Origin of the sequence: Orlajensenia flava, assembly GCF_004801905.1 — a bacterium.
Taxonomy (GTDB): domain Bacteria; phylum Actinomycetota; class Actinomycetes; order Actinomycetales; family Microbacteriaceae; genus Orlajensenia; species Orlajensenia flava.
Map to the genome: position 1 here is coordinate 110,453 of NZ_SSSN01000014.1, position 45,475 is coordinate 155,927.

Sequence of the window (45,475 nt, forward strand, 5' to 3'; positions counted from 1 at the left end):
CAACAACTTTTGACGAGCTTCGTATCGGCCTGGCGACCGCTGAGGACATCCGCAAGTGGTCCTACGGCGAGGTCAAGAAGCCCGAGACGATCAACTACCGCACGCTCAAGCCCGAGAAGGACGGCCTGTTCGGAGAGCAGATCTTCGGCCCGTCCCGCGACTGGGAGTGCTCGTGCGGCAAGTACAAGCGGGTGCGCTTCAAGGGCATCGTCTGCGAGCGCTGCGGCGTGGAGGTCACCAAGAGCTCCGTCCGTCGTGAGCGCATGGGACACATCGAGCTCGCCGCTCCCGTGACCCACATCTGGTACTTCAAGGGCGTCCCGTCGCGCCTCGGCTATCTGCTCGACATGGCCCCCAAGGACCTCGAGAAGGTCATCTACTTCGCCGCCTACATGGTGATCGACGTGGACGAGGACGGCCGCCACCAGGACATGCCGGGCCTCGAGAACGAGCTCCGCCTCGAGATCAAGACGCTGGGCGACCAGCGCGACGCTCGCATCGCCACCCGCCTCACGAAGCTCGAGGAAGACCTCGCAGCCGCCGAGGAGGAGGGCGCCAAGAGCGACGCCAAGAAGCGCATCAAGGACGGCGCCGAGAAGGAGATGGCCCTCACCCGCAAGTCCGCGGATGAGCAGATCGCCCACCTCGAGCGCGTCTGGGAGGCCTTCCGCACGCTCAAGGTCGGAGACCTCAAGCCCGAGGATGCCGACTTCCACGAGCTGCAGGACCGCTTCGGCATGTACTTCGAGGCCTACATGGGGGCCGAGGCCATCAAGAAGCGCCTGCTCGCGTTCGACCTCGCGGCCGAGGCGGAGAGCCTGCACCTGCAGATCACCGAGGGCAAGGGTCAGAAGAAGATCCGCGCCATCAAGCGCCTGCGCGTCGTGAGCTCCTTCCTCGCCACCGGCAACTCGCCGGCTGCGATGGTGCTCGACGTGGTCCCGGTCATCCCGCCGGAGCTGCGCCCGATGGTGCAGCTCGACGGTGGCCGCTTCGCGACCTCCGACCTCAACGACCTCTACCGTCGTGTGATCAACCGCAACAACCGTCTTCGTCGTCTGCTCGACCTCGGTGCCCCCGAGATCATCGTGAACAACGAGAAGCGCATGCTGCAGGAGGCCGTCGACGCACTGTTCGACAACGGACGTCGCGGACGCCCCGTCACCGGTACCGGCAACCGCGCCCTGAAGTCCCTGAGCGACATGCTCAAGGGAAAGCAGGGTCGCTTCCGCCAGAACCTGCTCGGAAAGCGCGTCGACTACTCCGGCCGTTCGGTCATCGTGGTCGGCCCGCAGCTCAAGCTGCACCAGTGCGGTCTGCCCAAGCAGATGGCTCTGGAGCTGTTCAAGCCGTTCGTCATCAAGCGCCTGATCGACCTGAGCCACGCTCAGAACATCAAGGCCGCGAAGCGCATGGTCGAGCGCAGCCGTCCGCAGGTCTGGGACGTGCTCGAGGAGATCATCCGCGAGCGCCCCGTCCTGCTGAACCGTGCGCCCACGCTGCACCGCCTCGGCATCCAGGCCTTCGAGCCTCAGCTGGTGGAGGGCAAGGCCATCCAGCTGCACCCGCTCGTCTGCGCGGCGTTCAACGCCGACTTCGACGGTGACCAGATGGCCGTGCACCTGCCGCTGTCGGTCGAGGCCCAGGCCGAGGCCCGCATCCTGATGCTCGCGTCGAACAACATCCTGAAGCCGTCGGACGGCCGTCCGGTGACTCTGCCCACGCAGGACATGATCATCGGCCTGCACCACCTGACGACCCTCAAGGACGGCGTCGAGGGCGAGGGCCGTGCGTTCTCGTCGGTCAGCGAGGCGATCCTCGCGTTCGACCAGCACTCGCTCGACCTCAACGCCAAGGCGCGCATCCGCCTCACCGACGTGTACTTCACCGAGGGCGAGCAGCCCGACGGTGTCGAGCTCGTCGACGGCAAGGCCGAGGGAACCGTGCTGGTGAACACCAGCCTCGGACAGGCGCTCTTCAACGAGGCGCTTCCCGCGGACTACCCCTTCGTGTTCGCGGTGGCCGACAAGGGCACCATCTCGGCGATCGTCAACGACCTCGCCGAGCGTTACCCGAAGGTGGAGGTCGCCGCGACCCTCGACCGCATCAAGGACGCCGGCTTCCGCTGGGCGACCCGTTCCGGTGTGACCGTCGCGCTCAGCGACATCCTCACTCCGCCGAACAAGCGCGAGATCGTGTCGGGCTACGAGAAGCAGGCCGCCAAGGTCACCAGCCAGTTCGAGAAGGGTCTCATCACCGACCTCGAGCGTCGCCAGGAGCTCATTCAGATCTGGACCAAGGCGACGGATGACGTCGCCGTGGCCATGCGCGAGAACTTCCCGGCTGACAACACCATCAACCGCATGGTGACGTCGGGTGCTCGTGGTAACTGGCTGCAGGTGCGCAACATCGCCGGCATGCGAGGCCTGGTGAACAACCCGAAGGGTGAGATCATCCCTCGTCCGATCATCTCCTCGTACCGCGAGGGTCTGTCGGTCGCTGAGTACTTCATCGCCACGCACGGTGCCCGCAAGGGTCTCGCCGATACCGCCCTCCGCACCGCCGACTCGGGTTACCTGACCCGTCGTCTGGTGGACGTCTCGCAGGATGTCATCATCCGCGAGGAGGACTGCGGCACCACCAAGGGCCTCGAGCTGCCGATCGTCGTCCTCGACGCCGATGGCAACACGCTGCTCGGTGCCGACGGCAAGCCCAGCCGCGACCCCAACGTGGAGAACTCGGTGTACTCGCGTAACCTGGCCGCTGAGGCGGTCGGCGCCGATGGCACCGTGGTCGCCGAGGCGGGAGCGGATGTCGGAGACGTGCTCATCAACGAGCTCGTCGCCGCGGGTGTCGAGTCGATCAAGGTGCGCTCCGTGCTCACCTGCGAGTCGGCCGTCGGAGTCTGCGCGAAGTGCTACGGCCGTTCGCTGGCCACCGGCAAGCTCGTCGACATCGGCGAGGCCGCCGGCATCATCGCGGCCCAGTCGATCGGTGAGCCCGGAACCCAGCTGACGATGCGTACCTTCCACACCGGTGGGTCCGCATCCGCTGCCGACATCACGCAGGGTCTTCCCCGCGTGCAGGAGCTCTTCGAGGCGCGTACCCCCAAGGGTGCTTCGCCCATCGTCGAGGCCGCCGGCCGCATCACGATCGAGGACACCGACCGCAACCGTCGCGTCATCCTCACGCCCGACAACGGCGACGAGGCGATCGTGTACAACGTGCTCAAGCGCTCGACGCTCCTCGTCGAGGACGGCCAGCACGTCGAGCTCGGCCAGCAGCTGATCGTCGGAACGCTCGACCCCAAGGAGGTCCTGCGAGTCAAGGGCGTCCGCGAGGTGCAGAAGCAGCTCGTCAACGGCGTCCAGGACGTGTACCGCTCGCAGGGCGTGCCGATCCACGACAAGCACATCGAGGTCATCGTGCGGCAGATGCTGCGCAAGGTCACCGTCGTCGACCACGGCGACACCGACCTGCTCCCCGGTGAGCTCGTCGACCGTTCGAAGTACAACGAGATCAACCGCGCCGCGCTCGCAGAGGGCAAGAAGACGGCATCCGCTCGCCAGGAGGTCATGGGTATCACCAAGGCCTCGCTCGCGACGGAGTCCTGGCTCTCGGCCGCGTCGTTCCAGGAGACCACGCGTGTTCTCACGCAGGCCGCCATGGAAGGCAAGCGCGACCCGCTGGTCGGTCTCAAGGAGAACGTCATCATCGGAAAGCTGATCCCGGCCGGTACCGGCCTGGCGAAGTACCGCAACGTGAGTGTGGAGGCGACGGAAGAGGCCAAGGCCGAGCGTTACCCGAACCGGATCTTCGCGGACGACTCGTCGTTCAACGAGGGAGACCTCTCCTTCGTCGACTTCGACAGCTTCTCGTCCGATGACTTCACTCCGGGCACCTACAGCTGATAGCTGACACGACAGGGCCCCGCATCCACCCGGATGCGGGGCCCTTCGTCATCCCCGCTTCAACCGTTGGGCAGTAGAGGTCGTGTCGGGGCGGCGCGACACCGCACTTTTCAGGAGCGGAACCGGGTCGCGGGGCTCTCCGGCGGCATCCGGATGCGCGACACGCGCTCCACTCCTGAATTGGGGGCGGGGTGAGAATGTCCTGATCTGGCTCTATTGCGGAAAGCCGTCGACCCCCTATGCTCATCACGTGCTCTCGCCGCTCGCGAGATCCGGATCAGGGGGATTCTCGTGGGTGGAGTGCGCATTCTGGCGACAGCGGGAGCCCTCGCGATCGCGGCTGTTCTCGCTTCCGCACCAGCGGCGTGGGCGGATGCTGGTGCCGGCAGTGTCAGCGGATCGGTCTCGGGCGACGACGGTCGCGCTCTACACGGGGAGGTGCGGCTGTACCTCGATGGCCACGACCTGCCGACCGCCTACACGACCACGAACGACGACGGGTCCTTCCTCTTCGACGCCGTGCCCGACGGGAATTACCGTGTGGGTGTCTCCCTCCGGGCGGACGAGCGAACGGCGTGGGGTGACGTTCCGAAGACGATCTGGGCGCTGACATCCTCGGGCGAACGAATGGCCATGCCCGAGGCGAACGTCGTCAATGGCTCGACCGTCAGCGGAGTGGCAGTCGTCGCGCCACACCTGCGAACGGTGTCGGGACACGTTGGTGGCGAGCGCAGCGGCCGGACCGGTCCCGTCGAAGGTGCGACGGTCTGTCTCATGGTCGACAACGCGAGCGCCTCTTCGTGCGTTGACACGGATGGCGACGGGAACTTCGTGATCGCCGGCGTCTACCCCGGCGAGTACGACCTGCATGCGTCCGCCGACGACTTCGCCTACCTCATGGACGAGCCTCGCCTCACGGTTGGCGCGACAGATATCGGTGGAGTCGCCGTCGTCCTCCACTCCGGCGCCACACTGACCGGGCGTATAGCCGTCAATGGCGGCGGCTGGCCGGCGACGCTCGTGCCAGTCATCCTCCAGGACGCCGGTGGACACGGGATCCTTCTCGGACCGGAGATCGACCACGACGGCGCCTACGTCATCTCCCACGTCCCGGCCGGCGACTGGAAGCTGTCGTTCGGTCTGATCCCCGACGGCGTCTCGACGAAGTGGGTGCCGCAGTGGTGGCGGGGCGCGGCATCAATCGACGGGGCCGAGACCATCACCGTGGCGAACAATCAGGTGGTCACTGGTTACGACGTCACCATGACGCCCAAGGCGGACACCCTGCCGCCCGTCACATTGTCGGTCGGGTCAGTCGCACCAGGCGGATCCGTTCACGTGTCAGCGAATGTCTTCAGCGCCGGCGCACGGAGCGAACTGTGGCTGCATTCGACTCCGGTTCTACTGAGCGCTGTCACATCGGACGATCGGGGTGCGGTGAGCGCCGACGTGACCATCCCGCCATCCACGCCGCCTGGCACCCACCGCATCGTCCTCGTAGATGCCGACGGGCAGGAATTCGCCTCAGCCGACTTCGTCGTGACGGCGGCAGCAGCGAAGGCGGGCGGGGCGATTCTGGCCGAGACGGGCGTCGCGCCTGCGGCTTCAGGAGGCCTCGGCGTCCTCGTCGTGATAGTCGGGTGCACGATGTGCGCGGCCGTCGCCGTTCGCCGGCGAGCAGCCCGCACGCGGTAGTGGGTCGGGTGTCGTCAGCCTAAGCACGGGCGCGCAGCGGCAGCCAGGCGAGCACCCGCTGGATCTCCTCGTCCCAGAGCCTCCACTCGTGGCCTCCGGCAAGTTCGGCGTAGGTGAGAGGGAGGCCGCGACTCTCGGCACGATCGCGGAACCGGCGGTTCTCGGCGAGCAGCCTGTCGTCCGTGCCACACGACACATACAGGGCAGGGCTCGCCTCAGCCGTAAGGCCGTCGATGAGGGCGAGCAGGTCGTCATCGACTGCTTGGGCGCGCTCGACGCTGCCGTGATTGGCGAGCCATTCGTCGTCGCGCTCCCGCCCGACGACGTCGAGTGCGCCCGAGAGGCTGGCGGCCGCGGCGACGGCACCCGGCTTGCCGAGCGCCCACTTCAGCGCACCGTACCCGCCCATCGACAGGCCCGCCACGAAGGTGTCCTCGCGCGCCTCCGAGAGTGGGAAGAACGCGCGCATGGTGGCCGGGAGCTCTTCGGATATGAAGGTGAAGTAGTCGTAGCCGACGGCCTGATCGGTGTAGAAGCTCCGCGCGCCATTCGGCATGACGACCGCGAGCCTCAACTCGCTGACGTGACGCTCGATGGCGCTCCAGCGCAACCACGCCGTCTCGTCGTCGGACCTGCCGTGAAGCAGGTACAACACGGGCACCGGCCGGCCGTCGAGCGCTTCCTGCGGCAGGATCACGTTGGCGTGCGTGCTGACGCCGAGCACCTCGGAGAAGAACGAACACTGCATCAGGGCCATGGCGTCACCCTAGACGTGTTCCGCGCCGACGCCGAGCGCTCCCGCCGTCGAACTCAGGCGACGGATGCGGCGAGCCCACCCACGAGGATGCCGAGCCGCCGTCCACGTCAGGCGACGGATGCGGCGAGCCCGTCCACGAGGATCGCCGCCCCGCCGTCGAACGCCGGGCCGCGGAAGCCCGACCAGCTGATATCCCGCGATCCGCGAATATCGAGAGCCGCGCCGTACTCGCCCGCCGGAGCGTCGCCCCACGCCACCTCGACGTCGCGGAGCCGCACGTCGTCGGCGTTCTCGATCAGGATGCCGGGCGGGGTGATCGCCCGCAGCCCATTCGTCCCGGCCTCTCCCGGGAACGGCGCGGCATGATCGAGCGGGCGCAGGTCCTGCCGACCGCCCGGGTACGCCGTCCACCGCGCCAGTTCGATGCGCACGTCGCTCAGCAGCACGTCGTGCACCGAGCCGGGGTCGGTCGCGTGGATGAGCACTCCGTTCTCGCCGCGCGCGAGGATGTTCGAGAACCGCACACGGCGGATGGCGCCCGCCTCGTCGTGCCACGGCGCGGAGCGCACCACGATCGGCTCGCCGCATCCCCACCAATCAGTGCTCGTGTGCCGCGTCTCGATGACGAGGTTCGCGAACAGCACGTTCTCGACGTACCCGTTCGTCCCGGTGCCGACGGATACCGAGACGCCACGGTGGCTGTCGCGGATGACGCAGTCGCTCACCACGATGTTGCGGAGCGGCGCATCCGTGTCGACGCCGACCGTGATGGCGGTCGAGCGGGACTGGACGGTGCATCCGGTGATGACGATGTCCTCCACCCCGCCGTAGCGCAGGAACTCGTCGGTGGTCTTGAGCGAGACGCCGTCGTCGGGGGTGATGATGTCGCACCCGACCACGCGCACGCGCTTGCAGTGATCAAGGTCGATGCCGTCGGCGTTCGGCACGCGCATATCGTTCCGGATGACGATGCCGTCGATGAGCACGCCGTCGCAGCCGGAGAGCCGCACCGTCCACAGGGCGGCATCCTCGAAGCGCACGTCGCGCAGCACGACGTCGCTGCAGCCGATGAAGAACAGCGGGAACGGCCTGCGCTTGTCCATCTCGTAGATCTCGTCCCCGGATGCGATGACGTAGGCTCCCGCGCTGCCGTCGATGACGCCGGTCCCCGTGACCGCGATGTCCCGCGCGTTCTCGGCCCAGAGGAACAGGCCGTTGGTGAGGGCGTTGGTCGTGCCGACGCCGGAGTTCAGGGCGCCCACCACCACCGTGCGCGAGAACTCGTCGACCGTTGTCGCTGCGACGAGCCGCGAGCCGCCTTCGAGGTGTAGTTCGACGCCGGTCTTGAGCTCGATCGACCCGCAACGGTAGCGTCCGCCTCCGTCGACGATGACGCGTCCACCACCGACAGATGCCGCGGCGTCGATCGCCGCCTGCACGGCAGCGGTGTCGTCCGCCGCGCCGTCGCCGACGGCGCCGAAACCGCGGACGGTGATGGGCGCGAGGGGTGGAGTGCTGGGCATGGTGGTCTCCCGTGAGGTGCATCGAGGGCTCGTTTGATCGAGCAGGTGGGTGGAGTAATGCGGTCAACCCACGGAAGGCGCGGGGATCTCGCCGGATCCGCGCGCGATGAGGTGAGTGGGGATCTCGACGTGCTGGGGCGGCCCGATCGGGTCCTGCAACCTCGAGACCGCCAGTCGCGCGGCCCGACGACCGAGCTCGGCCGGGTCGTAGGCGATGACGCTGATGCCGGCGGCATCCGCGAGCTCGAAGTCGTCGAAGCCGACGAAGGCGATCTCGTCTGGATGCCCGCGAAGCGCGTGTATGACGCCCGAGCTCGCCTTATTGTTGCCGGCCACGATGGCGGTCGGCGGCTCGTCCATGGCGAGGAGGCTCTCGACGGACTCGGCCGCGCTCGGACCGCCGACCTCCTCCAGGCGCTCCCACGGCGCGGTGTCGGTGACGCCCACCTCGCGGAGCGCCTGACGGTAGCCGGCCAGGCGCTGCTGGTGGGTGTACAGCCCGGCGGGGCTGCAGATGAACGCGATGCGTCGATGGCCGGCCGCGGTGAGCGCCCGCACCGCATCGGCCGTCCCCTCGAAGTTCTGCAGGACGACGGAGTCGGCAACGAGGTTCTTGGCCGGCCGGTCGATGAAGATGACGGGGGTGCCGAGTTGCCGCTCGCCTTCCAGGTAGGACTGGTCGGATGCGATCGGCACCATCAGCAGCGCGCGCACCCGCTGCTTGAGGAGGGTCTCCACCACGCGCGCCTCGCTGCCGGGATCGTCGTCGGTCGCGGCCAGGATCATCATGAGTCCGTGCTTGGCGAGCTCGCGTTCGATGCCGGCGGCGACGAGGAAATAGAACGGGTTGGTGAGATCGCCAATGACGAACGCGACCGTGGTCGTCACGCTGCCGTGACGCAGACTCCGCGCGAGGTTGTTCGGGCGGAACCGCAGCGCCCGGGCGGCCGCCATCACCCGCTCCTTGGTCTCCGCCGAGACCGCCCCGTTCTCGAGCATCACCCGCGAAACCGTCTTGGGGCTCACGCCCGCGAGCTTCCCCACGTCGGCCAACGTCGCCCGAGGCTGCGTGGCGGGACCGGCATCCGCGCCGCTCATCGGTTCGATGGGCGCGACGACCTGCTCATCGAGAGACACCGTCGGCTTGATCACGCAGTCACAGTACACCGAGATTCGCTCACCGCGCGCATGTCAACGTGGACAACGAACCGAACTTGGGAGCGTGAACCCTGTGAGCCGGGGAGACGGACGCTGCCCGAGTGGCCTGCATACAGGCCGAACGTGCGGGACCGACGCAATAGACCTGCATGACGCATCGATTAATGTCAACGTTGACATTCTCTCTTGACCTCCCTCACGCCGCGAGGTAGCGTCACTCTCGCGAAGCTCGGGCCACAGCACCTCGGCCGGCGTCGCCACCGTCACCGTCGACGACGAGTCAGCGTCGACTTGAACCTGAACTGGAGCACAAGAGATGGCAAGGAAGCACATCGCCGGAGTCGCCGTTGTCACGGTGGCCCTCGCGCTCACCGGTTGTTCGGCGTCGAACAACTCAGCATCGGGCGGAGAACCCTCTGGGGACATCACCGTCCTCACCAACCGCACCGACCTCGTCGACACCACCTTCAAGGACTACAAGAAGGCGTTCGAGAAGAAGTACCCCAAAGTCAACGTCAAGTTCGAGGCGATCACCGACTACGAGGGCGAGGTCACCACGCGCCTCTCGACCGGTGACTACGGTGACGTGCTCGGCATCCCGGCATCCGTCACCCCCAGCCAGCTGCCGCAGTTCTTCGAGCCGCTCGGCGACACCTCGGACATGAAGAAGAAGTACCGCTTCCTCAACGACAAGTCCTATGACGGCAAGCAGTACGGCCTGCCCACGTTCGGCAACGCGAACGGAATCCTCTACAACAAGCGCATCTGGAAGGAGGCCGGCGTGACCGACCTCCCCAAGACGCCGGACGAGTTCATCGCCGACCTCAAGCTCATCAAAGAGAAGACCGACGCGATCCCGTACTACACGAACTACAAGGACGGATGGCCGCTCGGCAGCTGGCAGGGCCAGCAGGGCTTCTCCGGCGACACCGGTGTCGTCACCGATCGTGACAAGTCCGATGCGCCCTGGAGCAAGGGCTCCGAGCAGTACATCACCGATGCCCTCCTGTTCGACGTCGTCAAGGACAAGCTGAGCGAGGACGACCCCACCACCACAGCCTGGGAAGGCTCGAAGGCGCTGATCGGATCGGGCAAGGCCGCGACCGCGGTGCTCGGCTCGTGGGCCATCTCGCAATTCCAGCAGGCGGCGAAGGATGCTGGAGCCGATCCGGCCGACATCGGCTACATGCCGTTCCCGTACCAGAAGGACGGCGAGTTCCACTCGGCCATCGGCGGCGACTTCAACAACGCCATCAACATCAACTCGAAGAACAAGGTCGCGGCGCGTGCCTGGGTCGACTGGTTCACCAACGACTCCGGCTTCGCCCAGAGCCAGGGAGCGATCCCGGCCCAGGTCGATGCCCCGAACCCGTCGACGCTGCAGGACTTCACCGACGCGAAGGTCAAGCTCGTCGAACTCGACAAGGCCGCCAACCCGTCGCTGGACTCCGACATCTACAACAAGGCCCAGATCGACCTGTTCGGCAACGTGTACCGTCAGAAGCTCGTCGACATCGCCCGCGGCGCGGCGGACGGAGACATGAACTCCTACTTCTCGCAGCTGAACAAGGAGTGGGCTGACGCTCGCACCAAGGTCAAGTCCTGACCGGTGAGCCGACGGCCTGACCGCCGGTGACAGAACGGGTGGGCATCCCGACGACGGATGCCCACCCGGTCCATCGCCCTCGCGCCCGAGCGGCGCAGCAACGACCCGATCAGCACAACCAGCGGGAGCAGCCATGACACAGACGACCGGTACACCGGGGGGCATCGCCCCGACAGCGCCGCCACTCGACGCGGTGGAAGCCAGCGGCAAGGCGCCGCGGCGCGGCATCCGGCAGTCGAAGTGGACGCCGTACTTCTTCGTGGCGGCGGCCCTGATCCTCCTCATCACCTTCACCTACGTGCCGGCGGCGAACCTGATCTGGTACAGCTTCACCGACTGGGACGGCATCGACAAGACGAAGGACTTCGTCGGCTTCGACAGCTACGCCGAGATCTTCACCGACCCCGAGATCTTCCGGGTGTTCTTCGTGAGCCTCTACTACATCGCGGCGTCGTTCGTGCAGATGGCGCTCGCCCTCTACTTCGCGACACTGCTGAGTTTCAGCACCCGCTTCCGCAACCTGTTCAAGGGCATCCTGTTCTTCCCGTTCCTCATCAACGGTGTGGCCATCGGCCTGATGTTCCTCTACTTCTTCCAGCCGGGCGGCACCCTCGACGCGCTGCTCAAGGGCGTCGGCGCGGGCGGCCTCACGACGCAGTGGCTCGGGAATCCGGATGCCGTCAACGTCTCCTTGGCCGCCACGTCCGTGTGGCGCTACACCGGCCTCAATTTCGTGCTCTTCCTCGGTGCGATCCAGTCGATCCCGTCGCAGCTGTACGAGGCGGCGGAGCTCGATGGCGCGAACCGCTTCCAGCAGTTCCGGTTCATCATCGTGCCCGGCATCAAGCGCATCATCAGCCTGTCGTTCATCCTGGCGATCTCGGGTAGCCTCGCGGTCTTCGAGATCCCGTTCATCATGACCGGGGGCGCGAACGGCAGTGCGACCTTCGTCATCGAGACCATCCAGAGGGCCTTCACCTTCCGCCAAGTGGGCGTCGCCTCCGCAATGGCGGTGGTGCTGCTCATCATCGTGCTCGTCATCACGTTCATCCAGAGACGCATCGCGCCCGACAAGGAGGTCGAACTCTCATGACCACCACCGCCTCCCGCCGCGACACCCTCGACCTCACGGCCCCCCGGGTCTACGTCCCGCCCGCCTCGCACAAGGTCTCATCCGGATTCTTCGGCTTCCTCAAGTACCTCACCCTCGTCGTGGCGTGCTTCGTGACGGTGCTGCCGTTGTTCGCCATCTTCATGACCTCGTTCAAGACGCGTCAGGAGTACGCCACCACCGGCCCACTCGACCCGCCGTCGAACTGGTTCAACTTCGCCAACTACGTCACCGCGTTCACGCGAGGCAACATGGCGCTCGGGTTCCTCAACACGAGCATCGTGATGGTGCTCTCGCTCGTCGGCACGATCCTCATCGGAACCATGACCGCGTACGCGATCGACCGCTTCGACTTCCGCTTCAAGAAGGTGGTGGTGGCGCTCTTCCTCATCGCCACCCTGGTGCCCGGCGTCACGACGCAGGTCGCGACCTTCCAGATCGTCGCGGGCCTCGGCCTGTTCAACTCGCTCTGGGCGCTCGTCGTGCTCAACCTCGGCACCGACATCATCGCCATCTACATCTTCATCCAGTTCATGCAGTCGATCCCGAAGGAGGTCGACGAAGCGGCGATGCTCGACGGCGCCAACCGATTCACCATCTACTGGCGGGTGATCCTGCCGCTGCTGAAGCCAGCGATCGCGACCGTGGTGATCGTCAAGGGCATCGCCATCTACAACGAGTTCTACCTGCCCTACCTCTACGCGCCCAACCCGCAACTCGGGGTGATATCCACGTCGTTGTTCCGCTTTCAAGGACCGTTCGGCTCGCAGTGGGAGGTCATCTCGGCCGGCGCGCTCATCGTCATCATCCCGACTCTCGTCCTCTTCCTCTTCCTCCAGAAGTTCATCTACAACGGATTCACCCAGGGAGCCACCAAGTGACCTCGACCACTACGGCCGCGACGTCGACCCGTGCCATCACCCGCACCCCGCTCCACGACGGATGGCAGGCGATCGGCGTCGGAGGCCCGATCGCGGATGGCGTTGCCGGGCGATCGGTCGCGGCCACCGTTCCCGGCAGCATCCACACCGACCTGCTCGCGGCGGGCCTCATCCCCGACCCCTACCTCGACGACAACGAGCGCCTCGTCGCCTGGATCGGTGCGTGCGACTGGCGCTACAGCACCACGTTCTCGTGGGCGGCGGACGGCAAAGACCGCACCGACCTCGTCTTCGACGGCCTGGACACGGTGGCGCGCATCGAGCTGAACGGCCGGCTCGTTGGGGAGACCCGCAACATGCACCGCGGCTATCGATTCGACGTGCGCGAGCTGCTCGTCGAGGGCGACAACGAGCTCGTCATCACCTTCGCCTCTCCCATTCGGTACGCGGATGCCGCGAGCCTCGAGCAGGGCTACCGCCCGCACGTGAACCACCATCCCTACAACTCCATCCGAAAGATGGCCTGCAGCTTCGGCTGGGACTGGGGGATCGACACGGCCACGGTGGGCATCTGGCGACCGGTGCGCCTGGAGTCCTGGTCGACGGCTCGGCTGGCGGCCGTTCGACCGACGGCGACGGTCGACGGCTCACGGGGGTCGGTGTCGATCGAGGTCGAGATCGAAGCAGCCCCGGGCGATGAAGCGCCCGATCGTGCTCTGCGCATCGTCACCACAGTGGGGGATGCCGAAGCCCGGCTCGACATCTCGCCGGGCGAGACGCTCGTGCGCGTCGAGGTGACACTCGATGACGTCGAGCGCTGGTGGCCGCGCGGCCACGGCGAGCAACCGCTCTACGACGTCGACGTGACGCTTGAGGGTGACGACGGATCCGTCGACTCTTGGAGCGGCCGAGTCGGATTCCGGACGGTGCGTCTGGACACCGTGCCCGACGCATCCGGAACCCCGATGACCTTCATCGTGAACGACCGGCCGGTGTTCATCAAGGGAGCCAACTGGATTCCCGACGACGCGTTCCCGCACCGCGTCGACCGCGCCCGGTACGCCGCGCGCATCGCGCAGGCGGAGCAGGCCAACATCAACCTGCTGCGTGTGTGGGGCGGCGGCATCTATGAGAGCGACGACTTCTACGCCGAGTGCGACGAGCGCGGAGTGCTCACCTGGCAGGACTTCCTGTTCGCCTGTGCGGCCTACGACGAGGGCGAGCCGATGCGCTCGGAGGTCGAGGCCGAGGCGCGCGACAATATCACCCGGCTGATGCCCCACCCGAGCCTCGCGCTCTGGAACGGCAACAACGAGAACATCTGGGGCTTCCAGGAGTGGGGCTGGGAGAAGCGCCTGCGCGGTCTCGACTGGGGCCTCGGCTACTACCTCGAGCTGCTGCCTGCACTCATCGGCGAGCTCGACCCGACTCGGCCGTACACGCCCGGCAGCCCCTTCTCACCCGACGCCCAGTACTACCCGAACGATGAGGAGCACGGCTCGGTGCACCTCTGGGAGCAGTGGAACCGCCAGGACTACCCGACCTACCGCAACTACTCGCCGCGGTTCGTCAGCGAGTTCGGCTGGCAGGGGCCGCCCACCTTCTCCACGCTGCGGCGATCCATCTCGGATGCTCCGCTCACGCCCGAGTCGCCCGGCATGCTCGTGCATCAGAAGGCGCAGGACGGCAACGTCAAGCTCATCGACGGACTCGTCGATCACCTGCCGCTGCCCGACGACCTCGACGACTGGCACTGGGCGATGTCGCTCAATCAGGCGGTCGCCGTGCAGGTGGGCATCGAGCATTTCCGCTCCATCAGCCCGCACTGCATGGGCAGCATCGTGTGGCAGTTGAATGACTGCTGGCCTGTGACGTCGTGGGCGGCTGTCGACGGGGACGGACGGGCGAAGCCGTTGCTGTTCTCTCTCGCTCACGCCTACGCCGATCGGCTCATCACGGTGCAGCCGCGCGACGGTGACCTGATGGCGGCATTCGTCAACGACACGGATGATACCTGGGCAGGCGACGCGCTCGTCCGCCGGCTCTCGTTCAGCGGCGAGGAGCTCGCGGTGGAGTCGCTGTCCGTCTCGATCGCCGCCCGCGGCACCGAAGTCGTCTCGCTGGCGGGTGCCATGGCGACGGCCGGGGATGTGGCGTCCGAGGTGCTCGTGGTCGAGCTCGGCTCCACGCGTGCGCTCTGGTTCTTCGCGGAGTACCGTGAGTCGGCACTCCGGCCGGCCGATCTGTCGACGGACGTCGCACGCACGGCGGACGGCTACGCCGTGAAGGTGACCGCCGGGCAGCTCGTGCGGGATGTCGCACTGCTCGTCGACAAGTTGGACGCTGCGGCATCCGTCGACGACCAGCTCGTCACGCTGCTACCCGGCGAGAGCGTCACCTTCGCGGTCACGTCTTCGCTCGACATCCCCGCCGACGCCTTCGCACGGGCCGAGGTACTGCGGTGCGCGAACCAGCTCGTGGCCGGGTCGTGACGCCTCCCACCGTCGGCTCGCTCGCCGACGATCAGATCTGCGGCATGACGTGGGGGTGGACCGGCGTCCGCGCCACCTGGTCGACGCCCGAGGCCGCCGACTCGATGCGGCTCATGCGCGAGGCCGGCGTGACGTGGACGGCGGTCGCTTTCGGTGCCCTGCAAGCGACCGCCCAGTCGACCGAGATCGACGTCGACGCGCAGCCGACCGTGACGGATGACGAGGTGCGCTGGGCCATCCGCGAGGCCAAGTCTCTCGGTATGAAGGTCTGCCTGAAGCCGGTGGTGAACGTCGCGGACGGCACCTGGCGGGCCTTCATCGGCTTCTTCGATCAGGCGGTGCCGGGCGAGCCGAGCTGGGCCGAGTGGTTCGCCTCGTACACGCGGTTCCTGCTGCGCTACGCCGCAATCGCCGAGGCTGAGGGTTGCGAGCTGTTCTGCATCGGCTGCGAGATGGTGCAGGCGGACGGCCGCGAGGCCGAGTGGCGCGCCCTCATCGAGGAGCTGCGCGCGGTCTACTCCGGCCCCATCACCTACAACTGCGACAAGTACCAGGAGGACCGGCTCAGCTGGTGGGATGCAGTCGACGTGATCTCGTCGAGCGGTTACTACCCGACCGGGACGTGGACGGAGCACCTCGATCGCATTGGCGGGGTCGTCGAGCGGGCAGGCAAGCCGTTCTTCTTCATGGAGGCGGGATGCCCCAGCCGCGAGGGCTCTCCGGCGCGACCGAACGACTGGACGCTCGAGGGCGCCCCATCGGAGCGCGCCCAGGCCGACTACTACCGCGAGATGTTCGTCGCGTGCGAGCAGCGGGAATGGATGCGGGGCTTCATGTTGTGGGATTGGCCCGCCGTCCTCTACTCGCCTGACGAAGCCGCCTCCAACGACGACTACTGTGTCTTTGCGAAGGAGGCCGAGGCGGTGGTGCGCGAGCACTACCTCCGCCGCCGGCCTGACCCGCCAGCCTGACCCGGCTGCCTGACCCGGCTGCCTGACTCGGCTGCCTGACCCGGCCGCCGCCACAACGACCCGAGGAGACGCCATGGGTGCGACGCATCCGAAGACGCCCATCGAGGCCGCCATCGACAAGAGTGCGCCGCTCGCCTCGATGCTGCGCCTGCTCGCGCCATCCCGCGGCAGGCTCTTCCTCGCCGTGCTCGCCTTCGTCGTCAAGGACAGCCCGATCTGGGCGCTGCCGTCGATCACCGCGGCGATCATCGACACGGTGGTCGACCACGGCCCGCTGGAACGCATCTGGCTCTGGGCGGCGCTCGCCCTCGTGCTGCTGGCGCTCAACTATCCGTTCCACATGATCTTCATCCGGCTGAGCAGCGAGGTCACTCGCACCCTCGCCGTCGAACTGCGGAACGCGATCACCGACCGCCTGCAGCGGCTGTCGATCGGCTTCCACAACCGTCAGAGCTCGTCGATCATGCAGACGAAGGTCGTGCGCGACGTCGAGAATCTCGAGTTGCTCCTGCAGCAGGCCCTCCCGATGGTGCTCACCGCGACGTCATCGCTCACGGGCGCGATCGTCATGACCGCCATCCAGGTCCCGGCATTCGTGATCGTCTTCGCGGTGACGGTGCCGGTCGCCGTCGTGCTGCTGCGATGGATCCGCTCTCGGGCGCGTGAGCGCAACGAGGTGTTCCGGCGCGAGGTCGAGAGCCTCTCCGCCGGCGTCGGCGAGATGGCGGCACTCATGCCGATCACGCGGGGACACGGCCTCGAGGGGGTGGCAGCGAACCGCGTGGCGGTGCGAGCCGAGCGGGTACGGGATGCGGGACGCGAACTCGACACGCTCAACGGGCGATTCGGCGCGCTGTCGTGGATCTCGTACCAATCGCTCGGCATCCTGTGTCTCGTCGGCGCGGCCGCGGCATCCATCACTGGCATCCTCCCCATCACGCCCGGCGAGGTCGTACTGCTCTCCACGTACTTCACCGTGCTGACCGGCTGCATCATCGGGCTGCTCAACGTCGCACCGGTGTTCACCCGCGGACTCGAATCGGTGCGCTCGATCGCGGAGGTGCTGGAGGATCCCGACCTTGAGGAGAACGAGGGCAAGGCGACGGTCAAGGCGGTGTCCGGGCACCTGCAGCTGCAGGACGCCAGTTTCACCTTCGCGGATGCCGATCGGCCCGCGGTCGACGACATCACGCTCGACATCGCCTCAGGGGAGACACTCGCCCTGGTGGGGCCGAGCGGATCGGGCAAGTCGACCCTGCTCAACATGGTGCTCGGATTCGTGCGTCCCACCGCAGGTCGTGTTCTGCTCGACGGTGTCGACATGGCCACCCTGGATCTGCGGACGGCTCGCGCGTTCGTCTCGGTCGTGCCCCAGGGATCGGTGCTGTTCGAGGGCACGATCCGCGAGAACGTCGCCTACGGGCTCGACGACGTGACCGACGGTCAGGTGCTGGGTGCGCTGCGCGAGGCGAACGCGCTCGACATCCTTGCCCTGCACGGTGACGGGCTGGATGCGGTGGTCGGCGACCGCGGAACGCGACTGTCCGGCGGTCAACGGCAGCGACTTGCAATCGCGCGAGCACTCGTGCGGGACCCGCGCATCCTGATTCTCGATGAGGCGACGAGCGCGCTGGATGCCGTGTCGGAGGCGAAGGTGAAGCAGGCGCTCTCGGCGCTCTTCCGCGACCGCACGACGCTCATCGCCGCGCATCGACTCTCCACCATCCGGGAGGCCGACCGCATCGCGTACATCGACGCCGGTCGCGTCGCCGAGCTGGGAACGCACGACGAGCTGATGGCATCGGGCGGCCTCTACGCTGGTCTCGTCGCTCAGCAGAACGGATAGGAGCACGGTGGCTCGCTTCGACATGCCCTTGGCCGACCTCGAGGCGTACCGGCCGGATGTCGCCGAGCCCGACGACTTCGACGCCTTCTGGACGCGGACGCTCGCAGAGGCGCGGTCATTCCCGACCGAGCCATCGGTGATGCGGGTCGCATCCCCGCTGAGGCAGGTCGAGGCCTACGACGTCAGGTTCGCGGGTTTCGGAGGACAGCCGATCTCGGCGTGGCTGCTCCTCCCGTCCGAGAGCGCCGGTCGACTGCCCACGGTCCTTGAGTTCAACGGTTACGGCGGCGGGCGCGGGCTGCCGCACGAGCGCCTCGCGTGGGCGGCATCCGGTTACGCGTACGTGTTCATGGACACCCGCGGGCAGGGCAGCAGCTGGGGTGGTGGCGGCGACAGCGCCGACCCCGCGGGCGCCGGCCCATCCGTTCCCGGCTTCCTCACCCGCGGCATCGAGCGGCCCGACGACTTCTACTACCGACGGGTGTTCACGGACGCGGTGCGCCTCATCGACGCCGCCCGCACGCTCGAACGGGTCGATCCCGGTCGCATCGCCGTGTGCGGTGGCAGCCAAGGCGGCGGAATCGCGATCGCGGCCGCCGGGCTCAGCAGCGGTCTCATCGGTGCGATGCCCGAGGTGCCGTTCCTCAGCCACTTCGAGCGCGCAGTGGGCCTCACCAACGAGTACCCGTACCAGGAGGTCGTGACCTACCTGTCCGTGCACCGTGATCGCGTCGCCCAGACCTTCACCACGCTGTCCTACTTCGATGCCGTCAATTTCGCCAAGCGCGCGACAGCGCCAGCGCTGTTCTCGGTCGGGTTGCTCGACCCGATCTGCCCGCCGTCCACGGTGTTCGCGGCCTACAACCACTGGGCGGGTGACGCGAGCATCGAGGTCTACCCCTTCAACCAGCACGAGGGCGGACAGGCGCTCCACTGGCAGAAGCAGGCCGAGTGGTTGTCGGCGCAGCTCGCGTAGCGCGCCGCATTGCTGGTCGAGTAGCGGTCGCCGCCTTGCTGGTCGAGTAACGGTCGCCGCTTTGCTGGTCGAGTAGCGCCCGAGCGAAGCGAGGCCGCGTATCGAGACCCTCGCCGGCCTCGGGCCGCCTCGCCCCGAGGCTGCGTATCGAGACCGATCAGCCGGCCGCGGCGACGGCGATGTGCTCCAGCAGCGGGTTGTCCTCGCCGATGGACGGCAGCAATGCCACACCGTCGAGCGGATGGGCGACACCGGGACGGATGTCCGCCTCCGGCAGCTCCTCGCGCACACCGGCTTCGAACGCCTGGGCGAGCTCGGGCGAGCTGAACACACCGCCGATGCCGCGAACGGCGGCCGCCCCCGAGTCCTCACCGACGCGACGGAGTGCCGTCAGCGCCGAATGAGCAAGTTCGCGGCCGGCGGCCACCATGATGGCCGCCGCCACGCCATCCGTCGCCGCGAGTTCCCCGACCACGGCGGCGTAGCGCGCGATGCGCCGAACCCGCCCGTCGTCGGACTGCAGGTCGATGTAGGCCGCCTCGATGTCGTCGAACTCCTCGTCGGCGACGCCGCTGAGCGCGGTCGCCGGTCCGCGGCCGTCGTGTGCGCGCATGACAGCGTCGAGAGCTGCCCGCCCGATCCAGTACCCGCTTCCGGCATCGCCGATGAGGTAGCCCCATCCGTCGACGCGAGCGACGGCGGATGCACCGACCGCGAGCGTGACGACGCCCGTGCCCGACGCGACGACGACGCCGCGGCGATCGCCGAGGGCGCCGAGGTAGGCGCCGATCGAGTCATGGGTAAGCCGCACCTCGCGCACGCGGAACGGCCGCAGAGCTGACAGCAACTCCTGCGGCTTAGTCTGCTCGGGGGTGAGGCCGGAGACGCCGAAGCTGACGACGTCGAAGTCCGCCTCGGTCTCCTCGGCGACGGCGACCACAACACCCGCCAGCTGGGGCAGGAGCGGCCGATCGGTGCGGATGCCGCCGAAGTCGAACGTCCGCGCGTCCGCGCCGGGGGAGTCGAGCCGCACCTTGATACCGGTCTGGCCGGCGTCGACGGCGAGGGCGGACGATTCGGTTGGCATGGGTCTCCCGACGATGTTGACGGCCCAGAGCGCGGGCATCCCGATCGTACGCGCTCACGCCCGGTCGCATGCTCTGCCCGGTCGGCGGACGCCACGAGCAACTCGCCGCAGCGCCCGATCGTCTGAGCCGCGTGGCGCGCCGGATCTCCGCCGACTGGTCCCGCGTCTCCCGCTGGTGCAGGCGAGCGTCACCACCGCCGACCAACCGCTCGAACCCCGGCGACCCTGCCGTGCGCGGGCAGCCGTCCCCTACACTGTCGCCATGACCGCGCCTTCACCGACGCCGATGATAAGACGTCCCGTCTTCTGGGTGGTCATCGTCGCGGTGTTCCTTGCGGTGGCCGTGGCGCTCGCTGTCGGCATCGCCATGTCGGGCACGCCCGGTGGAGCGGATGCGGCCAGCACGCGCATCCCCCGCCCGACGCCGTCCGGCACCGCCGCTCCGACGCCGTTGCCTACAGCCACGACGGCATCCGGTCCCGTCGTCCCCGCCGACTGCTCCGGTATCTACACGAAGGACTGGTCTCCCGAGATGCACGGGCTGGTCCTCAACCCACCGTGGACGCTCGACCCGGAGTCCGGCGTGCGGTTCGGGTCGAAGGACGCCGAACTGGTTGGCGTGCTCGAGACCACGGCCAAGGTCACCTGCGTCTGGGCGAACCCGCGTGGAGGCAGCGATGCCGGAGGGCTCACCACCAACATCGCATCCGTATCGCCCGAGCAGAGCAGTGCCGTCATCGCCCACATGAAGGAGATCGGCTACAACTGCTACGACGAGCTCGGAGGCACGCGTTGCGTCGTCGAAACGCCGGGGGACAATGGAACGGTCGGCGAATCGCACTTCATCCGCGAAGGGATCTGGTCGGCGACCTGGTGGCTCAACACGTCGCCGGACGGTTACACCCACGACATCGTCACCGCGATCTTCGGCGCTTGAGCAGCGCGCTGCTCTCAACCAGCGCTGGTTGAGTAGCGAGCGACGAAGGAGCCCGCGTATCGAAACCCGCCGGCCGCACGTGCGAGGGTGTCGATACGCGAAGCCACCTGGGCTACTCGACCGGTGAGCCTCGACATCCGCCCCCTAACGCGGGACTGTCACGGCATGCCCTCCGCCCAATACCGTGAGCCGTTACCTGAATAACGTCATCCGAGCACCCTTCTTGCCCCTACACAATCTGCGGCCGCTCGGCTGATCGCCGCGGGTTGGTGTGCCGTAACGGAGGTCGGTGTGCCAGCGCTTGCCGAGATCCTGATCCTGCACGGCCACCTGCCCATCGAGCACCTCGATGAGATCATGGCGATGGACGAGACGGATGAGTCCGCCGTCCGCTCGCTCGTGACCCGCGGGGTCATCAACGACCTCCAGCTCGCCCGCGCCCGGGCAGCTCAGGCTGGCGTCCCCTTCATCGAACTCGTCGACTACCCCGTCGACCGCGCGGCCGTCGCCCTCGTGAGCGCCGCCACCTGCCGCCGTTACAACGTCATGCCCATCGCGCTGGCGCCGGGCAAGATCGTCGTGGCGATGGTCAATCCGGGCGACGTGTTCGCCATCGACGATGTACGCAACGCATCCGGTCTCCAGGTCGTCGCGGTCGTCGCCGAACGCGGCGACCTGCTGAATGCCATCACCCGCTACCACCGCGCGGATGACGAGCTCCACGACCTCACCAGCACCCTCGAGTCCGAGAACAACACGGTTCTGACGGATGCGTTCAGCGTCGCCGAGTCGAGTGAGGACGACGCGCCGATCGTCCGGTTGGTGAACCTCCTCGTCTCGCAGGCCATCGAGGATCACGCCTCCGACATCCACATCGAACCCGCCGAGCGCAGCGTGCGCGTGCGCTACCGCATCGACGGCGTGCTGCACGAGATGCAGAACGCGCCCAAGAGCATCCAGAACGGCATGATCTCGCGCCTGAAGATCATGAGCGATATCGACATCGCCGAGAGGCGCAAGCCGCAGGACGGCCGCATGTCGGTCAACGTCGACGGCCGCAAGATCGACCTCCGCGTCGCGACCCTCCCCACGGTGTGGGGCGAGAAGGTCGTCATGCGAATCCTCGACAACACCAACACGAGCCTCGACCTGCGCGACCTCGGCCTCAGCCAGGCCAACGGCGAGATCTACAAGCAGTCCTACTCCAAGCCATACGGGATGATCCTCGTGACCGGCCCCACCGGCTCGGGCAAGTCGACCACGCTCTACGCCACCCTCAACGCGGTCGCCCGCACCGAGGTCAACGTCATCACGGTCGAGGACCCGGTGGAGTACCGGATGGCGGGCATCAACCAGGTGCAGGTGAACCCCAAGGCCGGCCTGACCTTCGCGAGCGCCCTCCGCAGCATCCTGCGCTCCGACCCCGACATCGTGCTCCTCGGTGAGATCCGCGACCACGAGACCGCCCAGATCGCGATCGAAGCGTCGCTCACCGGCCACCTCGTACTCTCGACGCTGCACACCAACGACGCCCCGAGCGCCGTCACGCGACTCATCGAGATGGACATCGAGCCGTTCCTGGTCGGCTCCGCGCTCGATTGCGTCGTGGCCCAACGACTCGCGCGTCGCCTCTGCGAACGCTGCAAGGCGCCGGTGTTCCACACGCATGAGCAGTTGAACGCCTTGCGGTTCCCGGTCGATCCGTCGCAACCCGTGCCGCAGACCTGGGGACCGGTCGGATGCTCGAGCTGCTCGAACACCGGGTACCGCGGACGGCTCGCGCTGCACGAGGTGATGGCCGTCAACGAGAAGATCGAGCGGCTCGCCGTCGGTCGGGCCGCGAGCTCCGACATCTCGGCTGCGGCGACGGCCAACGGCATGCGCAACCTGCGCGAGGACGGCTGGCTCAAGATCACGGCCGGACTCACCAGTGTCGAAGAGATCATGCGCGTGGTGGTGTGACGTGTTCGGTAAGAGAAGGAATGAGGACGAGATGACCAACGCCCCAGGGGACCTCCCCGTGAACCCCTCCGGAATCTCCTTCGAGGACTGGGCAGCCCTGCTCACCAACGGCAGCCTTCCCGGATCGGACACCAACTCCGCCCTCAGGCCCGGCCCCGCTGCCGCACCCACCTCCGATGCCGGGCCCGTCCGTGCCCGGCCAGCCGACGCACCACACCCCGCTGCTGCCCAAGCGGCAGCGCAGAATACGACCGCATCCGACGACGACGTGACCGCAGCGCTCGAAGCCAGCTGGCGCGCGAGCCTCGCATCCGACTCTCCTTTCACCACGACAGCGCCTGTTGCCAACCCGACCCCGCCCGTCGCGGGGAGGGAACCGACGCCCACCGCATCGCCGTTCGACGCGATCATCGCGTCCCCGACAGCACCGGAGGCAGCAATGGACACCCCCCAGCACCCCACCGAATCCGCACCATACGCCCCTGTCGTTCCCGAATGGCCGGTCGTCCCGATCGAGTCGCTGTTCGCGGAGGCGACGGATGAGGCGCTCGCGCCCGTCACCGACATCGCGTCGGCGCCATCTTTCGAGGCGTCGCCGGGCGCGTCCTCTTACGGGCAGCCGTACTCATCCGCTCCGGGCGCCGCCGGCCCGAGCTTCGATGACCTGCTCGCCCCGTCGGCGTCCGCGCCGGGTGCGACGACATCGTTCCAGCTGCCGCCGACCACTCCGATCGCGGCCTTCGCGTCGGCGCCGACTGAGCTCATCGAGATGGCCGCGCCCGCGACACCGGTGGAGGACGGGGGGCGCCGCCGCTCGTCGTTCGCTCCCGAGGAGCCTTCGGCACCGCTCGCGCCGGCATCCGTCGCGCCCGCGTTCCCGGCTCCGGCCTCCGCGGCGCCGGCCGCCGCGTCTCCCGGTGCTGCCGCTGCCGCTTCGGACGCTGCCGACGAGCCGGGCTCCACCCGCTCGGCCCGCGCCGACGGTGCCGACGTCGACCTCATCGCCGCACTCACCGAGGTGGTGATGCAAGGGGGGTCCGACCTGCACGTCACCACCAACGCGGCGCCGAACCTGCGCATCCACGGTGGCCTCAAGCCGCTGCCGGGGGAGAAGTGGTCGAGCGACAAGGTGCGCGCGGCCATCTACACGCTGCTCTCGGCGGCGCAGAAGCAGAAGTTCGAGCGCGAGCTCGAGCTCGACTTCGCCTACACGCTGTCGCAGAACGCGCGCTTCCGCGTGAACGTCTACCAGCAGCGTGCCAACATCGGGGCGGCGTTCCGTCTCATCCCGACGGAGATCAAGCAGCTCGCCGAGCTCGGCGTCCCGGAGTCCGTCGGCCGCTTCTCGACCCTCCCGCGCGGCCTCGTGCTGGTCACCGGCCCGACCGGTTCGGGCAAGTCGACGACCCTCGCCGCCTTGGTCGACCTGGTCAACCAGACCCGCGCCGACCACATCGTGACGGTCGAGGACCCCATCGAGTTCATGCACCAGCACAAGAAGTCGCTGGTGAACCAGCGCGAGGTCGGTGCCGACACGCACAGCTTCGCCGCCGCGCTCAAGCACGTGCTGCGCCAGGATCCGGATGTGATCCTCGTCGGCGAGCTCCGCGACCTCGAGACCATCTCCGTCGCCCTCACCGCCGCCGAGACCGGCCACCTCGTCTTCGCGACCCTGCACACGCAGAGCGCCGCCCAGTCGATCGACCGCATCATCGACGTCTATCCGCCACACCAGCAGAACCAGGTGCGCGCGCAGCTCGCCGCCACCCTGCAGGGCGTCGTCACCCAGACTCTCATCAAGAAGGCCTCGGGGCAGGGGCGTGTGGTGGCCACCGAGGTGCTCATCACGACACCCGCGGTCGCCAACCTCATCCGCGAGGGCCAGACCCACCAGGTGCCGACGGCGATGCAGGCGGGCGCCTCCTACGGAATGCACACCCTCGACCAGCACCTCGCCGACCTCGTCAATCGCGGCGTCATCACCCAGCAGGCGGCGGTCGACAAGGCGCACGATCCCGAAGGGATGCTCAGCCTGGTGCACCGGGTTGAGACCCGCGACAGCGCGATGAGCCAGACCGGCGTCGACTTCGGTGACGCCTACTCCGCGAGGGGTCGTCACTGATGAGCATGACCGCGACGAACGCCACCAAGACGTTCGAGTACAAGGGCCGCAACGCCCAGGGCAAGATCGTCAAGGGCCGGCTGGATGCCGGCAGCAGCGGTGCCGCCCTCTCACGCATGCGCACGATGGACCTCTCTCCGATCTCGGTGGAGGAGGCGACGGATGGCGCGGGCCTGCAGAAGGAGATCCGCATCCCGGGCCTCTCCAAGGGCGTCGGCATGAAGGACCTCTCGGTGATGAGCCGTCAGATGGCCACCATGATCTCCGCGGGCCTGTCGCTGCTCAAGACCCTGTCGATCCTCAGTGAGCAGACGCAGAACAAGCAGCTCGCGAAGGCCCTCGGCGAGGTGCGCGGCGATATCGAAAGCGGATCGTCGCTGTCCGACTCCTTCGCCAAGCACGAGCGCATCTTCCCGCCGCTCATGATCCACCTCATCCGGGCCGGTGAGACCGGCGGATTCCTCGAGGGCTCTCTCGAATCGGTTGCCAACAACTACGAGAAGGAGGTGAAGCTCCGCGCGACCATCAAGTCGGCCATGACGTATCCCGTCGTCGTGGTGATCATCGCCATCCTGGCCGTCATCGGCATGCTCATCTTCATCGTCCCCGTGTTCGAGGGCATGTTCGCGAGCCTCGGCGGGCAGCTGCCGGCGCCCACGATGGTGCTCGTCGTGCTCTCGCACAACATGATCTGGGCCGGCCCGCTCATCGTCGTAATCGTCGTCGGCTTCTCCGTCTGGTGGGGACGCAACAAGAACAAGCAGGAGGTTCGCGCCTTCGTCGACCCGCTGAAGCTCAAGATCCCCGTGTTCGGGCCCCTGCTCAAGAAGGTGGCCATCGCGCGCTTCACCCGCAACTTCTCCACCATGCTCGGAGCCGGCGTGCCCATCCTGCAGGCCCTCAGCATCGTCGGCGAGACTTCGGGCAACTACGTCATCGAGGAGGCGCTGCACAAGGTGGCCGACTCGGTGAAGATCGGTCGCTCCATCGCCGAGCCCCTGGCGGAGGAGGACGTCTTTCCGTCCATGGTCGTGCAGATGGTCGCCGTTGGCGAGGACTCGGGATCGCTGCAGCCCATGCTGGCCAAGATCTCGGACTTCTACGACGACGAGGTCGAGGCCACCACGGAGCAGCTCACGGCCCTCATCGAGCCCCTCATGATCACGTTCATGGGCGCCATCATCGGCGGCATGATCGTGGCCCTCTACATGCCCATCTTCAGCATCTTCCAGCAGATCAAGTAGTGCCCTACCGCACGTCCTCAGCCGGCCCTCGAGCGCGTCTCGACGGCCGGCTATCGGCGCGTGACGTGTGCTGTCTAGAGTGACGGATGAGACCCCCTTCAACTGGGGTCGAGTCGACCGAGTTTCACCCCCTACCGGGGGATTTACTGCCTTGTACCCCCGCCAATAGATTCATCACGCGGTCGGACCTCTCCGGTCGAATGTCACCCTACGGACAGAATGGAACACCCCCATGCGCAGCATGCTCATCGCACTGGGCGACCGCCGTGTCGCCCTGAATGAAGAGGACAAGAAGCAGAAGGGCTTCACGCTCATCGAGCTCCTCGTCGTCGTCATCATCATCGGCATCCTCGCCGCCATCGCCATCCCGATCTTCCTCTCGCAGCGTGAGGGCGCCTGGAAGTCGTCGGTTGAGTCGGACGTCAAGAACGCCGTTCTCGCCGTCGAGACCTACGCCACCAATCACAATGGGAACCCCACCGGCGTCGACGGTACTTGGACGAATCCCAACAATGTGCCAGCTACCACCGCCGCTGCCACAGACGTGAAGTTCACCGCGAGCAATAACAACACAATCAAGATCACGGTGAAGGGTGGTACGGGTGCTGACAAGAATGACTACACGATCACCGGGACCAACAGCGATCTTGGCGCCGGCGAGGGAAAGACACTCACATACGAAAGCTCTAAGGGCACGCAGACCTGGGGCTAGCCACTGACTAGAGTGCGGGGCGCCCTTCGGGTGGGCGCCCCGCACTCGACTCTCAGTCGGCCTTCGAGCCGGCATCCTGCAGTACCGCGTCGCCCCACTCACCGGGAGAGGAGGGGAAATGCTCATCGACGCCCTTCGCCGCCGCTTCCGCCGGGACGGCGGTTTCACGCTCATCGAGGTCATCACGGCGATCTTCGTGATCAGCATCCTCGCCACCTCCGCCCTCTACTTCTACCTCAACGGCCTCAACATCTCGCACGCCCAGGAGCGCCGTCAGCTCGCCATCACTGTCGCCAACGAGGCGATGGAGACGGCTCGCGGGGCCACGCTCGGCAAGACGGTGAACGACGTCAGAGTGGGCATCCAGGCGATCTACGCCGGCCGAGACGGCGCGAAGGTGAGACAGGCATTCCTCGATAATCTCGGCGTGCCCGGAGTAGCGCAGACCTATCCGCAGTGGGATGCCTCGGCTACCTCGACCTCGTCACCGGTGTTCAAGGTCGACCCCGTCCCCGAGGTCGCGCGGTCCGGCACGACGTTCTCGGTCGCCACGCTTGTCGGACTGTGCTACCAGCCCACGAGCGGCGGAGACTGCATCAGGCTCGCGCCGCCTCCTGCCATCCCGCCCGTCGCGACGCCCGTGGGTTACACCCCACTCACCCGCATCATCGTCACTGTGACGTGGACCGCCGGCTCCGAGTGCACGGCCGGCTGCCGCTATTCGGTGAGTTCCCTCGTCGACAGCAACACAGACCTGCAGTGGAACAGCGTGCCGTGAGATGAACCAGACACCGTACCCTCGCATGAACGAGCGGGGCTTCACCCTCATCGAGATGATGATCTCCGTCAGCATCTTCGCCGTCTTCGTCGCCATCTTCATCGCATCGGTGGTCGGCTTAGCGCGTGGTACGACCGCCGCCAGGGTGACGGCCGAGTCGTCGTCGGGGGTGCTGACGGTCTTCCAGAACATCGATCGTCAGGTGCGCTGGTCAGACGCCATAAATCGGCCGGGCACTGGCGCGAGCGGCAGCACCTACGTGGAGTTCCAACTCCCCGCGAGCAGCAGTGCGGACAACACCACTCGCTGCGTGCAGTATCGCTACGACCCGGCGCAGGGCATCATCGCCAGTCGTATCTGGGTTACGGGCGTCACCCCTCTTCCGTCCTTCTCCGTGAAGCTCACGAATGTCATCCCGCAGGCAACTCCCAACTACCCGTTCACAATGATCCCCGCCGGTGCCAGCGCACGCCAGGCCCTGTACCTCGACCTCAATGCCGGAACGGTGGGAATCAGCGAGGTCCACATGACATCCACGTTCATGGCGCGCAACAGCACGGCCGACTCGATCACCAATGCCGACAACAACGCCGATGGCCAGAGCGATAGGCCCGTGTGCAGTCCGACGGTCACCCGGCCATGAAAGGGACTTCGATGACCGCGCTTCGCAACGCGCTGACACGTCGGCTGAACCATTCGGGTCACGACGGCGGATCGGCGATGATCAGCGCTCTGATCTTCATGATGCTGCTCGCCTCACTGTCGTTGATCCTCGCGTCCGTCCTGATGGCGCAGGTCGTGCCGGCGCAACTCGCGAGCAAGAGCACCCGTACGGTCTACGCGGCCGAGTCGGGCATGCAGGCCGCCCTCGGAATTCTCCGCTCGGCCACGGCCGCCCCCGACATCACGGGTGCCATCTTCGGTGATAAGGCGAAACTGCCATGCACCAAGGCGGGCACCGTCGACGGTGACCCGAACGGCGCGCGCTACAGCATCACGATGGCCTACTACTTGGAAGACCCGGCGGCGAAGCCCGACACCTGGAAGGCCAGCAATAAGCTGGCGTGCGTGCCCGGAGCGGGTGTCGCAATCCAGCCCAAATTCGCCCTCATCATCTCCCAGGGCCTCGACGCGCCCGTGGCCCACCAGTCGGCCACGTTCGGCAACCGGTCGCTGTCGGCGGTCTACGAATTCCCGTTGACCAATGTGAACGTGGCGGGCGGATACATCTACGCCTATGGCAGCGCGGTGTGCCTGCAAGCGCAAGGGAGGACGGCCGGATCGCTCATCCGGTACCAGGCTGCAGCAGCGTGCACGGATCCCGATACGCAGAACTGGGTGTACGACACCAGCTACCAGATCAAGCTCGCGAGCTCCCTCGTGGTCGGGGCCATCCCGATGTGCATCACCGGACCCGGGACAAGCGGGGCGAACGAGAAGGCGACACTCCAGATCTGCCGCGGACTCTCAGACCCCGCGCGCTGGAATCAGCTCTGGAGCTACGAGGGTGGTGAGCATTGGAAGGGCGAGAACACGCCGATCTCCGATTACAGCACCATCTGCCTCTACTCCGGACAGACTGGCGGAACCCCTGACGGCGGCCTGAGCGGGACTCCGGCCGTGCCGACCTACCTCTGGACGGGCCCGCACTGCTCGGGAACAGCGGGCTGGGGATCGTTCACCCCGTCGCCGGCAGTGGGCGCCGGCCCTGCCGGGTTCGCCACCATACAGATCGTGAACTACAAGGAGTTCGGGCGCTGCCTCGACGTGACCGACGAGAACATCAACCGTGGCTTCATGATCGCGTATCCCTGCAAGCAGGACCCCTCCAACACCGACAAACTCAAGTGGAATCACAAGTGGTACTACCAGGAGCCCCCGGTGGGTGTGGATCGACTGGCCGACCAGCAGATCACGGTGAAGGTCAACAATTCCGACGCCCAGAAGTACTGTTTCGAGACACCCTCGGCCGCGTCCGGAAGTGTTTTCCCGGTGTTCAAGACCTGCGACGGGGGCGACCTGCAGAAGTGGACTCGGGTTCAGAAGAGCATCACGTACGCCGCCAGCTACGTCTTCCAGGACTCCCTCGGCCGTTGCCTTTCGGTCAACCCCGCCGATATCTATGTCGGCGTCTCGAAGGTCGTCGTCGCGACCTGCAGCGGCGGGACCGACCAGAAGTGGAACGCTCCGTCCGACGAGACCGCAGCCAGCTTCGGCGGCTTCCGGGAGCTCGGCGGATGAACGTGCTCGCAGAATTGACCGTTCCCCTCATCATCATCGCCGGCGTGCTCGGGCTCGTCATCGGCTCGTTCCTCAACGTCGTCGTCTGGCGTGTGCCGCGGGGTGAGAGCATCGCGCATCCGCCGAGCGCGTGCCCCAAGTGCCATACGCCGATCGCCGCGCGCGACAACATCCCCGTCGTCTCGTGGCTGCTCCTGCGAGGCAAGTGCCGCACGTGCGGTGAACCGATCTCGGCGCGCTATCCGCTCGTCGAAGCGGGCACCGCGCTCGCATTCGTGCTCGTCGCGCTCGGCGCTGCCTTCAACGTGTACGCCTGGGCGGTCGTGCCGGCGTTCCTCTACCTCGCGGCCATCAGCATCGCCCTCGCCCTTATCGACCTCGACACCCACACCCTGCCGAACGCAATCGTGCTGCCGAGCTACATCGTGATGGCGGTGCTCCTCACCCTCGCTGCGCTACTCACCGGCGACTGGGGCGCTCTGCTGCAGGCGACCATCGGCGGCGTCGCGCTGTTCCTCTTCTATCTCCTGCTCGCGTTCATCTACCCGGCCGGTATGGGCCTCGGCGACGTCAAGCTCGCCGGAGTGCTGGGCCTCGCGCTCGGATGGATGGGTTGGCCGGCACTCATCGTCGGAGCGTTCGCCGCCTTCCTGCTCGGCGGCGTCTTCGCCATCGGCCTTCTCATCGCGCGTAAGGCCGGTCGCAAGTCCGGCATCCCCTTCGGCCCCTGGATGCTCGCGGGCGCCTGGGTCGGCATCTTCTTCGGTGACGCCATCGGCACCGGATACTTCGAACTCGTCGGATTGACCTAGGAGGACCCCATGGCGAAGAACCTCATCGGGCTCGATATCGGAACGGCTGGCATCCGTGCCGTCGAGGTGTCGGATGCTGCACGCGCGAAGCCCACCCTCGTGCGTTATCAGGAGATGGAGCTGCCCCCGGGCATGGTCAATCGCGGCGAGGTCGTCGAGCCCAACTCGGTGGCCAACGCCATCAAGCGACTGTGGTCGTCGGGCGGATTCTCGAGCAAGGACGTCGTTCTCGGCGTCGGTAACCATCGGGTGCTGGCTCGCGATTACAGCGTGGCGCGGATGTCGCCCCGGCGCATCCGTGAATCGCTCCCGTTCCAGGTGCAGGACATGATTCCGGTTCCGGTCTCGGAGGCGCTGCTCGACTTCTACCCGCACTCCGAGAGCGTGGGGGAGAACGGCCAGCCGATGGTGAACGGCCTGTTGATCGCCGCGGTGAAGGAGGCCGTGATGACCAACATCAAGGCTGTTCAGCTGGCCGGGCTCAACCCGGTGGGAGTCGAGCTCATCCCGTTCGCCCTCAGCCGCGTGCACCTGCGCGGCGAGGCGGCAGCCGGCACGACGGCCGTCGTCGACATCGGTGCCAACACCACCACCGTCGTGATCTCCACGAGCGGAGTGCCGCAGTTCGTGCGCATCATCCCCACAGGTAGCGACGACATGACGCAGACGCTCAAGTCGCGGCTCGACGTCGACCTCAACGCGGCCGAGCGCGCCAAGCGAACCCTCGGTCTGGCGCCGGGCGGCTATCAGGTGTCGGATGAGCACGCGGTGACCGTCATCTACGAGGTCGCCAACGAACTGCTCACGAGCCTCCGCAACACCATCATGTACTTCTCCAACACGCGTCCGAACCAGCCGTTGAAACAGCTCATCATCACCGGAGGCGGCAGCGAACTCGCCGGGTTCGGCAAGGCGCTCTCGGAGACGCTGCGGGTCCCCGTGTTCGCGGGCGATCCGTTCGGGAGCTTCACCGTCGCCCGCAGGGCCAAGGGGGAGTCGGGTGCCCGCGCATCCGTCGCCCTCGGCCTCGCCTTGGGGAGCGCGGCATGAGCGCCATCGCCGCATCGGGCCGCGATGTGCTGATCATCGGCGGTCGCCCGACCGTCGACCTGCTGCCGCCCGAGGTCAAGGCCGAGCGTCGCAGCCGAGCGATGCACCGCTGGCTGATCTTCGCGGTAGTCGCCCTCGCCATCGTCGTGGCTCTCGGAGTCGGCGCCGCGTTCGCCCGCAACATCACGGCGCAGCTGTCGTACGCCGTGGCCCAGCAGCACACTCTCGAGCTCACCAAGAGCGAGTCCAAGTACGCCGACGTATTCGCCGTGAAGAGCCTCATCGCCACCGGGCAGGAGGCGCAGCACGTGGTCGGGGCTCCCGAGGTCGATTGGCAGGGGACGCAGGCCGCGGTCGTGGCCAACGTGCCGGCTGGCACGACGGTGAAGTCCGTGGCCGTGGAGCAGGGTACGCCGATGACCGAGTACATCCAGGCACCCGTCGCCCTCCAGGCTGCTCGCATCGCCACGGTCACGCTGACGTTGAGCAACCCGGGCTTCGTGCCTGCTGCCGACTTCCTCGACGGCGTCGCCCGCGTGCCGGGCTACGTCGACGCCCAGGTCACCAACGTCGAGCAGAAGGGCGAGGGCGACGGTTACGAGACCACCCTCATCGTGCATCTGGGGGACGCGGCACTCACCAACCGTTTCGTTCCGAAGGAAGTGAAGTAGATCATGGGCTCACGTGACCGCCTCTGGGTGATCGGCGCGATTCTCATCGCCGCCGTGATCGTCGCCGGAGGGTACTTCCTCGGCATCTCGCCGCAGCTCGCCGCCGCATCCGTGGCCGATTCGGACCTCGACGGAGTGCAACTCCAGAACGCCAAACTCGAGGGCGAACTGAAATCGCTCGCCTCCGACAAGAAGCAGATCGCGCAACTGCAGGCGACCGCGGCGGGAGTCGCCGGCGCGCTGCCGGCAGTCGCCGACTACGCCACGTTCATCCGCTCCGTCGACGCGACCGCGGCAGCCGCCGGCGTGACGGTCATCGGATTCGAGTCGAAGGATCCGGTTCCGTACGCGCCGCCCGCGGTTGCCGCGGCGCCGGCTCCCGCGGCCGGTGCCGAGTCCGCCGGTTCTACGCCCGCCCCGACGGCGACACCGGCTCCTGCCGCCACTCCCGCCGCACCGGTCGCCCCGGCATCCGCGGCCCTGTACACCAGCGGATCGGTCACGTCCTCGAACCTGCTCACCCTGCCGGTCACGATCAAGGCGCAGGCCGACAACAGCGACAAGCTGTTCGCCTTCCTGCATGGCCTGCAGTTCGGCGCCCGCCAGCTGTCCGTGACGACGGTCGACCGTGCGGAGGACAACACCATCGCGATCGACGGCTTCATCTACGTGCTGCTTCCGGCGAGCGGTGCGACCACGCCGCCAGCCGCCCCCGCGAGCTGATCCGCGCCACCGCAGCGCAAGCCCCCGCACGCCTTCCGCGCGTGGGGGCTTCGCGTTGCTACAGTGAGCGAGGATTGCGGCGCCATGGTGGCGCGGGAGGAGAACACGAGCATGAGCACGACCGAGCCGAACGGCCAGCACGAGCCCACGCCCAACACCGGAGAGACGGATATTCCCCGCGAGGAATCCGTCGACCCGGCCTATACGACGGATGCCGAGCGCCCCGTCCTACGCGACGAGCCGCCGGTCGAGACGACCGCCGTCGACGAGCCCGTCTACACGGCTGAGCCGCCCCGCGTAGTCGAGACCCCCGTCGAGGAGACTCGTGTCGAGGACGCGAGCCGCGAGCCCGCCTACGTCGATGACACTCGCGAGCCCGCCTACGACTCCACTCCTGCATCCGTCGCTCGCGAGGAGCGCGCCGATGACATCTACAACGAGCGCGTAGCCCACGAGGATGTTCGCCCGGTCGACGAGCGCGTCGACGATGTGCGGGTCGAGACGGTCGACGAGACCGACTACGTCGCCCCCCGCGAGGACCCGATCGCCGTCTCCGAGCGACCCGTCACCACCCCGAACGACGCCTACCCCGCGCCCATCTACGTCCAGGCGCCCACGCCCCCGATCAACAAGGGCAACCGCGGCTTCGGCATCCTCGTGGGCGTCATCGCCACGGTCGTCTTCGCCATCGTGTACGCGCTCGTCGCGCTCGTGGTCGCCGCCATCCTGAACCCGGCAGACGCGATGCACGCGTTCCTCACCTTCCTGCCGCAGTACGTCTACTGGGTGCCGGTCGTCGGATTCTTCGTGGCGTTCGCCATCGTCGCCGCCATCATCAACCGCGCCGGCTGGTGGTCGTGGGTGCTCGGCGGTTTCTTCGTCGGCGTCTTCGTCTACTTCACCTACATCGGCGCGTCGCTGCTGAGCGCCCAGGCGTGGACGATGACGCCCGAAGAGGCGGTGCGCTTCCTCGGAACCCAGTGGACGTTCCCGCTCGCCCTCGGTGCAGCGATAACGGCACGCGAGGTCCCCATCTGGTTCGGTGCCTGGATCTCCTCGCGCGGTCGCAAGGTGAGCGAGCGCAACGTCGCCGCTCGCCGCGACTACGACCGCCAGCTTGCCGAGGGTCCGGTCATCACTCGCCCGTAGCCGCACCACGCGACGGATGCCCCGACACACCGAGAAATTCTCGTGCGGTCGGGGCATCCGCGTCCCTAGACTCACGACATGACGACACCCGAGTACGCGCCGGCAGCCGGCGACACCTCCCTTTCGGCGCCGCTCTACGGCGCGAGCTTCGGTCAGGCGTTCAAGCGCTTCTGGCAGAAGTACGCCACCTTCACGGGCCGTGCCAGCCGTAGCGAGTACTGGTGGTGGTACCTGGCCAGCGCGATCATCGGCCTGGTGCTCTACATCCTCTACATCGTGTTGGCCGTCCCGGGTTCATCGACCGACCCGTCGACCGGGGCCGTGAGCCTGGGTCCGGGCGCCATCTTCCCGGGTTTGCTCCTCATCCTGTGGGGACTGGCCACGATCATCCCGCAGCTCGCCCTCACGGTGCGTCGCCTGCACGACGCCAACTACGCGGGGTGGTTCATCTTCCTGGGGCTCATCCCGATCGTCGGCGGCATCATCCTGCTGGTCTTCACCATCCTGCCGTCCAACCCGGCCGGCTCGCGCTTCGACCGCTGACACCACCCCCGCTCGACCTCAGGCGGTCATTTCTCGCGCGTAGTCTCGAGAGGTGACCGCCTTTCAGCGCTACGCCGTCGTCGTCGCGGCGTTCGCCACCGCGCTCTACCTTGCGCTCATCGTCGCCGCGTTCGGATTCATCAGCCTGCTCGCCGACGTGGAGGTCGTCTCCGAACCGGATGCCGGAGCCTTCGTCGGCCCCACCATGGCGGCGGCATCCCTGCTCCTCGTGGCGGTCGTGCTCGTGGTCTCGGGCGTGCGCGTGCCTCCCGCCCGGCAGCGCATCTCCATCGGCACGGCGCTCCTCACGGGACTCGGCGCCTACGCCGTCTACTTGCTGGTCGGAGGGGTCCTGCTTGCCGCCTCGAGCGGGGAGGCCGTGACCGGGGTGCTGTTCCTCGGTGCGAATCTCGGAAGCCCGTTCCCCGTAGCCGTGGGAATCCTCGCCGTCCTGATCGTCGTCGCCTACCTCGCCGTGCTGGTCGCGCGGGGACATGGGGCGTCCCGTCCGCACTGGCCGTGGGAGCACGACGACGAGTGACGGCACCCGAACGCGGGAACCCGGCTGCTGCGGGCGATGCCTACACTGGGGCGGGGGATGGTGAGACCTCCCCATCGACAACGTGGCTGCGCCGCGCTTGACTGACTGGTCGATGACGGATTGCCGGCTGACGCGCCGGCGCAGCGAGGAGCAGCAGTGAGTTCGACCCGCGAGCCCGACGACGAGAGCGTGCCGGGCCTGCTCCCCGACGGGCGTGCCGATCCCGCCTACGCGGCCGCGCTCGGTCTTCGGCCGGCTAGCGCGCTGCGTCGCTCGCTCGCCTTCACCCTCGACGCGGCCATCTGGGTCGTGTTGTCGGTGCCTCTCGTCATCGCCGCGATCACAGCCCTCCCGGTCGCGGTGGCGGTGGCGAATGGACGCGCGGCATCCGTCGGGTCGCTCGGCGGGGTCGCACTCCTCGCCATCATCGGCGCGGCGGCGACCACGCTGTTCGGCCTCGTGCAGCTGATTCTTCACGGCCGGCTCGGCATCACCGTCGGGAAGGCGGTGGCGGGGCTGCGCTCCGTGAACGTGGCACGGTTCACCGTTCCCGGCTTCTGGCGCGTCGTGCTGCGCGTGCTCGTGCTCTACGCGGCGCAGGTCGTGCTGCCGATCATCGGGCCCGCCGTGCTGTTCGCCTCGGGTCTCTGGGATGCCGAACACCGCGGACGCAGCTGGCTCGACCGCATCGGACGCACCTGGGTCGTGCAGGCGCGCGGCGCGCTCGACCCGCTCGACACCCGGGCGATGCGTCAGGCCCGGCGAGCGCTCGATGCGCCGACCTACGCCGTGGCGGCTCCGCTGCCCTCGCTCGCGACGGGGATGGTGGTCGGCGCGTTCACACCGGGTCCGCGCCTCTCCGGGGGCGTGATCGGCGCGCCGACATCCGACGGCAACTGGCAGGCACCGGAGTTCCCGACGCGCTCGGCGGAGACGCCACGAGCGCCAGCCGCGGCGCCGAGTGACCTCCCGCCCCGAGCTGCCACCTCGACACGGGCGGCCACCCTCGTCTTCGACGACGGAACACGGGTGCCGGTCACGGGCTCCGGCGTGATCGGTCGCAACCCGGAGCCCTCTGCGGGCGAGAGCATCCGCCACGTCATCCCCGTCGTGGACCCGTCGATGCGCATCTCCAAGACCCACGCGAGCTTCGGCATCGACGCCGAGGGCTTCTGGGTGCTCGACCGGGGCTCGACCAACGGCACCGTGGTGGAGACCGCGGGTCGCCCTACGGAGATCGCGGCGGGAGAACGCACCCGCGTGCCCTGGGGCGGAACGGTCACGATCGGGGGTCGCTCGTTCAGCGTCGCCCTCGCGGAAGGTGATGCATGAAGGTCAAACTCGCTCTCAAGCGGCAGTCCGGTGCGGCCGTCGACATCGTCGTCACCGCCGACTCGACGGCCACCGTCGAAGATGTCGCACGCGCGATCGCCCGCAACGATCCCGGTACGTCACCGTTGGCGAGAGGGGGCGAGCACCGGCTCACTCTCTCGGTCTCACCGCCCACGGGCGACGCGTCGGTGGCCCTCGACCCCGACCTGGTCTTCAGCGAGTCCGCCATCGGCTCCGGATTCAGCACCTCCGTCATCGCCCACACCGGTCGGTCGGGCTCGCACGCCGCCTCGAGGCCCGCTGCCGCCGTCCTGCAGGTCCACACCGGGCCGGCCGCGGGACGCTCGATCGAACTCCCGGCCGGCAACACGATCGTCGGTCGCGGAGCGGATGCCGACGTCGTCCTCGACGACGCTCTCATGTCCAAGCGCCACGCGCGCATCGAGGTGGGCTCGACCATCGAGATCGTCGACCTCAACTCCGCCAACGGGATCGTCGTCGACGGATCGCTCGTGCAGCGACTCAAGGTCATCCCGGGCCAGGTGCTGCTGCTCGGAGACACCGAGGTGTCCATCCTCCCGGTGGCGGGCGGCGCCGCTGTCGTCGATCCCGTGCTCGAGCGCGGCGGCGGTCTGTTGTTCAACCGCTCGCCCCGGGTCGAGGTGCGCTACAACGGCACGGAGTACCCGCATCCCGCCATCCCCACCGAGTCGACCCCGCGGTTGTTCCCGTGGCCGATGGTGGTCACGCCGGTGCTGCTCGGCATGGTCATGTTCGGCATCACGCAGCGGCCGGCGTCGCTGCTGGTCGTGTTCGCCTCCCCGCTCATGATGCTCGGCAACGTCATCGGCCAGCGCACCCAGAGCGGCAAGAAGCTGCAGCGCGAGGTCGAGACCTTCGAGACGCAGATCGAGCGGCTGGAGGATGAGTTGACCGAGCAGCGGGTCGTCGAGCACCGTCGGCGACACGAGGAGGCGCCCGCCGTCGCCACCGTCTACGAGCAGGCGATGCGTCTGGGTCCGTTGCTCTGGACCCGCAGGCCCGAGCACTGGAACTTCCTCTCCGTGCGGCTGGGAACCGGTCGATCGCGCAGTCGAAACAGCATCCGCGTCAGTGAGAACAACGCCGGCATCCCGCTGTACACCCGTCAGGTCGAGAAGCTCACCGAGGCGTTCACCTACGTCGACGACGTGCCCATCACCGAGCACCTGCAGCTCTCCGGCGCACTCGGCATCGCCGCGCCCACGCCCTTGGCCGCGGACATCGTGCGCGGAATCGGCGTGCAGTTGTTCGGCACGCATGCGCCCAACGAGATCATCACCGCAGCGATCGTCGACCCGTCCTGGACCCGCGAGCTCGAGTGGCTCAAATGGCTGCCGCACACCAGCAGCCCCAAGTCGCCCGTCGCCGACTTCGCCCTCGCCGACAACCAGCCGGCGGGCACGCAGCTGCTCAACGCGCTCGAGGAGATCATCCTGGGCCGCCTGGGCGGAGCGCCATCGAAGCGCGGGCCCCTGCGCGACGTCGACACCTCGATGGCGCTCGGCAGTCAGGTGGGCGAGGCGTCGGACTCAGGCGAGTCGGCGGAGGGGGACATGGCCCTCGTGCTGTTCGTCTCGGCCGACGCACCGGTCGACCGGCCGCGCCTGACGCAGCTCATCGAGCGGGGAGCCGACGCGGGCATCTACACCGTCTTCCTCAGCAGGACGGTCGAGGGTCTCCCCGCCGCCTGCCGCACCTTCATCGATGCCACGCGAGGGGCGGATGACGCCCGCATCGGCTACGTCCGCGCGGGGGAGACCTACGAGTCCATCGCCCTCGAGGGCGTCTCAGCCGCGTACGCCGACATGTTCGCCCGCCGACTCGCGCCGGTGATCGACGCGTCGACGGTCAACCAGGACTCCTCCGACCTGCCCAGCTCCGTGTCGATGCTGGGCATCATCGGGCACGACCTGGCCGAGCAGCCGTCATCCGTCGTCGAGCGCTGGCGGCAGAACAACTCGGTGCTCGACCGCTCGGGGGCGGCGCTGCCTCGGCTCAAGCGCGCTGGAACGCTGCGCGCCTTCATCGGGCAGGGGGCGACGGATGCCATGTCGCTCGACCTGCGCACGCATGGACCGCACGCGCTCGTCGGCGGAACGACGGGCGCGGGCAAGAGCGAGTTCCTGCAGGCGTGGGTGCTCGGCATGGCGGCTGAGTACAGCCCCGACCGGGTGACCTTCCTGTTCGTCGACTACAAGGGCGGGTCCGCGTTCGCCGACTGCGTCGACCTGCCCCACACGGTGGGCCTCGTGACGGACCTGAGCCCGCACCTCGTGCGCCGAGCCCTCACGAGCCTCCGCGCAGAGCTGCACCACCGCGAGCACCTGTTCAACCGCAAGAAGGCGAAGGACCTGCTCGAGCTCGAGAAGCGCCGCGACCCCGAGACTCCTCCCGCCCTGGTGCTGGTCATCGACGAGTTCGCCGCGCTCGCGGGAGACGTGCCGGAATTCGTCGACGGCGTCGTCGACATCGCCCAACGGGGCCGCTCGCTCGGAATCCACCTCATCATGGCCACGCAGCGCCCGGCTGGCGTGATCAAGGACAACCTGCGCGCCAACACCAACCTGCGCGTGGCGCTCCGGATGGCCGACGAGTCCGACTCGCGCGACGTCGTCGGCGACTCGGTCGCCGCGACGTTCGATCCGTCGCTCCCCGGGCGCGGTATCGCCAAGACCGGGCCCGGCAGACTCGTGCCGTTCCAGTCGGCCTACGCCGGCGGCTGGTCGACGGCAGCCGTCGCAGCCGCCGACGTGAAGGTGAGCGAGTTGCGCTTCGGCCCGTCGGTGCTGTGGGAGGCGGACGCGGAGCCCGAGTCCGACTCGCATGCGGAAGACCTCGGCCCCAACGACCAGAAGCGGATGGTGCGCTCGTTCGTCGCGGCGGCCGACGCGGCGCGCATCCCCGCACCCCGCCGTCCGTGGCTCGATGACCTGCCCCCCACCGTCGACATCCTCGACCTTCCCGTCGAGGGCGACGGACGCATCACCCTCGGCCTGGCTGACATCCCCTCGCGCCAGCGCCAGGAGGCGATGACCTTCCAACCTGATCGCGACGGCTCGATGCTCGTCTATGGAACCAGCGGATCGGGCAAGTCGACCATCCTCCGCACGATCGCCGTCGCAGCGGGCCTCCGCCCCGACCTCGGCTCCGTCGAGGTCTACGGCCTCGACTTCGGGTCGGGCGCGCTGCGTTCCATCGAGTCCCTTCCGCATGTCGGATCAGTGATCGGAGGCGATGACGGCGAGCGCGTGCAGCGCTTGCTGCGTCAGCTGGGCGCAATGCTCGACGAGCGGGGCAAGAGGTTCAGCGACGCGAACGCCGCGAGCCTCGCCGAGTACCGCGAGATCACCGGACGACAAGAACCGCGCATCCTCGTGCTGCTCGACGGATTCGGCCAGTTCAAGGCCGACTGGGACTCGACCACCGCTCGGCTGCCGTTCTACAACGTGCTCATGCGGGTGCTGTCCGAGGGGCGGCCGCTCGGCATCCACATGGTCGCCACGGCCGATCGTTCGGGCGCCGTTCCCACCGCCGTGAGCGCGAACGTCACCAAGCGTGTGGTGCTGAGGCTCTCCGACGAGTCCGCGTACCAGATCCTCGGCGTGGCCAAGGACGTGCTCTCCGACCAGTCCGTTCCCGGTCGGGCGATCGTCGAGGGCCTCGAGACTCAGCTCGCCGCACCGGGGGGAAGCTCCAACGTGGCCGAGCAGTCCAAGGCGATCGACGCCATCGCCGAGCGGCTGCGGTCGGAGGGCGCCCCCGACGTGCCCGACATCGGCGCCCTGCCGACCGAGTACGCCCAGGTCGAACTCCCGTCGGCAGTTCAGGAGGAACCGGCGCTCGGCATCGCCGATGACACGCTCGGCCCGATCGGCTTCGAGCCCGTCGGCACGTTCGCCGTCACCGGCCCCCCGCAGAGCGGCAAGACCACGGCCATGCGGGCGATCATCGCCGCGATGCAGCGCTTCGACCCGGATGCCCGGCTCATGCACATCGCCGGGCGTCGCGCGCAGCTCGGCGACGCTGCACCGTGGATGCGCTCGGCCACCACGATCGACGACGTCAAGGTCCTCGCCAAGGAGCTCGTCGAGGTCGTCGGCGACGACAGCATCCCGGGTCGCATCATCATCGTCGTGGAGGGCGTGAACCAGTTCGCCGACACCGAGGCGGAGCGCGCCATGAAGGAGCTGTTCCAGGCGGTCAACCGGAGCGACCACTTCCTCGTCGGGGACGCGGATGTCGCAGCGCTCTCGGGCGGATTCGGCTTCATCGGCGACTTCAAGGCCGGCCGTCGCGGTGTCGCCCTGCGCCCCGATGCGTTCGATGGCGACTCCGTGTTCAAGACCGCGTTCCCCAAGGTCAAGCGCTCCGACTTCCCGGTCGGGCGCGGCATCTTCGTACAGAACGGTCGCATCACGACGGTTCAGCTGCCCTTGGTCGGCGCGGAGTCGTGATGGGCACCGCTCCCCATATGGCAGTCCGTCGCTTTCGTTTAGCGTGATCACTACAGGGCGCCGCCGCGCCCCTCACCGCCCGAAAGGGGACTCTCGTGGCTGACGGCGTCGACATCCCGCTCGCATCGATGGAAGAGCTCAACGAGGCGCTCAAGAAGATCGTGGTCGAGTTCGAAGACGCAGCCGCCAGCGGCGACACGCTCGTGTCTGCCATCGGGCGACCGTGCGGCCATTCGGGCCTGCGCGATGCGGCCGACGAGTTCGAGGGTGCCTGGGATGACAAGCGCGAGACGCTCAAGGGTCACCTCGTCAAGCTTCAGGAGAAGGTCGAGGGCGTGAAGAAGGCCTGGCAGGACCTCGACGTGGAGCTCGCCAAGGCCCACGAGAACGCTTCGAAGTAGACGTCGGATCAGGAGACGAGCAGACGTGTCGTACGGATGGCAGTACCAGAACATGCCCGACTCGCCGAAGGGTCACGAGATCCAGAAGGTGGAGGGCAACCCCGACGCGATCACCACGCGCGGCCACGCCATCGCCGGCCTGGGACTCATGATGCAGCAGTCTGCCAAGACGCTCGAGCTTCTGGCCGGTGGGCAGGTCGGCAAGGGCGACTCGCTCGACTCGGTGAAGGATCAGGCGAAGGACGTGCACGGCGACCTCCAGAAGGCCGGCGAGCGCTACCTGCCGAGCGGAGACATCCTGGTGAAGTACGGACACGCGCTCTCCGAAACCCAGGCAACGCTGGACTCCGTCGTCGCCGAGTGCGAGGAGCGCTGGCTCGCTGTGAAGGCGAAGGCAGGCGCCGCCGATTCCGCTGACACCGGCACCCCGCCGGCACCCGGTGCAGACGACCCCGTGAAGGCTGCCGAGGCAGAGATCACCACCGCCTACAACCACTGGAAGGACGAGGCCGAGAAATACGACGGCCCGTACGAGACGTGGTGGGACGCCTATGACGCGGCCGTGAACGGGCTCCAGGACGTCAACGACGACGGGGTCAGCGACGGATTCTGGGACAACGCGCTGCCGTTCATTGAGGGGATGGTCACCTTTCTCGAGTGGGCGGGCATGGTGCTGCTCGTGGCGGCTCTTATCATCGGCGGCCCGTTCATCGCCGTCCTCGCGGTGATCGTCGCCGTTTTCACGCTTATCGGAACGATCGTGCTGTACGCCAAGGGGCGCGCGGACGGCAGGGACCTCGCTTTCGCCATCATCGGCGTCATCCCGTTCGGTAAGTTCGCAAAACTCGGGAAGCTCGGAACGCTGGCCTCAGATGGAGCGCGGTTCCAGAGGCTCTCGGGCTTCAAGAACCTCGTCATCGGGGATGACCTCGCGAAGATCTCCACGCACCTCAGCGAGATCGATCGCATCGCCGGCGCGAACTGGGCCAGGGCGCTCCAGGAGGGCGGCACGCCGTACGCCCAGATCACAGCAGGCTCGCGACTGTTCGCGCGCATCGGCGCGATCCCCGAGAGCCTTGCCGGCTTCCGCCTCACCCTCACCAAGGACGCCTTCATCGGCCGGTTCATGGGCGAGCCAGAGGGTCCATGGATGGGTTTGACGAATGTCGACTTCGGACTGCGCTTCACGCGCGGCGTATTCGATACGGTGTTCGCCCCCGCGGACTTCGCCAACACCAGGATCGAGGAGCAGCAGAACGCCTCGACCGTGGAATCATGGAAGCCGTGAGTCCGAGCCTGCGTGAAGACCTGGGCGGCACCGTCCAGCCTGTTCCGCCGTTCGTGCTCCTGCTCCCACCCGGATGGGTCTCGCTCGAGCCGACGCGCGACGTGTTCGACGATCTGGCCGCTCGGGCATCCGCCGTCTTCCGCTCCCAGCACCGGCCAGACCTGGACGCCCAGTTCCGATCGATGGTGGCCTCGGCGGCGGACGAGTTCCTCTCCCGCGACCCGGTGCGCATCATCATGCAACGCGACGTTCCGGCCGAGCTCATGCTGCCGGTCACGATCATGGCCGCCCGGCTGTCGTCGCCGGACGGCGCGTCGCTCGACGCCCGCGTCAGCGACCTGGTGCGGAGTCAGGGTGCGCATCCGCTCGACGATCGCGGCGTCATCATGAAGTGGTCGTCCACGTCGGATCGGGAGACCGAGGCGGGGCGCGTCGGTCTCCGCGGCTTCAACTACCTCGTACCCGTTCCCGAGACCGCTCGGCGACAGGCGGTGCTGTTCACGGCATCGGTGCCCGCTCGTGCGGATGGCGAAACCCTCGGCGAGGACTATCTCGAGCGGCTCGAGCTCGTCATCGATGCGGTCATGTCGACCTTCCGCTGGAGCGCGTGATGCGGTTCGCGATCAGCTACCAGCCCGCGCTGTGGGCGGTCATGCCGGACCTCGGCGACGAGGAGGTCGACGAGCGGTGGGTTGCCGAGCAGGCGGATGCCTACGCCGTCGGGCCGATGTCGGCGACCGTGGAACGCTCGGTGCTGCGGGCCGTCGGCGACGCGGCGGCGCGGGAGGCACTGTCCTACCGCCGCGCGGAGGTCGAGACGTCGCTGTTCTTCCGTCCGGTCACCGACCCGATGTTCGGCGTCATGCACTTCCTCGTGCAGCAGGAACCGGAGGGCATCGATGACGTGGAGCCGGCGGACTGGCTGGCGCCGGGGATGGAGCTGCTGATCGACCCCGTCGTGGCCGAGTTCGAGACCGACCACATCCCGCACGGTTATCGAATGGCTTATGCGACGACGCAGTCCTTCGATGACGGTGTTCAGAAGACGGGCGTGAGTTGGGGGTTCCGGCTCGACGGCAAGCTCGGTCTGGTGTTCTCGGAGCTCGCGCGAGCGGACGTCGCCGGCCTCATGCTGGCCGGGTGCGATCCCATCGTCGGGTCGCTCCGGCTGGTGCCATGACGCCGACCGACCTCCGATCTCGATCGTGACCGCGGCTGCCTGGGCCGAACGGGTCACGGCCACCGCCTTCGCGAACCGGGTCGACGATCTCGACCGAAGCGCGCTGGCCGTGGCACCGGCCTACCTCGACACCGTCGACCGGCTCGACCGCGACCTCTACGACGCGGCCAAGACGTACCGAGACGAGCGGCGCACCTCGTCGATCGCGGCGGATCCGAGACTGACGGATGCGCTGCGACCCCGCGCATGGCGAACCGTTCTACGCGTCGCCTCGATGCTCACGGCAGCGGCCACGCTCGCGCTCTACTTCAGTCGGGCGGACGTGCTGCCGGGCTCGACGATCGCGACGGCGGGCGTTCTGATGGCGACCACCGCCGCGCTCCTGCTCGTCACGGCACTCCCGCTCACCCGCCGCCGGCCACCGACGCTCGCCTCGGTCGTCTTCAGCGGGCTCGGCGCGCTCGCCGGAGTCGCAGCCGCGATCGTGCTCGCCCGATCGGGCCTGTCGGAATCGGGATGGTTCTGGGTGGTGGCGGTCTCCGCGGCGACGTGCGTCGTCATCGCGGTGATGCAGGGCATCATCCGCGGCACGATCGGATCGGCAGGACGCACGGAGCTCGACGGCGCCCTCGAGGCCGAGTCGACCGATCACGCCGCCGTTCTCACCGGCCTGCTGCACGAGCGCGTCTCGGTCCTCGAAGAGACGTACCGCTCCCTTCCCGCTGCGTTGCGCTCCCGTGTCGAGGGCGACCTGGCCGACGCCGGCCAGGTGCTCGCGCGACGTCGGCTGCTCTCCTCGGCGGCCGTGGTGTCGCAGCACACTCCCGGCATGCTGATCCTCGACGCCGGGGCCAGGACGGCATCCGTCGTCTTGGGCCTCCGGGACTTCCCGTCGGTGGTGCCCGAGCTCGCGCGCGGCGGGCGTGGGTAGTCCTCCCCATTGGGTTGCCCGCTCATCTTCGTTAGCGTTGCCGAAGGCGGCCTGGATGGGCCGACATCATGAAACGGAAGGTTCAGGATTATGGCTGATTTCGGTGCGTCTTACGCCGAGATGGAGGCGATGTCGAACAAGCTGAGCGCTGCTCGCGATGACATCCAGGGGCAGCTCGACCAGCTCAAGAGCGCGGTTGATGATCTGCTGGGCAATGACTTCAAGACGCAGCACGCGTCGGGTAAGTTCGGTCAGGGGTACGAGGAGCTGACGACGGGTCTGAAGAGCGCGACGGATGGCATCGGTGACATGGGCGATTCGCTCAAGGGCATGATGCAGGCCATCCAG

The 45,475-nt window shown here is 67.7% G+C and carries 36 protein-coding genes (1 of these 36 only partly in view); 32 read left to right on the plus strand and 4 right to left on the minus strand.

Translation table 11 applies throughout. From position 1 onward, the window contains the following. Nucleotides 1-3,911: the 3' portion of a DNA-directed RNA polymerase subunit beta' gene (gene rpoC, locus E6C70_RS15365; protein WP_136425380.1), read on the plus strand. 10 nt of this gene lie to the left of the window's left edge; 3,911 of the gene's 3,921 nt are visible here — the last part of the coding sequence; the start codon falls outside the window, past its left edge; it ends in the stop codon at nucleotides 3,909-3,911. Nucleotides 3,912-4,202: 291 nt separating this feature from the next. Then, nucleotides 4,203-5,606, plus strand: coding sequence for a carboxypeptidase-like regulatory domain-containing protein (locus tag E6C70_RS15370; protein ID WP_136425381.1), 1,404 nt, complete (start codon nucleotides 4,203-4,205; stop codon nucleotides 5,604-5,606). A gap of 19 nt (nucleotides 5,607-5,625) precedes the next feature. On the opposite strand, the gene E6C70_RS15375 is transcribed toward E6C70_RS15370, so the two are convergent. From E6C70_RS15375 to E6C70_RS15385, 3 genes are all read right to left on the minus strand, one after another. Continuing rightward, nucleotides 5,626-6,363, minus strand: a complete 738-nt coding sequence (locus E6C70_RS15375) for an alpha/beta hydrolase (RefSeq protein WP_136425382.1) — start codon at nucleotides 6,361-6,363, stop codon at nucleotides 5,626-5,628. A gap of 107 nt (nucleotides 6,364-6,470) precedes the next feature. Beyond that, nucleotides 6,471-7,886 carry a glycoside hydrolase family 28 protein gene (locus tag E6C70_RS15380; RefSeq protein WP_136425383.1) on the minus strand — a complete coding sequence of 472 codons (1,416 nt, stop codon included), beginning with the start codon at nucleotides 7,884-7,886 and terminating at the stop codon, nucleotides 6,471-6,473. A 63-nt stretch (nucleotides 7,887-7,949) separates the two neighbouring features. Then, nucleotides 7,950-9,038: a LacI family DNA-binding transcriptional regulator gene (locus E6C70_RS15385; protein WP_235833579.1), complete on the minus strand. Its 1,089-nt coding sequence runs from the start codon at nucleotides 9,036-9,038 to the stop codon at nucleotides 7,950-7,952. A gap of 322 nt (nucleotides 9,039-9,360) precedes the next feature. On the opposite strand from E6C70_RS15385, the gene E6C70_RS15390 reads away from it, so the two are divergent. The 7 genes from E6C70_RS15390 (at nucleotide 9,361) to E6C70_RS15420 (ending at nucleotide 18,927) form a co-directional block, all read left to right on the plus strand. Further along, on the plus strand, nucleotides 9,361-10,650 hold the full coding sequence (locus tag E6C70_RS15390) for an ABC transporter substrate-binding protein (RefSeq protein WP_136425384.1): 1,290 nt from the start codon (nucleotides 9,361-9,363) through the stop codon (nucleotides 10,648-10,650). Nucleotides 10,651-10,783: 133 nt separating this feature from the next. Beyond that, nucleotides 10,784-11,743, plus strand: coding sequence for a carbohydrate ABC transporter permease (locus E6C70_RS15395; RefSeq protein ID WP_136425385.1), 960 nt, complete (start codon nucleotides 10,784-10,786; stop codon nucleotides 11,741-11,743). Beyond that, complete coding sequence (locus E6C70_RS15400; RefSeq protein ID WP_136425386.1) at nucleotides 11,740-12,642, plus strand: carbohydrate ABC transporter permease; 903 nt, start codon at nucleotides 11,740-11,742, stop codon at nucleotides 12,640-12,642. The genes E6C70_RS15395 and E6C70_RS15400 overlap by 4 nt, the downstream gene beginning before the upstream one ends. Further along, complete coding sequence (locus tag E6C70_RS15405) at nucleotides 12,639-15,134, plus strand: glycoside hydrolase family 2 protein (protein ID WP_235833580.1); 2,496 nt, start codon at nucleotides 12,639-12,641, stop codon at nucleotides 15,132-15,134. The genes E6C70_RS15400 and E6C70_RS15405 overlap by 4 nt, the downstream gene beginning before the upstream one ends. Then, nucleotides 15,131-16,105, plus strand: a complete 975-nt coding sequence (locus E6C70_RS15410; RefSeq protein ID WP_407921044.1) for a glycoside hydrolase family 113 — start codon at nucleotides 15,131-15,133, stop codon at nucleotides 16,103-16,105. Before E6C70_RS15405 ends, E6C70_RS15410 begins: the two co-directional genes overlap by 4 nt. A 73-nt stretch (nucleotides 16,106-16,178) precedes the next feature. Continuing rightward, nucleotides 16,179-17,951 carry an ABC transporter ATP-binding protein gene (locus E6C70_RS15415; protein ID WP_136425387.1) on the plus strand — a complete coding sequence of 591 codons (1,773 nt, stop codon included), beginning with the start codon at nucleotides 16,179-16,181 and terminating at the stop codon, nucleotides 17,949-17,951. Nucleotides 17,952-17,958: 7 nt separating this feature from the next. Then, nucleotides 17,959-18,927 (plus strand): acetylxylan esterase, encoded by a 969-nt coding sequence (locus tag E6C70_RS15420; RefSeq protein ID WP_136425388.1) that lies wholly within the window; start codon nucleotides 17,959-17,961, stop codon nucleotides 18,925-18,927. Between the two features lie 157 nt (nucleotides 18,928-19,084). Here E6C70_RS15420 and E6C70_RS15425 read toward each other — a convergent pair whose 3' ends face one another. Further along, on the minus strand, nucleotides 19,085-20,014 hold the full coding sequence (locus tag E6C70_RS15425) for an N-acetylglucosamine kinase (RefSeq protein ID WP_136425389.1): 930 nt from the start codon (nucleotides 20,012-20,014) through the stop codon (nucleotides 19,085-19,087). Between the two features lie 262 nt (nucleotides 20,015-20,276). On the opposite strand from E6C70_RS15425, the gene E6C70_RS15430 reads away from it, so the two are divergent. The 23 genes from E6C70_RS15430 to E6C70_RS15540 all read left to right on the plus strand — a co-directional run. Next, nucleotides 20,277-20,951 carry a hypothetical protein gene (locus E6C70_RS15430; protein ID WP_136425390.1) on the plus strand — a complete coding sequence of 225 codons (675 nt, stop codon included), beginning with the start codon at nucleotides 20,277-20,279 and terminating at the stop codon, nucleotides 20,949-20,951. A gap of 291 nt (nucleotides 20,952-21,242) precedes the next feature. After that, on the plus strand, nucleotides 21,243-22,913 hold the full coding sequence (locus tag E6C70_RS15435; protein ID WP_136425391.1) for a GspE/PulE family protein: 1,671 nt from the start codon (nucleotides 21,243-21,245) through the stop codon (nucleotides 22,911-22,913). A 31-nt stretch (nucleotides 22,914-22,944) separates the two neighbouring features. Then, a complete protein-coding gene (locus E6C70_RS17260) occupies nucleotides 22,945-25,035 on the plus strand; it encodes a PilT/PilU family type 4a pilus ATPase (protein ID WP_328590866.1) in 2,091 nt (696 codons plus the stop codon). 5 nt (nucleotides 25,036-25,040) lie between these two features. Beyond that, nucleotides 25,041-26,279, plus strand: coding sequence for a type II secretion system F family protein (locus E6C70_RS15445; RefSeq protein WP_136425392.1), 1,239 nt, complete (start codon nucleotides 25,041-25,043; stop codon nucleotides 26,277-26,279). Nucleotides 26,280-26,520: 241 nt separating this feature from the next. Further along, nucleotides 26,521-26,991, plus strand: coding sequence for a type II secretion system protein (locus E6C70_RS17265; RefSeq protein ID WP_136425423.1), 471 nt, complete (start codon nucleotides 26,521-26,523; stop codon nucleotides 26,989-26,991). A 118-nt stretch (nucleotides 26,992-27,109) separates the two neighbouring features. After that, nucleotides 27,110-27,769: a type IV pilus modification PilV family protein gene (locus E6C70_RS15455; protein ID WP_136425393.1), complete on the plus strand. Its 660-nt coding sequence runs from the start codon at nucleotides 27,110-27,112 to the stop codon at nucleotides 27,767-27,769. Between the two features lie 25 nt (nucleotides 27,770-27,794). After that, nucleotides 27,795-28,412: a prepilin-type N-terminal cleavage/methylation domain-containing protein gene (locus tag E6C70_RS15460; protein WP_168770983.1), complete on the plus strand. Its 618-nt coding sequence runs from the start codon at nucleotides 27,795-27,797 to the stop codon at nucleotides 28,410-28,412. Nucleotides 28,413-28,423: 11 nt separating this feature from the next. Continuing rightward, nucleotides 28,424-30,010 carry a ricin-type beta-trefoil lectin domain protein gene (locus tag E6C70_RS15465; protein WP_168770984.1) on the plus strand — a complete coding sequence of 529 codons (1,587 nt, stop codon included), beginning with the start codon at nucleotides 28,424-28,426 and terminating at the stop codon, nucleotides 30,008-30,010. Continuing rightward, nucleotides 30,007-30,822: a prepilin peptidase gene (locus E6C70_RS15470; RefSeq protein ID WP_136425396.1), complete on the plus strand. Its 816-nt coding sequence runs from the start codon at nucleotides 30,007-30,009 to the stop codon at nucleotides 30,820-30,822. Before E6C70_RS15465 ends, E6C70_RS15470 begins: the two co-directional genes overlap by 4 nt. A gap of 9 nt (nucleotides 30,823-30,831) precedes the next feature. Beyond that, a complete protein-coding gene (gene pilM, locus E6C70_RS15475; protein WP_136425397.1) occupies nucleotides 30,832-31,872 on the plus strand; it encodes a type IV pilus assembly protein PilM in 1,041 nt (346 codons plus the stop codon). Then, nucleotides 31,869-32,543: a hypothetical protein gene (locus tag E6C70_RS15480; protein ID WP_136425398.1), complete on the plus strand. Its 675-nt coding sequence runs from the start codon at nucleotides 31,869-31,871 to the stop codon at nucleotides 32,541-32,543. The genes pilM and E6C70_RS15480 overlap by 4 nt, the downstream gene beginning before the upstream one ends. Before the next feature lie 3 nt (nucleotides 32,544-32,546). Next, nucleotides 32,547-33,266, plus strand: coding sequence for a hypothetical protein (locus tag E6C70_RS15485; protein WP_136425399.1), 720 nt, complete (start codon nucleotides 32,547-32,549; stop codon nucleotides 33,264-33,266). Nucleotides 33,267-33,377: 111 nt separating this feature from the next. Continuing rightward, a complete protein-coding gene (locus E6C70_RS15490) occupies nucleotides 33,378-34,415 on the plus strand; it encodes an MFS transporter (protein ID WP_136425400.1) in 1,038 nt (345 codons plus the stop codon). Nucleotides 34,416-34,493: 78 nt separating this feature from the next. Continuing rightward, on the plus strand, nucleotides 34,494-34,958 hold the full coding sequence (locus tag E6C70_RS15495; RefSeq protein ID WP_136425401.1) for a DUF805 domain-containing protein: 465 nt from the start codon (nucleotides 34,494-34,496) through the stop codon (nucleotides 34,956-34,958). A 52-nt stretch (nucleotides 34,959-35,010) separates the two neighbouring features. Continuing rightward, nucleotides 35,011-35,499: a DUF6121 family protein gene (locus E6C70_RS15500; RefSeq protein WP_136425402.1), complete on the plus strand. Its 489-nt coding sequence runs from the start codon at nucleotides 35,011-35,013 to the stop codon at nucleotides 35,497-35,499. Between the two features lie 156 nt (nucleotides 35,500-35,655). Next, nucleotides 35,656-36,831: an RDD family protein gene (locus E6C70_RS15505; RefSeq protein ID WP_136425403.1), complete on the plus strand. Its 1,176-nt coding sequence runs from the start codon at nucleotides 35,656-35,658 to the stop codon at nucleotides 36,829-36,831. Next, nucleotides 36,828-41,327 carry a type VII secretion EssC family protein gene (locus tag E6C70_RS15510; RefSeq protein ID WP_136425404.1) on the plus strand — a complete coding sequence of 1,500 codons (4,500 nt, stop codon included), beginning with the start codon at nucleotides 36,828-36,830 and terminating at the stop codon, nucleotides 41,325-41,327. Before E6C70_RS15505 ends, E6C70_RS15510 begins: the two co-directional genes overlap by 4 nt. A 95-nt stretch (nucleotides 41,328-41,422) precedes the next feature. After that, nucleotides 41,423-41,728, plus strand: coding sequence for a flagellar protein FlgN (locus tag E6C70_RS15515; RefSeq protein WP_136425405.1), 306 nt, complete (start codon nucleotides 41,423-41,425; stop codon nucleotides 41,726-41,728). Nucleotides 41,729-41,753: 25 nt separating this feature from the next. Further along, a complete protein-coding gene (locus tag E6C70_RS15520; protein ID WP_136425406.1) occupies nucleotides 41,754-43,016 on the plus strand; it encodes a hypothetical protein in 1,263 nt (420 codons plus the stop codon). Next, nucleotides 43,004-43,627 carry a hypothetical protein gene (locus tag E6C70_RS15525; RefSeq protein ID WP_136425407.1) on the plus strand — a complete coding sequence of 208 codons (624 nt, stop codon included), beginning with the start codon at nucleotides 43,004-43,006 and terminating at the stop codon, nucleotides 43,625-43,627. The genes E6C70_RS15520 and E6C70_RS15525 overlap by 13 nt, the downstream gene beginning before the upstream one ends. Then, nucleotides 43,624-44,196, plus strand: a complete 573-nt coding sequence (locus tag E6C70_RS15530; protein WP_136425408.1) for a hypothetical protein — start codon at nucleotides 43,624-43,626, stop codon at nucleotides 44,194-44,196. Before E6C70_RS15525 ends, E6C70_RS15530 begins: the two co-directional genes overlap by 4 nt. A gap of 25 nt (nucleotides 44,197-44,221) precedes the next feature. Further along, complete coding sequence (locus E6C70_RS15535; protein WP_136425409.1) at nucleotides 44,222-45,127, plus strand: hypothetical protein; 906 nt, start codon at nucleotides 44,222-44,224, stop codon at nucleotides 45,125-45,127. A 90-nt stretch (nucleotides 45,128-45,217) separates the two neighbouring features. Then, a partial coding sequence (locus E6C70_RS15540; protein ID WP_136425410.1) for a WXG100 family type VII secretion target occupies nucleotides 45,218-45,475 on the plus strand: 258 nt, incomplete at its 3' end.

Bases quoted from the DNA above. Each gene is read 5' to 3' on its own strand.
- E6C70_RS15375 (WP_136425382.1), bottom strand. From the start codon at position 6,363: ATGGCCCTGATGCAGTGTTCGTTCTTCTCCGAGGTGCTCGGCGTCAGC.
- E6C70_RS15380 (WP_136425383.1), bottom strand. From the start codon at position 7,886: ATGCCCAGCACTCCACCCCTCGCGCCCATCACCGTCCGCGGTTTCGGC.
- E6C70_RS15390 (WP_136425384.1), top strand. From the start codon at position 9,361: ATGGCAAGGAAGCACATCGCCGGAGTCGCCGTTGTCACGGTGGCCCTC.
- E6C70_RS15395 (WP_136425385.1), top strand. From the start codon at position 10,784: ATGACACAGACGACCGGTACACCGGGGGGCATCGCCCCGACAGCGCCG.
- E6C70_RS15400 (WP_136425386.1), top strand. From the start codon at position 11,740: ATGACCACCACCGCCTCCCGCCGCGACACCCTCGACCTCACGGCCCCC.
- E6C70_RS15415 (WP_136425387.1), top strand. From the start codon at position 16,179: ATGGGTGCGACGCATCCGAAGACGCCCATCGAGGCCGCCATCGACAAG.
- E6C70_RS15425 (WP_136425389.1), bottom strand. From the start codon at position 20,014: ATGCCAACCGAATCGTCCGCCCTCGCCGTCGACGCCGGCCAGACCGGT.
- E6C70_RS15430 (WP_136425390.1), top strand. From the start codon at position 20,277: ATGACCGCGCCTTCACCGACGCCGATGATAAGACGTCCCGTCTTCTGG.
- E6C70_RS17260 (WP_328590866.1), top strand. From the start codon at position 22,945: ATGACCAACGCCCCAGGGGACCTCCCCGTGAACCCCTCCGGAATCTCC.
- E6C70_RS15445 (WP_136425392.1), top strand. From the start codon at position 25,041: ATGACCGCGACGAACGCCACCAAGACGTTCGAGTACAAGGGCCGCAAC.
- E6C70_RS17265 (WP_136425423.1), top strand. From the start codon at position 26,521: ATGCTCATCGCACTGGGCGACCGCCGTGTCGCCCTGAATGAAGAGGAC.
- E6C70_RS15455 (WP_136425393.1), top strand. From the start codon at position 27,110: ATGCTCATCGACGCCCTTCGCCGCCGCTTCCGCCGGGACGGCGGTTTC.
- E6C70_RS15460 (WP_168770983.1), top strand. From the start codon at position 27,795: ATGAACGAGCGGGGCTTCACCCTCATCGAGATGATGATCTCCGTCAGC.
- E6C70_RS15465 (WP_168770984.1), top strand. From the start codon at position 28,424: ATGACCGCGCTTCGCAACGCGCTGACACGTCGGCTGAACCATTCGGGT.
- E6C70_RS15470 (WP_136425396.1), top strand. From the start codon at position 30,007: ATGAACGTGCTCGCAGAATTGACCGTTCCCCTCATCATCATCGCCGGC.
- pilM (WP_136425397.1), top strand. From the start codon at position 30,832: ATGGCGAAGAACCTCATCGGGCTCGATATCGGAACGGCTGGCATCCGT.
- E6C70_RS15480 (WP_136425398.1), top strand. From the start codon at position 31,869: ATGAGCGCCATCGCCGCATCGGGCCGCGATGTGCTGATCATCGGCGGT.
- E6C70_RS15485 (WP_136425399.1), top strand. From the start codon at position 32,547: ATGGGCTCACGTGACCGCCTCTGGGTGATCGGCGCGATTCTCATCGCC.
- E6C70_RS15490 (WP_136425400.1), top strand. From the start codon at position 33,378: ATGAGCACGACCGAGCCGAACGGCCAGCACGAGCCCACGCCCAACACC.
- E6C70_RS15495 (WP_136425401.1), top strand. From the start codon at position 34,494: ATGACGACACCCGAGTACGCGCCGGCAGCCGGCGACACCTCCCTTTCG.
- E6C70_RS15510 (WP_136425404.1), top strand. From the start codon at position 36,828: ATGAAGGTCAAACTCGCTCTCAAGCGGCAGTCCGGTGCGGCCGTCGAC.
- E6C70_RS15525 (WP_136425407.1), top strand. From the start codon at position 43,004: ATGGAAGCCGTGAGTCCGAGCCTGCGTGAAGACCTGGGCGGCACCGTC.